At 53.8% G+C, this 41,207-nt stretch carries 33 protein-coding genes, 1 tRNA gene and 1 pseudogene; 18 read left to right on the top strand and 17 right to left on the bottom strand.

All coding sequences use genetic code 11. The features are described 5' to 3' along the window. Positions 1-645 (bottom strand): annotated as a pseudogene (locus RDM26_RS04640) (hypothetical protein); the annotation flags it as partial. Positions 646-647: 2 nt separating this feature from the next. Further along, on the bottom strand, positions 648-1,418 hold the full coding sequence (locus RDM26_RS04635; RefSeq protein ID WP_278605378.1) for a heme-binding beta-barrel domain-containing protein: 771 nt from the start codon (positions 1,416-1,418) through the stop codon (positions 648-650). Positions 1,419-1,469: 51 nt separating this feature from the next. Here RDM26_RS04635 and RDM26_RS04630 point away from each other — a divergent pair, with 51 nt between their 5' ends. Next, the gene (locus tag RDM26_RS04630; protein WP_307737845.1) at positions 1,470-2,450 is read left to right on the top strand and encodes a hypothetical protein; all 981 of its coding nucleotides are present in this window, start codon (positions 1,470-1,472) and stop codon (positions 2,448-2,450) included. A gap of 203 nt (positions 2,451-2,653) precedes the next feature. Here RDM26_RS04630 and RDM26_RS04625 read toward each other — a convergent pair whose 3' ends face one another. Genes RDM26_RS04625 through RDM26_RS04610 form a run of 4 tightly spaced genes read right to left on the bottom strand, consistent with a single transcriptional unit; the run spans position 2,654 to position 7,428 of the window. Next, complete coding sequence (locus RDM26_RS04625; protein ID WP_307737844.1) at positions 2,654-4,312, bottom strand: NAD(P)-binding protein; 1,659 nt, start codon at positions 4,310-4,312, stop codon at positions 2,654-2,656. Continuing rightward, positions 4,313-5,575 (bottom strand): thiamine pyrophosphate-dependent enzyme, encoded by a 1,263-nt coding sequence (locus tag RDM26_RS04620; protein WP_307737843.1) that lies wholly within the window; start codon positions 5,573-5,575, stop codon positions 4,313-4,315. It abuts the gene before it with no gap. A 10-nt stretch (positions 5,576-5,585) separates the two neighbouring features. Continuing rightward, the gene (gene porA, locus RDM26_RS04615) at positions 5,586-6,851 is read right to left on the bottom strand and encodes a pyruvate ferredoxin oxidoreductase (protein WP_307737842.1); all 1,266 of its coding nucleotides are present in this window, start codon (positions 6,849-6,851) and stop codon (positions 5,586-5,588) included. Between the two features lies 1 nt (position 6,852). Next, entirely contained in the window at positions 6,853-7,428 is a 576-nt protein-coding gene (locus RDM26_RS04610) for a 2-oxoacid:acceptor oxidoreductase family protein (protein ID WP_307737841.1), read from the bottom strand. A 218-nt stretch (positions 7,429-7,646) separates the two neighbouring features. On the opposite strand from RDM26_RS04610, the gene RDM26_RS04605 reads away from it, so the two are divergent. Then, complete coding sequence (locus RDM26_RS04605) at positions 7,647-9,146, top strand: YwiC-like family protein (RefSeq protein ID WP_307737840.1); 1,500 nt, start codon at positions 7,647-7,649, stop codon at positions 9,144-9,146. 5 nt (positions 9,147-9,151) lie between these two features. On the opposite strand, the gene RDM26_RS04600 is transcribed toward RDM26_RS04605, so the two are convergent. Both RDM26_RS04600 and RDM26_RS04595 read right to left on the bottom strand, forming a co-directional pair. Beyond that, positions 9,152-10,510: a lipase family protein gene (locus RDM26_RS04600; protein ID WP_307737839.1), complete on the bottom strand. Its 1,359-nt coding sequence runs from the start codon at positions 10,508-10,510 to the stop codon at positions 9,152-9,154. A gap of 2 nt (positions 10,511-10,512) precedes the next feature. After that, entirely contained in the window at positions 10,513-10,773 is a 261-nt protein-coding gene (locus RDM26_RS04595; protein ID WP_307737838.1) for a hypothetical protein, read from the bottom strand. Positions 10,774-10,890: 117 nt separating this feature from the next. On the opposite strand from RDM26_RS04595, the gene RDM26_RS04590 reads away from it, so the two are divergent. Together RDM26_RS04590 and RDM26_RS04585 are read left to right on the top strand one after the other, a co-directional pair. Next, entirely contained in the window at positions 10,891-12,819 is a 1,929-nt protein-coding gene (locus RDM26_RS04590; RefSeq protein WP_307737837.1) for an ATP-binding cassette domain-containing protein, read from the top strand. Then, positions 12,816-15,371: an FtsX-like permease family protein gene (locus RDM26_RS04585; RefSeq protein ID WP_307737836.1), complete on the top strand. Its 2,556-nt coding sequence runs from the start codon at positions 12,816-12,818 to the stop codon at positions 15,369-15,371. The genes RDM26_RS04590 and RDM26_RS04585 overlap by 4 nt, the downstream gene beginning before the upstream one ends. Before the next feature lie 82 nt (positions 15,372-15,453). Here the strand turns inward: RDM26_RS04585 and RDM26_RS04580 are convergent, their stop codons facing one another. The 4 genes from RDM26_RS04580 to RDM26_RS04565 all read right to left on the bottom strand — a co-directional run bounded on the left by RDM26_RS04580 (position 15,454) and on the right by RDM26_RS04565 (position 17,305). Then, complete coding sequence (locus RDM26_RS04580; protein WP_024060012.1) at positions 15,454-15,654, bottom strand: DUF3073 domain-containing protein; 201 nt, start codon at positions 15,652-15,654, stop codon at positions 15,454-15,456. A gap of 179 nt (positions 15,655-15,833) precedes the next feature. After that, positions 15,834-16,115, bottom strand: a complete 282-nt coding sequence (locus tag RDM26_RS04575) for a DUF3618 domain-containing protein (RefSeq protein ID WP_024060011.1) — start codon at positions 16,113-16,115, stop codon at positions 15,834-15,836. A gap of 1 nt (position 16,116) precedes the next feature. Beyond that, positions 16,117-16,791, bottom strand: a complete 675-nt coding sequence (locus RDM26_RS04570; RefSeq protein ID WP_307737835.1) for a phage holin family protein — start codon at positions 16,789-16,791, stop codon at positions 16,117-16,119. Between the two features lie 142 nt (positions 16,792-16,933). Continuing rightward, positions 16,934-17,305, bottom strand: coding sequence for a sterol carrier family protein (locus tag RDM26_RS04565; RefSeq protein ID WP_024060009.1), 372 nt, complete (start codon positions 17,303-17,305; stop codon positions 16,934-16,936). Positions 17,306-17,397: 92 nt separating this feature from the next. On the opposite strand from RDM26_RS04565, the gene RDM26_RS04560 reads away from it, so the two are divergent. Then, positions 17,398-18,891: an MFS transporter gene (locus RDM26_RS04560; protein ID WP_307737834.1), complete on the top strand. Its 1,494-nt coding sequence runs from the start codon at positions 17,398-17,400 to the stop codon at positions 18,889-18,891. Continuing rightward, positions 18,892-19,242, top strand: coding sequence for a hypothetical protein (locus tag RDM26_RS04555; protein ID WP_307737833.1), 351 nt, complete (start codon positions 18,892-18,894; stop codon positions 19,240-19,242). 9 nt (positions 19,243-19,251) lie between these two features. Here RDM26_RS04555 and RDM26_RS04550 read toward each other — a convergent pair whose 3' ends face one another. Genes RDM26_RS04550 through RDM26_RS04540 form a run of 3 tightly spaced genes read right to left on the bottom strand, consistent with a single transcriptional unit; the run spans position 19,252 to position 20,242 of the window. Then, a complete protein-coding gene (locus RDM26_RS04550) occupies positions 19,252-19,722 on the bottom strand; it encodes an Atu1372/SO_1960 family protein (protein ID WP_307737832.1) in 471 nt (156 codons plus the stop codon). A 1-nt stretch (position 19,723) separates the two neighbouring features. Then, positions 19,724-19,885, bottom strand: a complete 162-nt coding sequence (locus RDM26_RS04545; protein ID WP_022864469.1) for a DUF4177 domain-containing protein — start codon at positions 19,883-19,885, stop codon at positions 19,724-19,726. Positions 19,886-19,912: 27 nt separating this feature from the next. Further along, positions 19,913-20,242 carry a WhiB family transcriptional regulator gene (locus RDM26_RS04540; protein WP_024060005.1) on the bottom strand — a complete coding sequence of 110 codons (330 nt, stop codon included), beginning with the start codon at positions 20,240-20,242 and terminating at the stop codon, positions 19,913-19,915. A gap of 186 nt (positions 20,243-20,428) precedes the next feature. On the opposite strand from RDM26_RS04540, the gene RDM26_RS04535 reads away from it, so the two are divergent. The 12 genes from RDM26_RS04535 (at position 20,429) to RDM26_RS04480 (ending at position 38,096) form a co-directional block, all read left to right on the top strand. After that, a complete protein-coding gene (locus RDM26_RS04535; RefSeq protein WP_307737831.1) occupies positions 20,429-22,636 on the top strand; it encodes a transglycosylase domain-containing protein in 2,208 nt (735 codons plus the stop codon). A gap of 3 nt (positions 22,637-22,639) precedes the next feature. Beyond that, a complete protein-coding gene (locus RDM26_RS04530; RefSeq protein ID WP_307737830.1) occupies positions 22,640-23,773 on the top strand; it encodes a metallophosphoesterase in 1,134 nt (377 codons plus the stop codon). 189 nt (positions 23,774-23,962) lie between these two features. Further along, a complete protein-coding gene (locus tag RDM26_RS04525; RefSeq protein WP_307737829.1) occupies positions 23,963-24,478 on the top strand; it encodes a CarD family transcriptional regulator in 516 nt (171 codons plus the stop codon). 17 nt (positions 24,479-24,495) lie between these two features. Then, positions 24,496-25,269, top strand: a complete 774-nt coding sequence (locus RDM26_RS04520; protein ID WP_307737828.1) for a 2-C-methyl-D-erythritol 4-phosphate cytidylyltransferase — start codon at positions 24,496-24,498, stop codon at positions 25,267-25,269. A 12-nt stretch (positions 25,270-25,281) separates the two neighbouring features. Beyond that, positions 25,282-26,700: an MFS transporter gene (locus RDM26_RS04515; RefSeq protein ID WP_307737827.1), complete on the top strand. Its 1,419-nt coding sequence runs from the start codon at positions 25,282-25,284 to the stop codon at positions 26,698-26,700. 320 nt (positions 26,701-27,020) lie between these two features. Further along, positions 27,021-29,099 (top strand): acyltransferase family protein, encoded by a 2,079-nt coding sequence (locus RDM26_RS04510; protein ID WP_307737826.1) that lies wholly within the window; start codon positions 27,021-27,023, stop codon positions 29,097-29,099. Positions 29,100-29,166: 67 nt separating this feature from the next. After that, a complete protein-coding gene (gene dhaK, locus RDM26_RS04505; protein ID WP_278619987.1) occupies positions 29,167-30,168 on the top strand; it encodes a dihydroxyacetone kinase subunit DhaK in 1,002 nt (333 codons plus the stop codon). Continuing rightward, complete coding sequence (dhaL, locus tag RDM26_RS04500) at positions 30,168-30,782, top strand: dihydroxyacetone kinase subunit DhaL (RefSeq protein ID WP_374041816.1); 615 nt, start codon at positions 30,168-30,170, stop codon at positions 30,780-30,782. Before dhaK ends, dhaL begins: the two co-directional genes overlap by 1 nt. Positions 30,783-30,803: 21 nt before the next feature. Further along, positions 30,804-33,251, top strand: coding sequence for a dihydroxyacetone kinase phosphoryl donor subunit DhaM (dhaM, locus tag RDM26_RS04495; protein ID WP_307737824.1), 2,448 nt, complete (start codon positions 30,804-30,806; stop codon positions 33,249-33,251). Positions 33,252-33,474: 223 nt separating this feature from the next. Next, positions 33,475-35,583: a DUF6541 family protein gene (locus RDM26_RS04490; protein ID WP_307737823.1), complete on the top strand. Its 2,109-nt coding sequence runs from the start codon at positions 33,475-33,477 to the stop codon at positions 35,581-35,583. 25 nt (positions 35,584-35,608) lie between these two features. After that, a tRNA-Thr gene (locus RDM26_RS04485) sits at positions 35,609-35,681 on the top strand. 162 nt (positions 35,682-35,843) lie between these two features. Then, a complete protein-coding gene (locus tag RDM26_RS04480) occupies positions 35,844-38,096 on the top strand; it encodes a heavy metal translocating P-type ATPase (protein WP_307737822.1) in 2,253 nt (750 codons plus the stop codon). 45 nt (positions 38,097-38,141) lie between these two features. On the opposite strand, the gene RDM26_RS04475 is transcribed toward RDM26_RS04480, so the two are convergent. Then, positions 38,142-38,510, bottom strand: coding sequence for a hypothetical protein (locus RDM26_RS04475; RefSeq protein ID WP_307737821.1), 369 nt, complete (start codon positions 38,508-38,510; stop codon positions 38,142-38,144). Between the two features lie 189 nt (positions 38,511-38,699). Next, positions 38,700-40,769, bottom strand: a complete 2,070-nt coding sequence (gene betT, locus RDM26_RS04470; protein WP_307737820.1) for a choline BCCT transporter BetT — start codon at positions 40,767-40,769, stop codon at positions 38,700-38,702. Positions 40,770-41,207 lie beyond the last annotated feature (438 nt).

Below are 41,207 nucleotides of genomic sequence, written 5' to 3'. Positions count from 1 at the left end.
GTAGGGGCGCAAAGCCGCTATCCGCAAAGCCCGCCAATCAGCCGCGGCAGCAAAAACCGGAGCAACCAGACTGTATCCATCCTCTGTTTCTCGTGGCCAAGAAAGCTGCTCCCACTCCGTAAGTAACTGGGCGCGAACTGCGGCAGTCTTTTCCACCGGAACTACCCCCAGACGCGCGGGGTAATCCTGCCCCGGATGAGCCTGAGAACGGGAAGAATAGGCGGTGCCACCAGCAGTTATTCCCGGCCAAGGGTCTGTCCAAATCTGCCCAAACTGTGCCAGCACTTCCTCGGCTAGGCTGGGGGCGAAAAAACCCCAAACCGCGAGCTCCGTGCGTACGGCAATCTCCACCCGCGACATGAATTTCATGGATTCTAAAAACTGCGCCAAAGCCAGCGCATCCGCGGTAAACAGCCAAGCAACCTCGCCAGCCCAAACAATTCCAGCCGCAAATCTGACCCGGCCATTGGCATCCAAGAACAGCATTTCCCGGCTCTCCCCCGCAGCCATACCGGTTACCACTTGTGAAGATAGGGTGGTTAGCCAGGAGGGGGCGTCCGGGCCAGACACGCTGATGACCTGGAGCCCGGTTTCCGCGATCCCGTGTCCGCAGCGCAACGCCACTTGGTTGTCTACAAAAGTCACTATTAGGCTCCTTCTTCCCGGCTAATGTCCGGATTCTCCTCGTGCGGATCAGCAGCTTCCTGGCCGCCTGCAGTCTGCCCGGTATCTTTCGCCTCGTTGGCCTCCGCGGCCTCCTCTTTATCTAGCTCTTGCCGCGGATATTCCCCAGCGGGTAAAGACGTCACCCCGGGGGCGCTCAAAGTCTCCTCTCCTGCGGGCAGGCGCAATAGACGCGCCGAAAAATCAGATTCGGAATCTTGGCCTGGAAGCACCGAATCTTGCGCCCAGAACAGTTCCGAAGAAACTAATCCCATCATTCGCGAAAGCTGCTCAAGGGGCGCAGGTACGCGCCGGGAAGAAAGCATAATCCGCGGCCCCATAGACACCGCCTCCCAGGAAACCTCGGCGGTGTAGGGGCCGCCAGCAGAAGTCAGGCGGGAACGCGAGCGCGCCTCTTGCTCACTATCGGCCGGAGCGGCGGCAGTTACTCGCCAAGAAGTATCCTCCCGCCAAAGCAAAGCCCCGCGGCGCAACTGCGATAGGCCGGTAGCCGCATCCGCCTGCATATCCGGTTTTTCGGCGACCGGCTCTGCCAACCAGGTGAGGGTGGCTTGCTGCAGACTTGTTCCGGTGGCACGAAAAGTAGTTTCTTGCCAAATAAAGCATTCTTCCCGCTCTGCGCTTTCAGTTTCCGTTTCTTTAGGCAAACGCGCGGTTCCCCACCCTCGCCAAGATCCCAGTAGCCACGCCAGGGGGATTAATTCTTTCGCTAAGCCTAAAGGTAAATCCATCATGAGCTACAGCCTAGTAGAGTAAGTAAGGCACTAGCTATAAAAGTGACGCAATTGGGCGAAGAGCAAAACCGGGAGAGAATCGAAAATATGGAAGATTCGGCAACCAAACCGCAGGTAACCCCGAGCGGCGCGAACCCGTCTGCGCCAACAGACTCCCCTGCCCCTATCGGCAGAAACCCCCTAAAAAGCGCGTCCGGCTTGCCAAATGTGGCTACTAAACCTCCCCAAAACGCGGTTTCCCCCATAGCTGCTCGCAACTGGTGGGTAACGCTACTTGCTGCCCTGCCTCCCCTAGCGATGCTTTTCTTCCTCTATTGGAACCCCTATTTGGCGGTACTTACTGCCGCCGCGGTGACCATCGCGGTCTCCCTAACTTGGGGCAACCTCTCTCAGGCGCCCAGCCCGGGGCGAACCGGCTTAGTGGTGGTAATCGCCGGAATCGGCTGCCTCCTGGCCGCATTCTTAACCAATAATCTCACCTGGGTTCCACTGGTACTTTCCTGGTGTGTACTGGCAGCTTTTATCGCCGAAATGACCCGGGGAAAACATCGCCCTTTAACTACCTGGTCACTAGCTAGCACTATCGCTGGATGTGCCCTGGTAGCAGCAGGATCCGCCTGGGGTCTGGTCATCGCCTACCCCACTATGAATCTGCTGGCAATGGCAGCACTACCCGCCATGGGACTGGCTTGCCTAACCTTGGCACTCCCCACCAAATATGCCAGTATCCGCTGGCTATATTGCTCTTTAGCCGGGATCCTCGCCTCGGGCTTGCTGACGTATTTTGTGCTCTACCAATACTCAGATTTAGCCCTAGCGATTCCTTTTGCCTACCGCAATCCTGCCTTGGCGATCTGGATCATGACTGTGGGTTTAGGATTCCTATCTGGGCTGCTGGTCGCCTGTATCAACGTGCTATTTATGGTGCCGGCAGGCAAAAACTACCGTTGGCGACAACTCACCTTAGCTCTCCTGCCCACCTTGTTCATCGCGGTTCCGATCTACTCTTTGGCGCGCCTAATCACCGGATAATCCGGATAAATACGCGATTACCTCTGGCAGAGGCATACGGCGAAGATAGAAAGCAGCGAAACTCTCGCGAGGCACGCAACCCTGATATCCGACTGCTTCACAAACGAGGGCGTGGGTACGTTAAGCGCGGAAAACAGGAAAACCCCGCCCGGTAAACGCCCATTAAAGGCCGCCTACTTGGGCAGGGAAATCCTTGAGAGTAGCTAGTTTTCCTCCGGGATCATCAAGATAGAGCCACAAGGACACTCTTCAGCGCAAATCCCGCATCCCTTACAGTAGTCATACTTGAACTCGTACTCACCCGGTTTAATCTTCTTGATGGCGTTATCAGGACAAACCCCGAAACAGTTATCGCAACCAAAACAGTTGCCACAAGACATGCAGCGCCGTGCCTCGAATAGGGCAGACTCTTGATCTAAGCCTTGCACTACCTCGTCAAAGGTCGAGGAGCGCCGGGCAGATTCAATCTTGGCGCGTACCCGGTGAGGAGCATCCGCGTAATACCAGTTAGTCAGGCGATCATAGGTGGCATCCCCAGTCACCGGAGGCTTGTGGTATTCGGTGCCGTGCAGGAAAGCATCAATATAGCGGGCGGCTTTCTTGCCGTGGCCAATCGCTACCGTAACCGTACGCTCGGAAGGAACCATGTCCCCGCCGGCGAACACACCGTGACGCCCGGTCATCATCTGCGAGTTAACCTGGACGACTCCCTTTTCGATTTCGATATCGCGGGCACGCTCTACCAGGCCCAAGTCAGATTCCTGACCTAGCGCCATCACCACCGAGTCAGCGCCGAGTTCTTCAAACTCGCCGGTAGGCTGGGGGAAGCCGTTCTCGTCCAGCTCCATTTTCTCTACCGTGAGCTTGCCGCCATCAATATGTTTAATGGTGGACAGCCACCGCATCATCACCCCTTCTTCCTCGGCTTCACGCACCTCGGAATCATGGGCAGGCATCCGGTCACGGTTACGGCGATACACAATCACCGCTTCTTCTGCGCCCAGACGTTTGGCGGTACGAGCAGCGTCAATCGCGGTATTACCCCCGCCATAGATCACAACTTTCCGTCCCACCATCGGTTTTTCTTCGCCTTCCATTTCGGCGAGCATCTGCACGGCGTCCATTACCTTAGCGCTGGCACCGGCAGGAATATCAGCGTGACGACCTACATGCGCCCCCACCGCCAAGAATACGGCATCGAAGTCATCGGCCACATCGTCAACATTTTCGACTTTGGCATTGAACTCGAAACGTACTCCCAGGTCTTCGATCCGTTTAATCTCGGCATCTAGTACCTCACGCGGCAGACGATACTTGGGAATCCCAAAACGCATCATCCCGCCAGCCATGGGGCCAGCTTCTTTTACGGTAACTTCGTGACCGAGACGGCGCAGGTGATAGGCAGCAGACAGCCCGGAAGGTCCTGCCCCCACTACCAGTACGTGTTTACCGCTGGGAGCCGCATCTATAGTTACATTCCAGCCCTCTTCAATGGCTTTATCGCCCAGGAAACGTTCAATCGCGTTAATCCCTACGGCTTCATCCATTTGCCCGCGGTTACAGGCAGTTTGGCAAGGATGGTAGCAAACCCGCCCCATAGTGGCAGGTAGTGGATTGTTTACCATGATTTCGCGCCAAGCGGCCTCGTAGTCGCCCTCTTCGGCGTGGTATAGCCATGCTTGGACGTTTTCACCGGCGGGGCAAGCCTTATTACAGGGGGGCAGCATGGATACATATACTGGACGTTCAGTACGCCAAGAACCGGTTTCATTCGCCAGCGACGACCCCACATTCAAAGTCACCGCCCAAGGAGCGGTATCTTCACTGCGAATCTCCGGAGTGGGCAGAGCAGTTTGACTCATTTAGTTATCCCCCTTTGAAGCCGAGTTTCCGGCAATATGACGCATCGCGGAAGCAGAAGTTGCCCCAGAAGTCGGGCGGTCATCCGCAGAAAAAGCGTCGCTTTGGGTACGTTTGGCTTTCGAAGCCTCTTCGATAATGCGTTGGGTAAAGCGCCCCTCGGGGTCTTCACCCGCCGCCAGAATCCGCTCCAGTACGTCCTCATCCAGTTGTTCCGGATCGATGAGGCCGTAGCGGCGGATATTACGATCCGCGATTTGTTGCATCCGCTCCAAGACCTCTTCTTGCCCTTTCTTAAATACGTGGGCGAAGCGGCGTTGCGGACGCATATATTCGGTGACCGGCACCGGGCGGCGCAATTTGGTAACCGAAGTGATTTCCCCGTTCTCGGCCTCGTAAACCGGGAACAGTCCGCATTGGGTAGCTAAACGCGCCAGGCGAATAGTCAGGTTAGAAGCAGATCCCCAACCCAGCGGGCACGGCACCAGTACGTGAATATAGCGAGACCCGTGGAACTGCATGGCTTTGCGTACCTTGTATTCCAGGTCGCGCAAATCCGCGACGGTGGCGGTAGCTACATAAGGAACCTCGTGTGCCATGGCGATTCGCGGTACATCTTTACCCTGGCCAAACACGTTTCCGGGGTTTTCGCCTACCGGCTGGGTGGTAGCAGTGCGGGCAGCGGGCGGAGTCGCCCCGCTTCGCTGCACCCCGGTATTCATATAGGCGCCATTGTCATAGCAGATATAGAGGACGTCGTCGTTACGTTCAAACATGCCTGACAGGCAGCCCATCCCGATATCCACGGTGCCGCCGTCACCACCCTGGGCAACCACTCGGGTTTTCTTGCCCTTGGCGCGCAGCGCCGCCGCTGCCCCCGAAGCTACTGCGGGAGCATTGCCGAATAGGGAGTGTACCCAAGGAATCGTCCAAGCGGTTTCGGGGTAAGGAGTAGAAAAAACCTCCAGACAGCCAGTGGCGTTAACCGCCACCAGGTCTCGATCGGCGGCATCCATCGCGGTGTCGAGGGCGTAACGCGCACCCAAGGCTTCCCCGCAGCCTTGACATGCGCGGTGACCGGAAGTTAGCGAGTTGATCCGGTTCGGGTCAGACTGGACGGAACGATAATCTAGTTCCGCGAGGCGATTACCCACCGCATAGGAGCCTACCTGGTAAAACTTTACATTTTCGCGTGCCGGAATCGCGGTTTCGGCGCTTTCGCGAAACTGCGGTGCCGGAAGCGGAACACTCATAGTTGCTGACATGGCCTGCCTCCTAAATTCCGCGCGCCGCATTGGCACGCTGAGTGGCGTGACGTTGAATGTTTTCACTGATCGGACCAGAACGCCGGGTGGATTTTTCCCGTTCCAGCTCCGCCTCAACCAGTTCTTGATCCAGATCCAAGAAGGTTAGGTGTTCTAGCTGATCGGCGGCTGCCTGATCCAGCACCTGTTCCAGGGAACGCTCCGTGATATTGCGTCCGCCCAGACCGGCGATCACTTCATAGTCACGAACTGATTTGCCGGCTCGCGAAAGCGCAGAGCGACAATGAGAAGCTACGATTCCCCCGATACCTAGGGAGAAGGCTTTCTCTAGGCACACAAAGCGCTTGGCACCCCCTAAATACTTGGCTACCTGCTCGAAGGGGAAGGGTCGGAAAGAACAAATCCCCAGCACCCCGATTTTTTCGCCCGCTTCGCGCCGCTGGTCTACTACGTCTTTAATGGTGCCCAGCACCGAACCCATCGCCACGATGACGGTTTCCGCGTCCTCGATCCGGTAGGGACGAACCAGCCCGCCGGAATCGCGCCCGAAAATGCTCTTGAACTCTGCTTGTACTTTGGGTATGAGCTCTAAAGCTTGCAGCTGTTTGACGTGTTGGAGGTACTTTACTTCGGTGAACGCTTCCGGCCCTACCATCGCGCCAATAGTAATCGGATCGGCTGGGTCGAGGACGACCCGGGGAGTGTAGGGAGGCAGGAACTTTTCTACCTGCTCTTTTTCCGGAACATCTACCTGTTCAACTGCGTGGGTCAAGATGAAGCCATCCATACACACCATTACTGGCACCGAAAGCTCTTCGGCGATCCTGAACGCTTGTACGTGCAGATCCGAGGCTTCCTGGTTGTTCTCAGCGAATAGTTGCAGCCACCCGGATTCGCGTTGGCTCATAGTGTCGGAATGGTCATTCCAAATGTTGATAGGCCCGCCGATAGCCCGGTTAGCCACCGTCATTACGATGGGCAGCCCGAGTCCGGCAGCGTTATAAACTGCCTCTACCATGTAGAGCAATCCCTGGGAGGCAGTCGCGGTATAGGTACGCGCCCCTACTGCCGAAGCCCCGATGCAGGCCGACATGGCTGCGAACTCGGATTCTACGTTAATATATTCCGCGCTGCCCATCTTGCCTGCTTTAACCAGGGCAGATAGAGCCTCCACTATGTGGGTTTGGGGGCTAATCGGGTAAGCACTGACAACTTCCGGGCTGCAGGCGGCAACCGATTGCGCAATAGCTTGCGAACCTTCAATCTGTTTTAGCACGTTACTTGGCCTCTTCTTTCATCGAACTGACCATTTCGTAGGCGGCGACCGCGGCGGCCACATTGCCTTCACCGACTTTGCCGTGGAAACGGTTTTGAATCGCCTGGGTAACACTGGAAAGGCGCACTAACCCGGTGAGGGCGGCTGCTCCCCCCAGCATTACTGCGTTCGGTAGCGGACGACCCAGGTGTTTCTTGGCGATCTCGGTAGCCGGTATCATCACCACGTGTCCTTGCGGGTGGGCGGTGATTACTTCCTCGATCCCCAGTTCAGCGGCCGACTTGGCCGAGTTTACCAGCGCGAAACCGTCTGGTTTCAGACCCGAAAACACGTCCATAATCGCCAGTAGGGTTGCATCTTGCACCACCACCAAATCGGGTTCCTGAACGGGTTCGCGGGTACGGATTTCTTTATCTGCAATCCGGCAATAGGAAACTACCGGCGCACCGGTACGCTCCGAACCGAAAGAAGGGAACGCCTGCGCATGATGCCCATCGGTGAATGCCGCATAGGCAATCAGATCAGCAGCAGTTACGACGCCTTGGCCACCTCTGCCATGAATACGAACTTCAGTCATACTTTTACCTTAGGACTGCGATCTCAGCTAAGGGGCATTTAATTGTTAAATTGCCATTACCAGGGAATTTAAGTTTATGAGGTTTTTTAACTGATAAGGGATTCCCTGACGCAAATGTATCTTAAATACCTGAGCGCATATTTATCCCGTCAGAAAAAATGTGACCTAAGTGTTATTAGTAGTTCTTATCGGCACTTTTATATCTAAACGAGACCAAAATGCTACCGCTTCGTGAGCGTCTATTAAGCACAATCTCATCTGTTCATAGTACGGTTGCCCATGTGCAAAATGCGTATGAAGCCGTTAAGCCCGAAGATTTAGGGGGCAAAGACGAGGTCAAACCGGACGGGACGCCCTCAGGGGCACACCCGGTACGCAGCACAATTCCGCAGCCTTCCTCTAATACGCCCGCCCCTTCAGAACCCTTAGAGGGCGAGAATCATACCCCCTTGGATAGTAAAGACCGCCCGGACGCGGCTCCTCGCGATGCCAGCTCCGATCCCCCTATCCGGCGTTCTCTGCTGGTTAGAAAACCACAGGGCTTCAGTGCCGAGGACGGTGCTTCCGCTACTATCACCGGCGGGGTAACTGCCGTCCCCAACACCGGTAACTTGCAAAAGATTCATGCCCCCTTGCTAGGGGAATCTAACGCTGACAGTCCCCCGCCTAGCGACCAGTTGGCAAAATCTGCAGAAGATTCCCGGAAAGGCGAAAAGCTTTCTGCGCCCTCGGAAAAACTGCAAGTACCGGGAGTGAAGGCTCACACCTCCCGCTTTCGCCGGGTAGTGAAAAACGATTTTTCGCAGATAAAAAAGCCACATAAACGCGAAGACGATCTCCGTATCATCTACCAGCTTGATAAAAAATCAAACCGCTGGGGCAAATGGGCACGCAACGGTTGGATGCCGACGCAAGAGGGTGCCTATGCGATGGCGCTGCTACCCTACTGGATTGGAGTGGTAGAGTCTTCGCTTCATCCAGTTCATTGGCTGGTATTTGCACTGTGGATTTGCGGATATTTCGCCTTTAATGCGGGGGGACTCTGGTTGCGATCCCACCGTAAAGATCGTTACTTCACTCCATTGCAAATTTATGGTGCGATAACGCTAATTTTAGGGGTCATCAGCCTGCTGGTAGCACCTCCGCTGCTGGAGTGGACCCTAGTATTTTTCCCGCTAATCGTAATCGCAGTGGTCGAATCAGTTCGCCATCGGGAACGATCTTTATTGGCACGCACCAGCACCATTTTGGCAACTGGCGTCATGAGCCTAGTTTCCTACGATATCGGTACTCAGTTTTCGCGATCTTTCGCTGCTATTCCCTGGTTGGAACACACTGCTACCAGTAATGTTGACTGGGTGGTATCTCCTACCGGGAATCTGCAAGGTTGGGGCTGGATGTTGGTAGTAGCTTGGGTGGTTACCTCTTACTACTGGTCAACTATTCCCTATGTGCGTTCTTTGGTTCGCCGACGAAATTCGCAGCCGTTCTGGTTCTTTTCGATAGCTGCTCATGCAGTACTAACTGCGGTTATTCTGGCATTATTCATTCTAGGTTGGGTTACCTGGTGGCATCTGTTGGTTTGGGTGCTACTGCTGGCGCGCTCGATTGCGGTGCCGCTATTGCAAAAGAAATATCCGCAAGCACTTACGGTATCGCGGATAGGTTTTGCGGAGATAGCGGTGGCGATGCTGATCATTATTACTTTACTGGTGTAACCCCATTAAAAGGCGGAGATAAGCCGTTTTATGGTTCTAGGATTTGCCGGACGCGGAGCTTCCATACGTTGCACTACAAATGATTGTGCCGTGGCTTTGGTCGTCCTATTAATCCCCAAGTTGTGGTTACGCGTTTCGATGAAACGCGCATAGTCTCCATCTCCTGACCGCTCCCATGCCTTCGCGACCTCACCATATAGTTCTTTAGCATGATTGCCTCCTACACTGTGGTAGTTCTTATAGGTTCGCACCGTGGTCAGGTTGGGAACATTGGGATTTCTCTGTCCGTCAAGCCGGGGCACAATATCGGCAGAGTTTTCTAGAGAAACCATATGGACTCCTGGCGCCGGACGATAATTGCCGGTATTAGAACCCAGGGTTACCACGCTTTTTATATTGTATTTTTTTGCCAAAGCGGGATTTGCACCTAATTGTGCTGCCACCGCCCCTCCTTGCGAATGACCTATCAGTTCTACCGGTTGCCCGTGGCGATACCCGGCCTGATCTAAGGCTCTAGTCACCGCATTGGTCATATCGGAGTTTCCTGCCCTGCCCGAAGCATTAGTTTGCAAATTAGTGCGCATATCTTGAGGATTTGCCCCAGTAAGAGTCCAAACCTGGGTGCCACGGATATCTACCCGCCAAGCAACCCGATTACCGGTACGATATTTGACTACCCGCAACTCGCCGTGGTCGGGAAACGCTTTTGCTTGATTAAATTCGCTGACCAGTCCAGAAATGTTTAAGGGAGCGGAAACTTTTTGAGATTTACCATCGATTTTGGGGGCTACCCATAGCGAACCCGGTCCTTGAAAAGCGGCAATCTGCTGGGCGAGCCGGGCGGACAAGAACTGCACTATCAACCCGTTGCCGTTTTCACCCTGCTCCTTTAGGGCTGCGAGGAAAGAATTCTCGCGGTGCCGGTCATTTTGTGAAACCCACAGTGCAGAATCGTCTAAGGACTCATCAGATTTTTTCCATAACAGCACTCCCGGAAGCAGACCGAAGGCTAGGAAATTGGAAAGCACATCTAATGAAGAAACTATCTGTCGTGAACGCGCCTCGCAGTTTTCGTATCTAGCTGCAGCCAGCAGCAAGTTATTTTGTAGCAAACCTATCCGGAGAGAAAGATCTATCGCTGATTCCGCAAGCATCTGCAACGCGGAAACCAGTCGCTGCGTTACCGAGATCTGCGGCAAGGTGGCAGCGGAGTTTGCTGCCTGACTGGCAATCCGTCTGACCTGCAAAATTTTTTCTAAAACACTGTTTAAGCTGGCCGCATTAGCGCGAATAACCGCGGTGTTAATACCCAGCTGGTGACCGCCAACTACGCTAATCGGTAGGGAATGATCATCGGAGGACATAGTTACTTTCCCGCCTGCTGTAAGGCTAGCAGCGCCAAGATTGCTTCCTGGGCTAAGCTATCCGCCGCTACGGCGGCTCTAGCTAGCGCAATCAGGTGCTGCTCGTCACGCCTCAAAGTTCCTTGTGCAGCTGTAGCTGCATCTGATGTCCACTGTTCACGCAAATCCATCCCGGCCACTTCTCCTGCGGCACTGTCTGCCACCAGCGCCGCTTGTCGTATCTCCTCGCTAATAGCGGCAGCAATCGCCACCTCACTTGCCATTTCCTCTCCTTCCTAGGCTGCTTGCGAATCTAGCGGAGCCATAGTTCGCGGATCGGTTTACAAATAACCAAGTTAGGAAAACTTCCTGGTAATCCCGGCTGTGCAATATTGATGCGAGTGGCACTAACGACACTGCTGGAGGTATGGGATAACATAAAACACATGGTGAACTCCCAAGACAGCCGCCTGAAATCCGGTCTTAAACTGCCTTCTAAGGTTGGAGACCCGGTGATTGTGGTCAACCACCTGACCAAAGATTATGAGTCGGGAGCCGGCAAGGTACGTGCTCTGGATAGTATTTCCATCGGGATTGCTCGCCGCCACTTCACCGCGATTATGGGCCCCTCCGGGTCTGGTAAATCGACTTTTATGCACTGCCTGGCGGGGTTTGAATCCGCGACTTCCGGCTCTATTAAAATTGACGATACCGAGATCGTAGGGATGAACCAGCGCCGGCTCACTCGGCTGCGCCGTGATCATATCGGTTTTATTTTTCAGGCATTTAACTTAATCCCCACGCTAAGCGCGAAAGAAAACATTGTTTTACCTTTCGAAATCTCACGTCGAAAATTTCCCTCAGAACGCTTCGAACAGGTGGTCGCGGCATTGGGGTTGCAAGATCGTCTAAATCATCGTCCCTCAGAGCTTTCAGGCGGGCAACAGCAGCGAGTGGCTTGCGCTAGAGCTCTCCTCCAAGATGCGGTGGTACTTTTTGCAGACGAACCCACGGGAAATCTAGATTCTGAATCCTCGGAGCAAGTACTGCGTTACCTGCGTAAAGCAGTTAACGATTTTGGGCAATCAGTAGTGATGGTAACCCACGAGGCCGCGGCGGCCGCCTATGCTGATCGCGTCCTGTTTCTATCCGATGGCAAGATTGTGGCCGAACTCGATAACCCAGAACGCGAACGGATATTGGCGGCTCAAACCAAATTACCGGCGTTTATGGCCGCGCATTCCCTACCTAATACCGCGAATGGTGCCAGCCAATCACTAAAGGATAGCCCGCAATCTGCCTCATTCTTGCCGGCTGGAACCAAATCAGGTGCCTGGCCAGATCACGAAAAAATGCAGGCGCGCCTCGCAAACTTACAGTTAGCTCGAGGCGCTCAAGTTGAGCTACCGCCTAGCCCCGCCGCCTCAAATAAAGTTGGGGGCATAGATGCGGGGGCATTACACGCACTAATGGGAGCTGGAAAACCGGTAGTACCCGCAGAATTGCGTACCCGGGAGGGCGCGCGACGAGCATTGGCTAAGAAGCGGGAGACGGCACCAGAAAAGAAAAATAACCCGCCGGTGGAAGTAGCCTCGCCTAGAAGCACCGCTAAACAGGCCGAGCCCGCCGCCTCCAAAATGCCCGTTACCCGCTTGAGTGGCAGCGTGCGGGAAACTCGGGATGAACGCGGTACTACTTGGCAGGGATGGACTCCCAAACCGGGATCGAAAGCTACTAAAGAAGAAAAACCGAGGCAACACTCGTCCTCAAAAACCGTGCCTAAGCCGGAGCCTGCGCGCTCGCCCCGCCCCCACACTCCGGCAAAACCGCCTGCCTCCACACCCGGTGGCTTCAAGGCAAGCAAGGCTGCTGCTAGCGCGCCCAGGAAGACTGACCAAAAGACTGATAACCAGCGCTGGTCGGGTCTTTATTCAGTGTTTTCCAATCCGGTAGCGGAAACTAGCGGATTTTGGGAGGACGCAGAGGATGCCTCCGCCTCCAGGAAAACTTCCAGCACTGAAAATTCTGAGCCCACAGCTATAAACGATTCCCGGGCAAATGAAGCAGCCACGAAAAAGACCCCGGGCAAGCAGACAGGTGGCGCTGCCCAGCCAAAAGTCACCGCTAGCAAGGCAGGAAGCAAAAAATCTGCGGGGAATCAAATGCCGCCAATTGAAGCCAAACCGAGTAAATCGGTACCTCGCACCCCGGAAGATACTTTAAATCAGGAAAAGCAGCGTTTGCTCGCCATGATTAAGAAGGCGGAAGCCCTCCTTGATTCCTCGCAGGACGCGATCGATTCCTTTGAAACTCCTCAGGATAAGGCATGATTAGGATAGCTTGGCGCAACCTGTGCGCCCACCTGCGACGTTTTCAAATGTCGCTACTGGCAGTGGTGCTAGGGGTGGCTTTCTTATCAGGAATTTTTGCGCTGCGCGCTACCCTTGCCGATTCTTATGATTCCTTGATCGCCTCTACCAACACTTACCAGTATTACCTGGTAGGAAAAATGCAGGGTGAAAAAGGGGAAGGGCAGACTCCCGTGCGAGAAAGCCTGCCCCTAAAGACCGTGCAAGCAGCAGAAAAGGTAGCAGGCGTAAAGTATGCTGATCCTTATTTAGTGGATGTGTGCATGCTGGCCGACCAGGACAATAAACGTCTGGGGCAAGCAGGACAAGTCTCCGTTTTGCAGGTGCTATATCCGGGTCACTCCCCCCAACCCCGCTTGCTAAAAGGACAAGCTCCCCACGGTGAACAAGAAGTCGCCCTCGAAGAATCCGCCGCTAAACGTTTAGGTGTAACCACCGGGAAAAAACTAAAAATATACGTTTCTAGCGAAGGTAAAACCGCTACGGTCAGCGGGATTTATCGATTCCCCAACCCGGTTGCTTTCACCAACTATGTTTTTGTCGATGCCGATGGCTTCGTGCCTCTAACCCAAAAACCTCCGCCGCTAGCCACGAATGCTATCGGTATTACCGCTGAAAAAGGGGTGTCCTCCCAGAAGCTGCGTACCGCGCTTAACAACGAGTTTTCTAAGACTGCGGAAGTAATGACCCAGTCCGAATACAACGATGAGATAAATGCGGCAGCAAATAGCTCCCTCGATTTTGTCAACGTATTTTTACTGGTATTCGCGGCAATCGCCCTATTTGTGGGGACATTTATTATTACCAATACCTTCCAAATGATGGTACGTGCCGAGCAATCGCAGTTTGCCATGTTGCGGGCAATCGGAGCTAGCGGGGGACAAGTGTTCTCGATTGTGGCTCTACAAGGCCTACTAGTTGGTATCCTCGGCTCCGCGATCGGGGTGGGAGCCGGATATCTACTCACTCGCCTGGTGTCCTGGGGCTTGGCGAAAGCCGGTTTCGAAGCTTTACAAATCAGCTGGTCCTGGTCGATTAGCCTCCTGGCTTTAGCAGTGGGCATTATCGTGACGGTAATCGGTTCCCTCTGGCCAGCCAGATCAGCGGCACTTACGCCTCCGGTAGAGGCAATGCGGCAGAATACTCAAACCCAAAAACCAGTATGGCCGCGAGCCATAATTGGGGCGCTGGTGCTGGCGCTCGCAGTGGGACTACTGGCGTGGGCTTCTTCTGATAGCGGGCAAAACGGCCTGTGGCTCGGGATTGGTGCCGCCTTATTTTTGCTGGCCATGCTAATTTTGGTTACTCCTTTATCCGCAGCAATCATTAGGGTCTTAGCCGGACTTATTTGGTGGCTGCGTCCTCATGCCCGCCTGGCGATGCGCACCTTAACTGCCAACCTGCGGCAAACGGCCGATACTGCCGCCGCCCTCATGATCGGGGTTGCCCTGGTAGCAGTGGGAGCGACTTTGGCTGCCTCTACCAAGGCCTCTACCGAATCGGTAATAGATGAAAAGATAAACACAGATTTGGTGGTGAGCACGGAGCCAACAGTGGTTTCGCTTTCTCCCAGTCTTTTGAACGAAGCCGCCCAGGTATCTGGGGTAAAACAGGTAGACCTGATGACTGGAATCGGGCTTTTTCGGATTACGGTTCCGGGGAAAAAACCCGAGCAAACCATGATGCAAGTGACCTATCCGCAGTTCAACCGCTACATTAAGGTAACCCCAATTAGCGGTTCAACCGCAGACTATTTCTCGCAGTCACTGGAAACTCCTAGGGCAATTGTTTCTCGCGCCTGGGCTAAATCTAGAGGGCTCGTCCCCGGGGACAAGATTGAGATCAGCGGGATTCACGGGCAAGAAATAGTTACTATCGCCGCCACTATCGACACCGAATTAATATTCCTGGATGTAATGGTGCCTCGCTCCCTGGCCACCAAACTAGGTGCAGAAGCAGCCGATATTACCACCAGTGCCTCCATTGAACTCGAGGATGGGGCTGACCTGGATAAAGTACAACGCGAGGTGCAAAAAGTAGTTTCCAACAACCCCTTTATGGTGGTGCAAACGCATCAGGAAGCGGCAGATAGAGTGGCAACTACGGTGGATCAGGTTTTGTCAGTCCTGTACGCACTATTAGCATTATCCCTGATAATCGCAGCTTTAGGGATTATGAACACGCTATCGCTTTCGGTGCAGCAGCGCTTTAGAGAACTAGGGCTAATCCGCACTGTGGGGCTGTCGTCCCTAGGGCTATCTCTGATGATTACCGTCGAGTCGGTACTAATAACCCTGGCAGGTACCCTCCTGGGAATAGGCGGTGGAACCGCGCTGGCAGTGTTTGTTTGCCGCTACCTATCCGATCGTGGGATCAGCATTATCGAGGTACCCTGGGCTTCGCTCGGGCTGATCTGTCTACTGGCGGTGCTGGTAGGAACGATTGCCGCGCTAGCCCCGGCACGCCACGCCCGGAGATTACCGGTCTTAGAGGCGATCTCCGCTAACGATTAGCGCCTAGAGGCAATATAGAAACCCAAGGCTCACTTCAGCATGCCTTGGGGATTACCGGTGACTAAGCACCGGCGCGAGCTTATCAATTAAACCAATCGTCATCAGTCGCGGACGGAATATGATTACGCCAATCCTCGTAATCGTCGCCGTTATCCTCTTCGGCTTGATCACGTTGTTTAGCCTGCAGCTCACGCTGCAACGCTTCATAGTCCGTCTCGGGACTGTAGTACTTTAACTTACGCGCTACTTTTGTCTGTTTAGCCTTTTGACGGCCGCGCCCCATGGCGTGACCCCCTCCACAATAATCACGGATACGTTAAACGCACCCTAAAACTTCTAAAATGTTCTGTATAAAAAGATACCCCATTACGGGCGCCAAGACCATTTGAGCCGCCAGGTGAGGTTAATGACACCAGGTGGCGATAACAATAGTCTTACTGTTTAAATAGCTGGGCTTTAGAGTTACTTTAGTATCCGGCGCACCAGCAGCACTCCTAAAGCCAAGGCTCCCCCAGCAGCTAATGCCACCTTTCCCAGAGCCTCTGGTTTGCCGGTACTGGCCTGTTGTACCGTATCTTGAGCTTTATCCGCTAAGGCACGCGCCTTCTTTTGGGCATCGGATTTTGCCCGCTCTACATTAGCTTTCGGGGAAAAATAATCGGAAAGTTCCTCTACGGTGCCACTTAAGTCTGCCCGGGCAGCCTCGAGATCTGCCTTAATCTGACTTTCGCTACGTGCGGTCATATTATTCCAAGCCTTTCTTTACTGCTGCGATACCTTCTTTTATACCTTCTTGAGGGTCGGGCTTTTCAGACATTCCTTTTTGTAAAGACGCCTTGCCTACCAGCGCCAAAATCAACAGCAGCACCAAGAGGATAGCGGCAACAATCAGTTTCGCCGCCCATACCGGTACTACCAGTGCCAGAGCCTCGGCTGCTGCCCCAAACAGGAACCCCAACATATAGAGGGCGAGCACCCCAGCTACTACTAGGAGCGCAATTCCCAGCCCGGAACGCTTAGCCATATTTGCGGCCTTAACTTTAGCCAGTTCAATCTCGCCCTTTACCAGTGCCTGCACCTGGTCGGATAGTTTCGATACCAGATTTCCCAAATTAGGACGGGCAGATCCAGTCTTTGCCACCGCCGAAGCTGCCGGTTTGCTGGCAGTCGCTTTATCGCTGGCATTTTCCCGCTCAGTTAGCTGCGGAGATACATAGCGTGGAACGGTTTCGCTGCCCCTATTCGAAGTGCTATTAACGCCGGCCTGGGAGCCGGCAGATCCCTGAGGCGATACTCCATCTTGAGGCGAGTGGTAACCGGGAGTTGCCGGAACTCCCGGAGTCGCCCGGTGTTCCGGCGGAGTTCCAGGTGCCGAATGATATCCGGGAGTAGGCGGTACCTGCCGCTGTGAATCTGACATTTTCAAATCGCTCCTATCAATTGCTGAGAGCTGTTTCTTGTAATAACCATATTCTAAGCTATAGGTAGTTTCTATAGTTGCGCATAGTTTCCCCCTTAGCGAATCAGGCTACCGCGATGCGCTACTAGCTAAGCTCTACCCCCTAGCTGCGAGGGCGCGGCGAGGAAAACACCGGCAAATAGGCAGTTAAATCTGAGCCCACGCCGGTGGCGATAATCTTCTGGGTGTTTACGGCGTTTTCCCAGGTAAACGCCCCGGTGGCGAGACAGAGCCAAGTATCCGTATTCATTTCCACCACCGCTGGCGGGGTTCCGCGCCGATGCACGGTTCCCGCGCCAATCTGTACTGCCCCAAAGGGCGGCACCCTCACTTCTACCGCCTGCCCCGGATGACGCTGAGCTAACACTTGCAGGCTGTAACGAACCGCGGTGCCAGTGTCCGCCCGGCTGGCATTTCCTTTGCTCCAGGCCGCCAGAGCCGCCTGCCCATTCTCCGCAGAAATTTTTCGCCCCAAATCGGCCTCCTAAGTTACTAACTGGCGACACTTACTGCACCCTGACGGGCTTTACTAACGCTTTCAGCCCGCCACCCCTTAGGCTATAACCGATGCACAATCCACAGCCAGACCGGCGCCAACGCTACCGCGCACTTTACACCCTGCTTTCGGCGGCCGCCCTGACCTTACTGGCTTTGTCGATGCTCAATGTTTCCATCCCTTCCATGACCAAGGCACTGGGGTTAACCAGCAGCGATGTGCAATGGATAATGGCGGGCTATACCCTGATTTTTGGGATTGCCCTAATTCCGGCAGGCAGAATGGGAGACATTTGGGGTCACCGCCGCCTATTTGTAATCGGGGTAGTAGTGTTCGCCATTTCTTCTTTAGGCGCAGGTCTAGCTACCAATCCGCTAATTCTAATATTGATGCGCCTACTGGCCGGAATCGGTGCCGCCATCATCAGTCCCCAAGTATTAGGGCTGATCCAGATACTTTTCCACGGGGAAGAACGCACCCGCGCCTACGGATCCTTCGGAATGATTATCGGGATTGCCACCGCCATCGGTCCCACTATGGGTGGGGTACTAATCGCGCTACTGGGTACCAATCTCGGGTGGCGCGCCGCATTCTTAATCAATATCCCCATTTGCGCGGTAATTATTTTCGTCACCTACCGCACTATTGGCTCTGATCCTACCCGCACCGCCAGCGACACTCGCCTTGATTTACCGGGAATCTTTTTGCTGGCAGCAGCCTTTTTAGCGCTAATGTATCCCTTTATTGATGCCACTATGCCTGGTGGAGGCCTTGGAAATTGGCGCTGGCTGTTACTACCGGGCGGAGCCCTCGGTTTTCTGGGGTTTTGGGCACTGGAAAACTTCCGGGAAAACCGCCAGATTCCGGTAGTAATGCCCCGCTCTCTACTCCTAGATCCTTCCTATATGGTGGGTACGATAGTACTGACTGCATTTTGCGCAGGCTGGACGGCGCTATTTATTATTTACACTCTTTATCTGCAACAAGGATTAGGAATAAGCCCCTTGGTAGCTGGACTTTTACAGATCCCCTTAGCGCTAGGCTCGGCAATTGCTTCCGCCCAATCTTCCCGACTCACCCTCAAATGGGGTCGCGGGATTTTAGTGATCGCCTGCGCCCTCGTTATCGTCTCTTTGAGTGTTACCGTGCTAATAACCCGGACTGCTTCCCCCGGGAGCATCCCCTACCTGCTAATAGTCTCCATGTTCTGTTCAGGTTTAGGATCGGGAATTTTCTTCTCTCCCGCCCAAGCACTCTCGCTGCTTTCGATACCACCGGGCAGAGCTGGTGCGGCCGGAGGAATTTCCCAAACTGCTCAACGGGTAGGAGGAGCAGTCGGGCTGGCCGGCGCTACCTTAGCTTTTTACCTGCGGCTAGGTACCGTCACTGCCCCTGCCGGCAGTGAGCCTGCTCGAGCCGCCTACACCGGGGCATTTAGCTACGGAATGGCCGCGGTAGTAGCTTTCATCATTATCGCGTTCCTATTTGCGCTGGCTGATGCGTTGAAGCGCCGGGAAAATCCGTTAAAGTTAGAAGTGAAACCGCCGGAGAAAGAGAATGAATAAATGATGGCTTTGGTTATTGGCATCTGCTACCTCCTGCTGGCAGCCTACCTGGGGGCGGGACTGATCTTATTTCATCGTCACCACCTGCCCCGCGCCTCCCGCTGGGGGATTGTCAATACCGCCACCACTGCCAGCGATAACGCCTGGATCCAAGCTCACCGGGCGGCAGCTCCCCTACTGGGGGCTACCGCGGTGCTTTGCGTGATTAACGGGTTTGCCATCGCTGCCCTCACCGCCGACCATGCGATATCAGTGCAGCTTATTTGCGCCTTAGGTACCGTAATCTTTACCGGGATCGTTTACTGGTCGGCGCGCCGGGTCGCCACCGTGAATGCTAAGAAATCTCGTTAAAAACCCGCCTTAAGAGCGAGCCAGAAACTCTACCTCTACCTCGCAAGGGGCTCCTAGGGGGAGGGCAGCCACCCCCACCGCGGAACGAATATGGGGTTGGTCAAAAAGCTTCCCGAAAGTATCGGAGGCACCGTTGGCCACACTCGCCTGACCGGTAAAAGTGGGAGCAGAGGCTACAAATACGGTCACTTTAAGTACCCGTTCTAGGCGATCCACCCCGCCCGCCACCTCAGCCGCGGCGGCCAGGGCATTAAGCGCGCAAACCTGAGCTGCTCGATAAGCGTCTTGAGGACTAACTTCTGCCCCCACCAGACCAGTTGCCACCAGTTCTCCGTCCACTACCGGAATCTGCCCGGAGGTGCGTACCAGTAATCCGCTCTCACCCTCAAGGGCAATTGCGGGAGTATAGGCCGCCACCGGGCTCGCTACTGGGGGCAATAGCATTCCAGCCTCGGTTAAACGGCGAGAAACAGTCGACATCTTATTCACCGCGAGGACGTTTTAGATAGGCGACTGGGTTTTCCCAACCATTGGGGCCGGCAATTACACTAACCAGTTCCCAGCCGTCTTCTCCCCAGTTATCAAGAATCGCTTTCGTATTGTGCGACAGTAGCGGAATCGTCGCATATTCCCATTTAGTCATAGGTCAAGTCTAAGGGCAGCAAGGCGCCTAACGCACCCGCGCTAAAACATTCGGGGTGGTTGGTTGACGGAGCTCGGCAGCCAGTTCGTCATGGGACTCATTTAGCCATTGCCACCAATCGGTTACGTCCTCGTAGTGACGCAACATCGCGCGACGTTCCCTCTCGGTCAGGCCGCCCCACACCCCGTAGTTAGCTTCCGATTGCAAGGCATCAGCTAGGCATTCAAGACGTACTGGACAAGCGAAACAGCGGGTACGAACCTGTCTTTGCGCCGCTCCTTGTACAAATAGAGCATCCGGTTCCTGACCAGCACACAGAGCCCGTGCAGCCCATGTCTCATCCTGGCTAAAACTCATTATTCACTCCTTGAGCTCTCACGGCGACATTGCCTATATATGTGACCGTACCTACATTTTGCTAAAAACACAAAACGAAAACCAGGGAAAAACTTTACCTAAAATAATAGATAGTTATTGCCCACAATCTGCCCCTAACTGCCGACGAAGGTGCCCAATGGGCCTGAAGCCAAGTAGGCTAGGAATATGCAAAAAGGCACCGCTCGTTATCTGCCCCGTCAGCAGCTTCGTCGCACCCTAGCGGCACTGGCGGCTTTAATCGCACTGGCCGCAGTGCTCCTAGCCGGTCTATCCCTGCCCGTCGTGGGAGTAACGGGGCTAGCTGCTCGCGCCGGAATGAGCGCCCTCACCGAAATACCCAGCGAATTCAAACCCACTCAGCCCTCCCAGCAATCCGTGCTTTACTCTCGTGACGGCAAAGCAATCGCGCGTTTTTATGCCGAGAACCGTATCGTGGTCAAGCTCAAAGACATGTCCCCCTGGGTTCAAAAGGGAACCATGGCTATCGAGGATCACCGTTTTTATCAGCACCGCGGGGTGGATCTAGAGGGTATTGCCCGCGCCATTGTCAATAACTTAGCGGGGCGCGACACTCAAGGTGCGTCCACCCTCACCCAACAACTAGTAAAGAACACCCTAATAGACAAGGGTCTGCGTTCTGGAGATATGAACGAGGTTCGCAAAGCCCGCGAGCAGAGCATCTCCCGTAAATTGCGGGAAGCCAAGGACGCCCTCGCTATCGAAAAGAAACTTTCTAAAGACCAAATCTTAGAGGGGTACTTAAATATCGCCCCCTATGGGACTTCGGTTTACGGGGTAGAATCGGCCAGCCGATACTATTTTTCAAAAAGCGCGAAAGACCTGACGCTTAGTGAAGGTGCCCTGCTGTCTGGCATCACCCAGTCCCCCGCGAAATACGATCCCACTATCCACCCGGATTATAGCCAAAATCGTCGTGACCAGGTTTTAAAGGCGATGCTGCGCGAACAAATGATCTCCTACGATCAATATAAAGAGGCAAAAGCGGTACCGGTTCCTAAATTATTGAAGGTTTCTCCTGATCAACAAGGATGTGCAGCCGCCGGGAAGGCCTCCTTCTTTTGCGCCTATGCAGTCAACGAAATTTACAATAATCCTGCTTTCGGCAAGTCCCTTAATGACCGGCGACGCCTGTTGCTACGTGGGGGGCTGAAAATCTACACCACCATGGATTCCAATATGCAAAATGCGGCAACCGATACCGCTTTTAACCGAATCCCTGAGGCCGATGGTTCCGGACTGTCCATAGCGATTACCTCTATCGAACCGGGAACGGGAAAAATTCGAGCTATCGCCCAAAACACTCCTTACGGCAATCCCGCGAAGGAGCATCCGCGGGCAACCCAGAGCTCATTCGGGGTGGATAAGGCTCACGGTGGAGGCGCGGGCTTCCAGCCGGGCTCATCATATAAACCGGTAACTTTGGCTACCTGGTTTGATAATGGTTACTCGGCCTATTCGGTTGTGGGAGGGCGCACCGACTATTCCCCGCGCGATTGGAAAGTTTCTGGTAACTGCCCGGTACATGCTGGTCCCTGGCCGCTAAAGAACGCTACCGGGGGTAACAACTATGCCACTTCGGTTTTAGAAGGTACCCAAAAATCTTTGAACACCACCTATGCCGGGATGGCTACCAACCTCGATCTTTGCGATATCTATAAAATGGGCGAGAATCTAGGCGCGGTGAGTGGCGATCCTAATCTAAAACAGGATTTAGGTCCGTCCTTCATTATTGGGGCTGGTTCCGTGACCCCCCTAAACATGGCGAACGCATTTGGCACAATTGCTTCAGGAGGTACGCTCTGCTCGCCGGTAGCGCTCGAAAAAGTGGTGGATGCCGACGGTAAATCTTTCAAAGTTCCTTCGGGAAACTGTAAACGCACCGTTGAAGAAAGCGTAGCTAATAAAACTGCTCAGGTACTGGTATCTACCGCTAATAGCTATGGGGGACGGGTGAGTATAGGTCGTCAGGTGATGGCGAAAACCGGTACTACTAACGGTCCAAAAGCTGCCTGGACCGTGGGAGCCACCCCGAATCTGGCAACCGCGGTTTGGGTCGGCTATTCCCAGGGAGGTCCGCGCAACCTGACGGGATTGAGGATTAACGGTGCTTACTATGGGATCGTTTGGGGTAACACCGTTCCCGCCATGGCATTTAGGGAATACATGTCAGCAGCAGTACAACCTCTGCCGGCCACAAGTTTCCCGGCCGCCAATATCGGAGAGGGTAAAACCATTTCCCAAGGAGTGCAGCGACCTAAGCGTGCGCAACCCAGCGAAGAGCCCTCGCCCTCGCAATCACCTGCTACTACCACCACTGAAATCACTCAAACTCTTTATTATGAGGAAGATTAACTTTTGAGGCGACACCACCCCCTGTTATCTTTAGCTGCAGGCGCGATAGCGTACCCATTTTTCGAGGCTCGATCGCCGCGCCTGCGTCGCTACCAGCTAAGGACAAACCCGGGGAAGCTACCGTCGCTAGTCTTTGAAGATTCTGCCCCTAGCTGCGCTATCGCCATAGATAGATCCGAGGAAAACCGAAGAACATCTAGCAATTCCCCTAGCCTTTCATCTGCCAGTTCGCGCTGGCAACTGCGGATATTACACCTATCAGACCTACATCTTTGGTCAGGAACTAGCTGGCTTGCCGATTGGGTAGCCTCGCTGGCGGAATTTCAGGATATAGATTTTGTGGCGCTAACCGGAGACAATTTTGCGGATACTTCCGGATTAAAGATGCTCTCCCGAGCCCTCAACCCTTTGCTAAAGCTACCGGGCGCGTTTGTATTCGGTTCCAACGATTACTATTCGGGCATCCCCAAAGTGCCGTTGCACTATTTTCTGCCGAACAAGAAACCCAAGTTACGTACCGTTCCCGACCTACCGACCGAAGATTTTCGCGACTTCTTAACTGTAGGCGGCTGGAGCGATCTTAATAATCAGGCAAGTACCTGCACTCTTACTTCTCCTGCCCGGCAAGGACACCGCGCAAAAAAACTAACCGTGGCACTGACGGGAACCGACGATCCCCATATCGGGCGCGACGAGGCGGTGCAGGTACCGGATACCTGGGGGAAAGCTGATTTGCGGCTCGCCCTGACCCACGCCCCCTATGCGCGCGTTCTCGACCAATACGCCGCTTGCCAAGCCGACCTGGTGCTAGCCGGACATACCCACGGAGGCCAGGTTTGTCTGCCGGGATTTGGGGCTCTGGTAAACAACACCGATCTGCCGCTACGCTATTCGGGCGGGATGCATCGGTGGAAGATAGGAACGGTAGCTGATCCGGCTCCTCGGGTAAATAAAGGTACAATCTATCCCCTACCAGACCTTAAAAAGCTTGCCGGGCAGGCCGGAATCTCCGATTGGATGCCGGGCGGGCAAACCCGGGTACACATTTCGCGAGGACTAGGCACCTCCAAATTCTCGCCGGTGCGTCTTGCTTGCCCACCCGAGGCCGCAGTTATTACCATTACTGGCTGCGCCTAAGGAAAAAGCCAGCCCCTGGCGGAATACTCGAAAGGCAGGTCAGGTTTTGGTTTTACATCCTGGCTTGCAAAGACACCGGAAAAGAAGCATCTCCTTAAAATTATGTGACCTACGCGCCCTCTTTAGCAGGTAAAGCCGATTTACGGTAGAATAGGATCCGGAAAATTTGTATTTGGGAGCCTATAAGTTATGACATTTGAAATCGGCCAGACCGTTGTTTATCCCCATCATGGAGCTGCGGTGATCGAAAATATCACTACTCGTAAACTCAAGGGAGAAGACACCACCTACCTGATGCTGCGGGTTACTAATGGCGATATGACTATCCAAGTGCCGGCGGCAAATGTGGATATGGTTGGGGTTCGCGACGTGGTCGATGAAGAAGGCCTAAAAGAAGTACTCGCAGTACTGCAAGAACCCCATATTGAAGAACCCTCCAACTGGTCACGCCGCTATAAGGCTAATGGCGAAAAAATCGCCACCGGAGACATCTTAAAAGTTTCCGAAGTGGTGCGGGATTTAACCTTCCGCGATAACGAACGCGGGCTGTCAGCGGGTGAAAAACGGATGCTGGCTAAAGCGCGAGCAATTCTGATATCTGAACTTGCTTTGGCGAAAAAAGAAGACGAAGAGGCGGCCTCGGATCGTCTCGATAAAATCATGGAAGAAGCCCAGGTAGAATACAACCGGGTTAACGACAAATAAAGGCAAAAGGACAAGTTATGGGGCGCAGCGTTTACTGCGTCGTGACCGCCGCTGGTTCCGGATCTCGTCTCGGCAATCCCGGACCAAAAGCGTTGGTAGAATTGGCTGGTCACACCCTATTACACCACGCCCTGCGCTCCCTAGAGCCGTTGGATGACTTGGCCGGGGTAGTGATTACAGCTCCCGGCGATTACCTAGATACTTTCACCGATATTGCCCGTACCGCCGCCCTGTCCTACCCTTGGAAAGTTGTAGCCGGGGGTGCAAATCGGCAAATCTCCGTTTACCAGGGTCTGCAAGGGCTATTAACTTTCGATACTGGCGAGGCCTTAGTGCCCGCCAATGACCCGGAAGCTATCGTCCTAATTCATGATGCAGCTCGAGCACTCACTCCTCGCGCGCAGTTTCAACGCGTTTGCTTAGCGGTCGTCTCTGGTTGCCCAGCGGTAGTACCCGCCACCCCTTTAGTTGACACCGTACGGGAAATCGCCGGCGAATCTTTTTGCCGGGCGGGGGTAGAGATTACTCCCTCAGGAGCTACCCCCGATCGCTCACGACTGCGCTGTGTACAAACCCCCCAAGGGTTTGCCGGGAATGTTATTTTCGCGGCTCACGAACAGGCGCGAAAGGAAAGCATTTCCGAGGACGGGGCGCTAGATGATGCTCTACTTGCAGCTAGGATCGGTTACCAGCAATACTTTGTGGCAGGATCAATGCGAGCTTTGAAAATCACGTACCCCTTGGATCTAAAACTAGCCACCTGGCTGGTGGAGAATCCCGAGCAAGAATAAGGGCAGGAACTTATGGCTAAAACCAGTGATCAACGGGAACATCTGGCAGGCGAAAACAATGACCGCACCAAAGGTAAAATTTTAGCCTGGTCGCTGTGGGATTGGGGTTCTGCGGCCTTCAACGCGGTGGCCACCACCTTTGTTTTCACCGTGTATCTAACTACCGAAGATTTATTTGCCCCCGGCAACCAGGCCACGACTGACTTGTCGATTGGGCTAGCTTTCGCCGGATTGGTGATCGCCCTGGTGGCACCGGTTTCCGGGCAGCGCGCTGACCACAAGGGACGTGGTACCCGGATGCTGGCTCTGTTTTCTGCCCTAGTCACCATCTGTATGGCGCTAATGTTAGCGGTCTACCCCACTTCTCCCCTCGGAAAAACCGGGGCGCTATGGCTAGGAGTGGCGTTGCTATCTTTTGGAAATATCTTTTTCGAGTTCGCCTCCGTGAACTATAACGCCATGTTGTCGCGGGTTTCCACGAAAGAAAACATGGGAAAAGTATCCGGTATCGGTTGGGGTATGGGATATTTAGGTGGCATTATTTTGCTGGGCGTGCTCTATGTTGGTTTCATTTCCCCCGAAGTGGGCTGGTTCGGGGTAACCGGTGAAAACTTCCTAAATATCCGCATCGCCATGGTGTTCGCTACCATCTGGTTTGCGGTGTTTTCAATCCCGGTGATTTTGGCGCTGCCGGGACGGCGGCGAGGAGCGGATGGAAAACTCCATCCCGTGACTATGGCAGGGGTTGATTCGCAAGACCAAGAACCTATTGCGGGTTTGGCAGGAGTTAAAGCCGCCTATATCGAGCTTTGGCAAACCATTAAACGTCTAGCAAAAACTGCCCCCGAGATTCTGCGTTTCCTTATTGCTTCCGCGATTTTTCGCGATGGCCTCGCCGGGGTATTTACCTACGGAGCTATCCTGGCATCTACCGTTTTCGGTCTAGACGGCGGGCAAGTAATGATTTTCGCGATTGTCGCTAACGTGGTGGCGGGAATCGCCACTATTGCCTGCGGGGTCGCCGATGACTTTTTCGGTCCGAAAAAAGTAATGGTTTTTTCTCTCGTCTGTATGACCAGCCTGGGTCTGATCCTCTTTTTTGCCCACAACGGTGGCGCCAAGATCTTCTGGTCTTTTGGGTTGTTGCTGTGTATTTTCGTCGGTCCCGTCCAGTCAGCCTCGCGTTCCTTCCTGGCGCGGATTATTCCCAAAGGACGCGAGGGCGAACTTTTTGGGCTTTACGCCACCACCGGAAGGGCAGTTTCTTTCATGTCTCCCACTCTGTTCGCCCTGTTTGTGTGGATTGGAAAGCTTTTCGTGCCGGCAGGAGCTAGCTCTCAGCATTTCGGAGTCTTAGGGATCACCCTGCTGCTGGGAACCGGGCTCGCACTACTGGCTCCTCTAAAAGCCCCGCAGCGTCCGCAAAAATAAGACTGGTCTGCATTAACTTTATCTGCGGTAATAGGATGAACTCGATAGTAAATTAACGGAGGGCGATATCCAGAAAAACAAAACCCCGTCAACCCCAATAAGTGGATATTACTAGCAAAAACTAGAGAGAAACTCTTGTTTGCTAAGTCAGCTATTCGCATCCGGGATAGCTAAGAAGCTGGGTGGCGCTAGATTAGCTGCAACTAGCGTGGGAAGTAAGTTACGAATCTAGGTAGTACCTCATCTTGATTAAACACGGAACTAACAGCAAGCATAGGAATACTAAGACCGCTGTTGCGGCATCACTTATTCTGTCATCAGTGGCGGCACTATTTCTTTTTCAACGTAACCATCGTGATGAAAAAACTGAGCACCTGACTGCTACCACCCAGATTCCCCCGGCTTACCAGCCACCATTACCCGCGGGCAAACCCCGGGTTTCACGGATGCCGTCTGTTCATCAGCCCCCATTACCTGCCGGCGAACCCCGAGCTAACTACCTCACCGCCAAACCCAAATCTCACTATATTCCGGGATTAGATGGCTTACGCGCCCTCGCGGTAGTCTCGGTGATCACCTATCATCTGTTCCCCAGTGGCTTTCCCGGCGGTTTCTTAGGGGTCGATGTTTTCTTCGTGCTCTCTGGCTTCCTGATAACCACTTTGCTGCTGCGGGAACTATCCAATACCGGGAAAGTTTCCCTAGGGCATTTCTGGCTGCGCCGTGCCCGCCGCCTCCTGCCTGCCCTATTGGTACTAATAATCACGGTGGTACCCACTGCCTATGTAGTTAACCGCGAGCTATTAGTGGGTATCGGGCGCCAGGTACTGGGCGCCTTAACTTTCTCCACTAACTGGTTGGAGATCGCTCACGGCAGTTCCTATTTTGCCGCCACCACCCCGGTTTTATTCAAGAACTTCTGGTCGCTAGCGATTGAAGAACAGTTTTACCTGTTTTGGCCGCTAATCTTCCTGGCTTGCGTTACCTTGTTTAAACGGCGGTGGCTGCGGGTGCTAATCCCGCTAGCCCTGGCCGCGATCAGCGTTTTCCTCATGGGGTATCTATTCGATCCGGAAAATACTACCCGCGTCTATTTTGGAACTGACACCCATCTGTTCGGTCTGGCTCTCGGGATTTGCGTAGCCTTTCTGTGGAGCGCGTTAGACCCGGTACAAACCCCGCATTCGTCTGCTAAGTCAAACGGTAAATCCCGGAAGATCCTGGCACAACTGATCGGATTTATCTGCTTGGCGGGACTTATCGCCGCTATGTTTTTATTTACCGACACCTCGCCCTATACCTTTAAGGCAGGTATTCCCGCCTGCAGTCTGCTAGTGGCAATCCTGATTTGGTGCCTGCTCAAGCCGGGAAGCCTGCTAGCTAAAGCGGGCGAACTACGCCCTCTGAAATACTTAGGTACCCGCTCTTATGGTCTTTACCTGTGGCATTGGCCGATTTTGATAATTGCTACCGCCCTTTACCCGGCAGCGGTGAACTCCTTGCAGTATTGGGTAAGGTCTGCCCTGTGCATGGTAGCAACCCTGCTGATATGTGAGCTTTCCTATCGGTTCCTAGAAACCCCGGTGCGCAAACATGGTTTCCGCAGGGCATTCTCGCGTCCCCAGGCGCCCATCTTCTACCGATTCGCCCAAGTGATCTCAGTATTAGTGGTCTTGGCGCTTACTGGCTTTACTGGGGTGGCGATGGCGAAAGCACCCGCGAAGTCACAGACCCAATTGGCCATTGAAGCAGCAGAAAAGCTAGATAAACCAGCAGAAAAGAAAGCCGATAAGCGCCAGAGCACGCCAGTTGCCCCCAAACCTAAACCGACCCCGGTAGATAAGCGCCTAATTTTGTCGAAAAATCTAAATACGGCTAATCCCACCGGGGAAAAAATAACTTTCATCGGAGATTCCATGTTTTCGGCCTCCCGCGGCGGGTTAGTCTCTGCTATCCCCGGCATTAACCTTTTAGCCCGCCCCAACCGGCAATGGGGAGTTGCCCCTCAAATAGTGTCCGAGGGACTGGCAACCGGACAAATTCGGCGGACGGTAGTTATCGGTTATGGAACTAATGCGGGAGTCTACGATCCGGCTCTAGTACATCAAGTGATCGCTCAACTAGGGTCTGACCGGATGATTTTACTGGTGAACCTGTATTCACCTTCGACTTTCGTCCCGAAATCAAACCAGATTTTAGCTGATATAGCTGGTCAGTACGCTAATGTGAAGCTGGTGGACTGGAATAAAGAAGTCTCCCAACATCCCGAATGGCTGCAAGTAGACCAAACTCACCCCAGTATGACTGGGTCGGTCAAGCTAGGGGAATTGATCCGTAAAAATATAGACGAAATGTCCACAGATTTAACCGCCCTTAAAGCTAAACAACAAGCAAAGTAGCAAACCTACTTCCGCGGACACCAGAAAAACGGTAGCGCCCGGAAGTGGTACGTGACACAATGAGGGCATGAAAAAAATAATTAATTCTGCCGACAATGTGGTCGCAGATTCGTTAAAAGGTTTAGAACTAGCTCATTCGGATACCCTGCGTATCGATCATGAAAACAAAGTGGTATACACCCGCCGCGGAGCCGTTAAAGGCAAAGTAGGTTTGATTTCGGGAGGAGGCAGCGGACATGAGCCGCTCCATTCCGGTTTCGTAGGTCCCGGTATGCTAGATGCCGCCTGCTGCGGAGAGGTCTTTACTTCCCCAGTACCTGACCAGATGATGGCCGCCACCAGCGAAGTAGATGGGGGTGCCGGCGTCCTCCATATCGTCAAAAACTATACCGGCGATGTGATGAACTTCGAGATGGCCGCAGAGATGGCAAACGCCGAAACCGGGGTGGATGTGCGTTCGGTAGTGGTCAACGATGACGTAGCGGTGCAAGATTCGCTCTACACTGCGGGGCGCCGCGGGGTGGGTGCCACCGTTTTCGTAGAAAAATTGGCTGGAGCCGCCGCTGAAGCTAAAGCCAGCTTGGACGAGGTAGAACGCATCGCCAAAGAAGTAAATGAACGTTCCCGCTCCTACGGGATTGCCCTCACTTCTTGTACGGTTCCCTCTGCCGGTAAACCCACGTTCGACCTCGGAGAGGACGAGATCGAGGTAGGTATCGGTATTCACGGGGAGCCCGGACGCGAACGTCGCCCCTTAGTTACCGCCGATGAGCTTGCTGCGGAACTGGTAGAACCAATTTTGGCAGACCTGGATTTTAGTGGGGAGCCGGTATTTGCAATGCTCAACGGCATGGGTGCCACCCCCATGATTGAGCTTTATCTTGCGTACGGCGAAGTAGCCGCGATCTTAGAGGCTAAGGGGATTAAAGTAGCCCGTTGCCTGGTAGGTAACTACATTACTTCCCTAGATATGGCCGGCTGTTCCCTGACCCTAACCCAGGGCAGCGAAGAGCTCCTCAAACTCTGGGATGCTCCGGTGAACACTACCGGTTTGCGGTGGGGGTGCTAATAGTGGCAGAAACCCAAGACTTTTTCGCCTGGCTCACCACCTATAAGGAGTTAATCGTCGAAAACGCCGACTACCTTACTGACCTTGATAGACGCATCGGGGATGCCGATCATGGTGCCAATATGGCGCGTGGCATGACCGCGGTGGCAGAGTTGGATCCCACCAGTTTCGCTGATGCCGGGGCCCTGCTAAAGAAAGCCGGTATGACCTTGGTTTCTAAGGTGGGGGGCGCTTCTGGTCCGCTGTATGGCACCTTCTTCATGCGAATGGGGGCAGCGCTAACCCCCGATGCGGATACTGAGGCCATTGGGAAGGCGCTGCGAGCCGGAGCCGATGGGGTAAAAGCACGGGGTAAAGCCAACCTGGGTGATAAAACCATGCTTGACTGTCTGTATCCGGCTCTGGATGCTTTTGATGAGGCCGCCTCCGGAGGACTGCAGGCCGCATTGGCGGCCGCCAGCGAACGCGCTGATAAGGCTGCCAGCGAAACCGAACCGATGATCGCAAAGAAAGGCCGCGCCTCTTATCTCGGGGAACGCTCGCAGGGGACGCAAGATCCAGGCGCGACTTCCTCTGCTTTGCTGTTCAAAGCTGCCGCCGCGGCTTTGGCATAACCCCGGTTATAAGGAGTAGGCATGATCTCCCTGGTAGTGGTGTCTCATTCACTGCCCTTAGCTACTGCCGCTAAAGAACTCGCGATGCAAATGACCGTCGCCGGCAGCGCCCCCAAAGTATTGGTGGCAGCGGGTATTAGCGATGGTGAACAGGTGGAACTGGGTACCGACGCTCAGCAAATCAGTGAAGCTATCGAAGCTGCTGATAACCCCGAGGGGGTGCTGATTTTGGTAGATTTGGGCTCCGCACTGCTCAGTTCGCAAATGGCCTTAGAGTTCGTTGACCCCGACCTGGCTGATCGTTGCCTAATATCTGCCGGCCCCCTGGTGGAAGGACTGGTAGCTGCGGTAGTTAGCGCCGCCGGGGGCGCGAGCTTGAAAGAGGTAGCCAGTCAGGCGCAAGCAGCCTTGGCGGGAAAGATTGACCAACTCAGTGACACCGAGGAGCCTCACCCCGAGGACGAAGGGGAGTTTAGCGAGAATACTGCCGAGGCGACCTCGGGAGAGGATTCCTTTTCCTCCCCCGAGGCCACGACCCTGGCTTTAGAAATTATTGATCCGCACGGGATGCATGCCCGTCCTGCCGCTGCCCTCGCCGGCGCTATCGGAGCGAGAAACATTCCGGTTTTTGCCCGCAAAGCCGGGACTTTTCGCATAGTAAATGCCGCTTCCCTCACGCAAGTGAGTTCTTTGGGAATTGGCAAAGGTGAGACTTTAGAGCTAGGTACTACAGATCCGGCAGCTCCAGAAATTTTTGCTGCTATCAGGGAGGCATTGACCCAAACTGATCCCCCTACAATCGCGGGAGGCTCCGAGGAAACAGGGGCCAGTTCGGTTAATGCCATTGCCGAGCAGCTAGCTAAAGAAGTTTCTACTCCCACCGACCCGGCGCGCAACGGCGACCAGATAGTTATCGGATACGCGCTGGTGCTGGAGGGGCACGAGGACGCCGAATTTTATCGGGTCAGTCCCAATGAGGGGCAGGCGTTAGAAGAAGCCCGCAAAGCCGTTAGAGCCTACCTAGCGTCTTTGGGTTCGGATTCGATTATTCAAATGCAAATCGCTCTGGTGGACGATCCCGAGTTACGCGCAGAAATCGCCGATGAAATTGCGGGGGGAACCAATGCGTTTACCGCAGTAGACAACGCCTATAGCGCAGCTGCTGCCAAGATGGAAAAGCTGGATGATCCTTATTTGGCGGAGCGGGCTACCGATTTACTTGCGGTATCTCGCCTGCTAAAAAAGGCGTTGATCGGTGGCGAGCTCGATAATCTAGATGAACTGATTAAAAAGCATTCCACTCCGGCAGTGCTGGTAGTTGAAGAACTTGATGCCCCACTAGCCGCCAGTCTGCCTCCAGAAATCGAAGGGGTAGTTACCCGCAGTGGCGGTACTACCGGGCATGGTGCGATTGTGGCCGCCTCGCGGGGAATCCCGGTTTATGCCGGTCTTAAATGGGGGGTTCATGACGGGGACACCATTGTTTTCGATCCACGAACTAAACATTTAGAAGTTAACCCCAAGGCTAGAGTCTTTGCCCACTGGATTGAGCTGGCTCGCGAGCGAGTTGCTACCGCCACCAAAGCTTTAGAGCAGCTAGAAACCCCGGCGATTACCACCAGTGGTAAACAGATCCCTATCCAGGTCAATGTTTCCGGGCCTACCGGCGCAGTTGAAGGTGCCGAAGGCTGCGGTCTGGTGCGAACTGAAACTCTATTTGCGGGCTACCAGGGGGCTCCATCCCGTCTGCAGCAGGCAGAAGTGTACGCCGAGCTAGCGCGCAACCTGGGGTCAACTACGATTCGCCTGTGGGATATCGGAGCGGATAAGCCCTTGCCTTTTGCCAAGCAGCCCCCGGAAAATAATCCTTTCTTAGGGGTTAGAGGGGTACGTTTACTACGTAAGTTCCCGCATCTGTTACGAGACCAGTTAGGGGCAGTTCTCGACGCTAACCAAACTTTAGAATCCGAAGATCTCGGTAAGCTTTTGCGAGTGATGATTCCTATGGTCAATCACGTGCATCAAGTGGATTGGGTGCGTTCCCTCCTAGAAGAAATCACCGCCGATACTTACGGGATTGATGAAGCTGCGCGGCCAGCTCAAATACCGTTACCACTGGGAATAATGGTGGAAACTCCCTCTGCTGCTTTACGCATGGAGGAGTTTTGTGGAGCCGTGGATTTTGTATCGATAGGCACCAATGATCTTTGCCAATATGTTGCAGCCGCGGATCGAGGAAATTCTCAGGTAGCTGACCTGGCCGATGAGGTGCGGGAAACAGTGGTGAAAATGGTTCGCCAGATAGCTCAAATCGCCCATGATGCAGCGAACCCGATTGAAGTTTGCGTATGTGGTGATATGGCGTCCGATCCGGCTTGGGCAGGCAAATTAGTTGCGGCCGGAGTGGATTCGCTATCGGTGCGCGCCGGGATGATCGCAATGATTAAGCAAACAATCCGCCAGCTATAGGCAGATACTTCTAACTACCGGAAACATCTAGCGACTCCACTTGACGTAGCCTCCATCCCGGTGGACGAGCCGAAAAGGTGAAATAACTAGTTTTGCCACTAACCCAGCCCCAGATCCTTCTTAGCAAGGATGCCGGTATTATCGTTGCGCCCTGCGTGCTTTACTCCCCAGACAGGCGGTAAAGTCATGTTCAGGAATAACGTATTTTCGGGAAGGGAAAACCATGGAACTCATCGCCATTTTTTGCGCGATAGTCCTTTTTTCTTTGCTTCCCGGATACACATTAGCGCACTGCCTCATCCCAACTCTTCCTCAGCGAGTGACGTTAGCGGTAGCTCCGGCACTGACCTTTTTCATCCTATTAGCGCTGGCAAGCCTACTATCTCCCTCTAGCGCCCTCTGGCTGGGAAAACTAGGTTTCTGCGGGAGTTTTTGGCGATGGAAACCGGTACTAGTATTCCCACTGGTGGGGCTACTAACGATTGTCTTTGCCGTTGGCGCACTATTTAGGTGCCGCAAACTCACTTACCAGAGTTCCCGAGATTATCCGTTAATCGCGGCGGTGCTAGCAGGAATCACCGCCGGCATTGCCCCCATGGTTCTCACTATTAATTTCGCTAACCCGGCTCAGCGTTGGGATCCTAGTTTTCACTACAACGGCTTAGTTTTACTGCGTCGTACCCAAGATTCCCACCCTTTTTACGCCCTTTCTGGGCTGTATCCGCAAAGTGCCCGAGTCTATTACCCTAGTGGCTGGCACATTTTCACCGTGTTATTCACCGGTTCTAAATCGGTAGTTCCTGCCGCTAACCTGATGTTTCTAATGTTAGTTTGCTGGTGGATTTTGGGAGTGAGCGCGCTGGTTGCTTTGCTGGGAGTATCGCGGCGAGCTCAACTAATAACCATTGTGCTTTCGGGGTTTACCCTATCTTTCCCCGCTGATTCCTTAGCGCGTTACGCTCAGTGGCCAAACGGCACCGGGATAGCATTATTGCCGGGCGCCGTCGCTTTAATGCTGGTTTTGGGCAGGCAGGTGTTAGCATACGCGCGTAAATTATCGGGATCGTCTACTGCTGGCAGCCAGCCTCCCGAACCCGATTCCAGTGATTTGCCACTTACTTTGCCCGCCGTGCTGGCCACTTTTTTCACTTCTCTATTCTTAGGGATTGGATCCGTATGGGTTCATCCCGCCATCTTTTTTAACCTGTTAGCGTTATTATTCCCACTTCTAGCAGCGTTGATCGCTACTCACCTATATCGAGGGATCCGAAAAAGAAAACTTTCGAGTCTCGCCGGCTGGTTGGGGGCGGCTCTCGGTCTGCTATTGATCCTCGAAATCGGTTTTCTTAATCCTTCCAGCTTGGCTACCGCGCTGTTTGAGCGCAAGGGGGATGAATATTTAGCTTTCTTGCGTCCGCTGCTACCCACCCCTTTCTTTTTCCCGTCCTCAGCTTTCATATTTTTCATGGCGTTAATGGCTGCGTTACTAACTATGGGGATAATCGCGCTCTTTTATGGGCAAGCACCAAAATGGCTGCTAGCCTCCTGGGCTCTGTGCGCAGGACTAGTGATGATTTCTTACCTGCCCGCTTCGCCACTCAAAATAGTGACCGGTCCGTGGTATTCGGATCCGCGACGCCTAATGGCAATCCTACAACTGCCCTTAAATCTGCTGATGGGAGTGGGATTAGATTTTATGCTAATGCTAACTGTTAGCTTTCTTAGCGCTGTCGGCGCCCCGGGGCGTATTTGCAAAGGCGCTGTCGCAACTCTGGTTGCCACTTGTCTTACAGTGGGGATTGCCGGCTCTGATAGTCGGGTGTGGGCTATAGAATCAGTTTTCAATCCGGAGATGACCGGAAGTGGCGGACTATCCAATAGTGGGGAGCTAAGGTTGATTAAAAGAGCTGCCCATTTCTTGCCTGCAGACGCGGTGATTGTCGGGGATCCTTCCATTGGCACCATCTATTTTGAGTCTATTGCTAATCGGAGGGTTGTTTTTTCTTCTCTGGGTAAAACCGAAAACGATCCTGACCGTGCCCGCCTCTTTTATCACCTGAATAATATCGGACGGGATCGGCAGGTTTGCCTGTCCCTGGAGAAATTGAAAGTCACCCATTTCTATACCCGTCCTGACAGTAGATACATGGGAGTTCCCCGCTCTTACTCTTGGCCCGGTTTTTACCAGGTTCCTTTGGATGGTTACTTTACCCAGGTGGCTAGCGGAGGGCGCGCTAAACTCTACCGTTTCAATGGCTGCGGTCGCGAGCGTGGCGAAAATAACCGTTCTACCTGGTCGAAAAGTTTGGAAAGCGGGGGGAAGGCTAGATAGACTGACACGGTGCCTGTGGCACTTTGCCGCTATAGCTCAGTTGGTAGAGCAACGCTCTCGTAAAGCGTAGGTCATCGGTTCAAGTCCGATTAGCGGCTCTGATAGTTTCCTTAGCTAGTTCTGTTTTCCCGCCCGCTTACCGGGATTCTTTCAAAGCCCGCACTCGCTGAAGGTGTTGCCAGTTTCTTGCTTTTCGCCCTGGAAAAAGTTGCTTAATAGGTGCTTGGGAAGCAGTTAGGATAGGGCGCAGGAGGTAGCAGTTGGCTAGTAGTATCGATAATTCTCAGAATCTAGAACTGATAATCGGGGGCATGAGTTGCGCGGCTTGTGCGGCGCATATTGAAAAAGCCCTTAACAACATGCCGGGAGTTAACGCTAGTGTCAACTATGCGACTGAGAAAGCCACTATTTCCCAAACCGGTGATTTCAGCGCGAATGATTTTAAAAAAACCGTGGAAAAGGCCGGTTATAGCGCGTTTGCGGACGGGGATTTAGGGAACGAGGACGGGCAACACGGCCCGAATACCAGCGTCAAGGAATTGACCGGGCTTCGGCGGCGCCTGATTATTTGCGTCCTTTTGGCGGCTCCGGTCATCACTTTGGCAATGATTCCACCTTTCCAGTTCCCCTATTGGCAATGGGTGTCCCTACTACTGACGATTCCGGTGGTGCTGTGGGGAGCTTACCCGTTCCACCACGCGGCCTTCCTAAATGCCCGCCGCGCCACTACCACTATGGACACCCTGATTTCATTGGGTACTCTAGCTGCCTTTATTTGGTCTTTATACGCCCTCTTTTTAGGGGATGCTGGACGCGTGGGAATGACCCACGATTTCCAGCTGCTAGCCCGCCCCGGGGATACCACCAGCCATATTTATTTAGAAGTTTGTTCCGGAGTAACGGTGTTTATTTTGGGAGGACGCTATTTTGAGAAACGCGCCAAAGTGCGGGCGGGGGATGCGCTGCGTTCCCTCGCCGAAATGGGGGTGAACGAGGTAACCGCGCTACGGGCAGGTCAGCAGGTGCAGATTCCCATCAACGAGCTAGGCGAGGGCGAAGAGTTCATTGCCGTGCCGGGAGAAAAAATCGCCACCGATGGAGTGGTGGTTTCCGGGGTCAGCGCCGTCGATAATTCCTTGCTAACCGGGGAATCAGTACCGGTAGAGGTGGGAGCCGGTGACCAGGTTACCGGCGCGACCATCAACACCTATGGCCGCCTGATAGTTCGCGCCACGCGGGTGGGTTCCCAGACGCAACTGGCTCAAATTACCCGTCTAGTGGAGCAGGCACAGGCAGGTAAAGCCCCGATTCAACGCCTGGCAGATAAGATTTCCGCAGTTTTCGTCCCGGTAGTTTTGGCGGTTTCACTGCTTACTTTGCTGATCTGGTTAATATTTGGAACCCCGGTTACCGCCTTTACCTGCGCGGTTGCGGTGTTAATTATTGCTTGCCCCTGCGCCCTAGGGCTGGCTACGCCTACGGCCTTGCTGGTAGGAACCGGCCGCGGGGCTTCGCTGGGGATTCTAATTAAGGGCGCAGAGATACTGGAATCCACCCGGCAAGTCGACACGGTTATCCTCGATAAAACCGGCACTGTTACCAGTGGAAATATGGAACTGGTAAGCATCTTTCCTCCCGATGATCTGGGAGTATTGCAGGCGGCCGCTACCTTAGAGGGCGGCAGTGAACATCCCATCGCCGGAGCGATTACCCGAGCAGCAGCTTCTAAAGGCATCAGGCTTACTAGCGATAAGGTACCAGTGGATTTCCAAAGCTATCCCGGAGGCGGGGTGCGCGGAACGGTTGCAGGACAACTGGTAGTCGCCGGCAACCGCAAGTTTATTAGCGAGCAAGGTGTCGCAGTTTCCTCCACTTTCGAAAACGTAATCGCCGAACACACTGGGCGCGGCGAAACTCTGGTGCTGGTAGCGCTCGATGGTCAGGTGAAAGGAGTTCTGGGGGTTGCCGACCAGGTAAAAGAAACCAGTGCCCAGGCAATCGCCCTCTTCAAAGAGCTAGGGCTAACTCCGGTGTTACTCACCGGGGACACCGAAAACGTAGCCCGCCACGTAGGCCAGCAAGTTGGAATTCACGAGGTAATCGCGCAGGTAAAGCCAAAAGATAAAGTGGTGGCAGTTTTCCGCAAACAGGGACGGGGAGCCACCGTAGCCATGATTGGCGATGGAGTTAATGATGCGGCCGCCCTTACGCAAGCAGATTTAGGGATCGCGATGGGCTCCGGCACCGATGTGGCGATTGAAGCCGCTGATATTACTTTGATGCGCCCGGATCTTTTAGCAGCGGTAGATGCGATTCGGCTTTCGCGTCGCACTCTAAAAATCATTAAAGGTAATCTATTTTGGGCATTCGCCTACAATGTTGCCGCGATACCGCTGGCAGCTCTGGGATTACTTAACCCGATGCTTGCTGGAGCCGCTATGGCTTGTTCGTCGGCATTTGTGGTGGGAAATAGCCTGCGGTTACGGTCTTTTCAGCCAGTAGAAGCCAAATAGTCTCCCGCTTGATCCGTGCCGGGCAGGTAATACCTACGGAGCACCCTATTGGGCGGGGTACTCCCCGTCTTGCCACATCCACTGTGGTCCGTCGTTGTGGTACTGAGGGCGATGCAGAATCCCCGACTCGTACTCGATCATTAAATCTGGACCGTTTGCCCAAGCCTGACCATCAACTACCAGGCTCCAGCCGTGGGGATAGGGGCTTTGCCAAATCAAAGTAACATTTGGGTTGGCGGCTCCGTTACGCAAGGCCGAGTCCCGGGCGTTGCGGATTCTCAGTCGCCCGTCCTCTAAGATCGGATCTACAGTATGGACTTTTACGTGGGCACCGTAAGGCAAGGTAATCAAAGAAGCCGAGTTAAAACAGGCCATAGCCTCCGGTAATCTGTACAGGGGCACCGGGATAGTCATCTATTTTCCTCTCTAAGCTACTGGCGATTCGGCAACTTTTGATCTGGTTAACGAGTCGCCCGATCCGTGAACGCTATTGCCTGCAACGCTAACAATAGCCACTCACAGTCCTGTCTATACTTGCAGTTTACCGGAAAACCCCGCTACCCGATAGGAAATGCGAAAGCCGCCGCCATAATTATTCTTATTTTATCCGTCGTTGATACGCCAATAGTCCTGGTAGCGGTCGAAATGGTCAAAGGCGTCATGGATAATAGCGCTGCGTGAATACCCCATCACGTCATAATCTTGATCATTATCTGGCAAATGCACTTCCAGACGAGTAGATCGCGGACTACTGGGGGCAGAACCCGCGTAGATAGTATTCGCGGTATCTACCGCCAAAATCCGGTAAACAAACTGGTCAGGACCTTTAAAGGCAGTTAGTTTTAGGCGGTCATAGATGCGGGCTTGGAGATCTACTTGCTCGAGGGGATCATTATCTCCCCGGACGACCTCGGCGGGAATCCCCTGTTTTTGCAGTTCCGCAGCAAAGTCCCGCAGCGCCGGTTCCGCCACTTTATCCAGATAGGCTTGAGCTTCCACGGGGGTTACTTGCCCGAAAGTTTTCGCGATGCGTTCGCGCCAATTGGTTTCTAGCCGACCGGCAATAGACCCAGTTCCCGCCAAAATATTCCGAGCCGAATGCGCCCGCAACTGCCGGGCACGCCGATCTTGCTTTAAGGCTCTGGCCAAGCCAATCATCACTAAGATCATTACGAGCGAGAACGGTAATCCCATAATAATGGTGGCGTTTTGGAGCGCCGGGATCCCCCCGACTATTAGCATCCCGATAGTTAATAGCCCGGTTACCCCCGCCCAAAAAATTCTTAGCCATCCGGGGGCATCCGAACGCACCGTTGGCAAAAATGCGGACAGGTTCGCCATGATGAGGGCGCCCGAGTCCGCGGAGGTAACGTAAAACAGCAGACCTACAAAGGTGGCTAGCCCCATAATGAATACCGCCGCCGGACACTGCTGTAAAAGCAGATAAAAACCCATTTCAGGAGCTTTGAGGGTAGCCTCGGCAAATGAATTATCACCGCTGCGAATCAAGTCGATGGCAGCGTTACCAAAAATAGCTACCCACATTAGGACGTAGGAGAAGGGAATCAGCATAGTGCCCACTACGAACTCGCGCAGGGTGCGTCCTCTAGAAATCCGGGCTAGGAACATTCCCACGAAGGACGCCCAAGCTACCCACCAGGCCCAGAAAAACAACGTCCAGGCCGACATCCAGGCACTTACGTCTGAAAAGGCGAAGGTTTCGAGGGCGCGGCGCGGGAATGACCACACGAAGTCCCCAATATTCATCACGATGGCGTTAAGCAGAAAATCTGTTCTCCCAGTGATGAAAACCCAGGCTGCTAGGAACAGGGCTAAGACCACGTTGAGTTGGCTAAGGAAGCGGATTCCTTTATGAATACCAGTGGTGGCCGAGACCGTAGCCATGGCTACCGCGAGGATAACCAGTCCCACCTGGGCGGGGATTCCCTGTTCAATCCCGAATAGGATTTCTAGCCCCACATTAAGCTGTACCACCCCGATGCCCAGAGTGGTGGCTACCCCGAAAATAGTTCCCAGGATGGCGGCTCCGTCCACGGTGTGCCCCAACGGACCATTAAGTTTGTCTCCAAAAATCGGGTAGAGGGCAGAGCGTACTGATAAGGGTTTCTTCCGGCGATAAGCAAAATACCCTAAAGCCATCCCCATCAGCGCATACATCCCCCAACCGGTAATCCCGTAGTGGAAAAGCGTCCATACCGTAGCTTCCCGGGCGGCCTGGATGGTTTCCCCTTTGCCCACGGGCGGCTGCAGATACTGGCTGACCGGGCCGGCTACGGAGAAAAATAAAATATCGGTACCAATCCCGGCGGCAAACAGCATGGAAGCCCAGGAGAAAGTAGAAAATTCGGGACGCGAGTTAGGCGGTCCCAGGCGGGTTTCCCCATAGCGGGAGAACCCCAGGAAAAAAACGAAAACTAGAATGATGGCAGCCAGTGCAATATAAAACCAGCCGAACCATTTCGAGATCGCCCCGACCGCAACTCCCAACACTTCAGCGGCGGTAGTGGGCGAAATCAGTGCCCACAGAGCTATAGCTAGAATTCCCGCTGAGGATCCCAAAAAGACCGGGAAGTTAACTTTCGCATCTTGCCGGCTATCTTCCGGCAGAGGCGCTCCCGGTTCTATTGGGGTTTCGCCTAAAGATTGGCTCATAGGAAACCATCCATCCCGTATTATGTCTGTTCAGCATCTTAAAAATAATGCCTGGTGGCTCTCTAGGCCAAAATACCAGGTTCTTAAACCCAGCGATTTACCGATATCAAGATGAAAAACGGACAAAGGGGTATTAACCCTAAGCACCTGGGTTAATACCCAAAAAATCCCGCGACATATGCGGACATATGTCGCGGGACATCACATTCGTCGGGGTATTCGGCGCCTCGCCTACGACACCTTCCTCACCCAACACAAAAGGGAGAAAAACTTTCGTTTCTCTCCCTTTCGGTCTCGTTCGTCGGGGTGACAGTGTGTGGTTTCAGGAGATGTGTCCGTTTTTCTTGGGGTTGGGGTTTTAAGATCTTTCAGGACTTGTGTCCGCTTGTAATAAGGAAAAACTCTTTTGATGTCCCAGGTCATTTGTCCGAAAACCTG

It is taken from the genome of uncultured Varibaculum sp. (assembly GCF_902489465.1).
GTDB lineage: Bacteria > Actinomycetota > Actinomycetes > Actinomycetales > Actinomycetaceae > Varibaculum.
The sequence above is the reverse complement of the archived record's forward strand: the minus strand, read 5'-3'. Positions and strand labels throughout refer to the sequence as shown.

What these genes read in the sequence shown, in the direction of transcription:
- RDM26_RS04605 (WP_307737840.1), top strand. Translation starts at nt 7,647, where the DNA reads ATGCTACCGCTTCGTGAGCGTCTATTAAGCACAATCTCATCTGTTCAT.
- RDM26_RS04600 (WP_307737839.1), bottom strand. Translation starts at nt 10,510, where the DNA reads ATGTCCTCCGATGATCATTCCCTACCGATTAGCGTAGTTGGCGGTCAC.
- RDM26_RS04560 (WP_307737834.1), top strand. Translation starts at nt 17,398, where the DNA reads ATGCACAATCCACAGCCAGACCGGCGCCAACGCTACCGCGCACTTTAC.
- betT (WP_307737820.1), bottom strand. Translation starts at nt 40,769, where the DNA reads ATGAGCCAATCTTTAGGCGAAACCCCAATAGAACCGGGAGCGCCTCTG.
- RDM26_RS04490 (WP_307737823.1), top strand. Translation starts at nt 33,475, where the DNA reads ATGGAACTCATCGCCATTTTTTGCGCGATAGTCCTTTTTTCTTTGCTT.
- RDM26_RS04475 (WP_307737821.1), bottom strand. Translation starts at nt 38,510, where the DNA reads ATGACTATCCCGGTGCCCCTGTACAGATTACCGGAGGCTATGGCCTGT.
- RDM26_RS04535 (WP_307737831.1), top strand. Translation starts at nt 20,429, where the DNA reads ATGCAAAAAGGCACCGCTCGTTATCTGCCCCGTCAGCAGCTTCGTCGC.
- RDM26_RS04635 (WP_278605378.1), bottom strand. Translation starts at nt 1,418, where the DNA reads ATGATGGATTTACCTTTAGGCTTAGCGAAAGAATTAATCCCCCTGGCG.
- RDM26_RS04520 (WP_307737828.1), top strand. Translation starts at nt 24,496, where the DNA reads ATGGGGCGCAGCGTTTACTGCGTCGTGACCGCCGCTGGTTCCGGATCT.
- RDM26_RS04525 (WP_307737829.1), top strand. Translation starts at nt 23,963, where the DNA reads ATGACATTTGAAATCGGCCAGACCGTTGTTTATCCCCATCATGGAGCT.
- RDM26_RS04610 (WP_307737841.1), bottom strand. Translation starts at nt 7,428, where the DNA reads ATGACTGAAGTTCGTATTCATGGCAGAGGTGGCCAAGGCGTCGTAACT.
- RDM26_RS04540 (WP_024060005.1), bottom strand. Translation starts at nt 20,242, where the DNA reads ATGAGTTTTAGCCAGGATGAGACATGGGCTGCACGGGCTCTGTGTGCT.
- RDM26_RS04620 (WP_307737843.1), bottom strand. Translation starts at nt 5,575, where the DNA reads ATGTCAGCAACTATGAGTGTTCCGCTTCCGGCACCGCAGTTTCGCGAA.
- RDM26_RS04570 (WP_307737835.1), bottom strand. Translation starts at nt 16,791, where the DNA reads ATGTCAGATTCACAGCGGCAGGTACCGCCTACTCCCGGATATCATTCG.
- RDM26_RS04580 (WP_024060012.1), bottom strand. Translation starts at nt 15,654, where the DNA reads ATGGGGCGCGGCCGTCAAAAGGCTAAACAGACAAAAGTAGCGCGTAAG.
- RDM26_RS04550 (WP_307737832.1), bottom strand. Translation starts at nt 19,722, where the DNA reads ATGTCGACTGTTTCTCGCCGTTTAACCGAGGCTGGAATGCTATTGCCC.
- RDM26_RS04515 (WP_307737827.1), top strand. Translation starts at nt 25,282, where the DNA reads ATGGCTAAAACCAGTGATCAACGGGAACATCTGGCAGGCGAAAACAAT.
- dhaK (WP_278619987.1), top strand. Translation starts at nt 29,167, where the DNA reads ATGAAAAAAATAATTAATTCTGCCGACAATGTGGTCGCAGATTCGTTA.
- RDM26_RS04585 (WP_307737836.1), top strand. Translation starts at nt 12,816, where the DNA reads ATGATTAGGATAGCTTGGCGCAACCTGTGCGCCCACCTGCGACGTTTT.
- RDM26_RS04555 (WP_307737833.1), top strand. Translation starts at nt 18,892, where the DNA reads ATGATGGCTTTGGTTATTGGCATCTGCTACCTCCTGCTGGCAGCCTAC.
- RDM26_RS04595 (WP_307737838.1), bottom strand. Translation starts at nt 10,773, where the DNA reads ATGGCAAGTGAGGTGGCGATTGCTGCCGCTATTAGCGAGGAGATACGA.
- RDM26_RS04575 (WP_024060011.1), bottom strand. Translation starts at nt 16,115, where the DNA reads ATGACCGCACGTAGCGAAAGTCAGATTAAGGCAGATCTCGAGGCTGCC.
- RDM26_RS04625 (WP_307737844.1), bottom strand. Translation starts at nt 4,312, where the DNA reads ATGAGTCAAACTGCTCTGCCCACTCCGGAGATTCGCAGTGAAGATACC.
- dhaM (WP_307737824.1), top strand. Translation starts at nt 30,804, where the DNA reads ATGATCTCCCTGGTAGTGGTGTCTCATTCACTGCCCTTAGCTACTGCC.
- RDM26_RS04545 (WP_022864469.1), bottom strand. Translation starts at nt 19,885, where the DNA reads ATGACTAAATGGGAATATGCGACGATTCCGCTACTGTCGCACAATACG.